The 46,010-nt window shown below is 74.7% G+C and carries 40 protein-coding genes, 1 tRNA gene, 1 pseudogene and 1 riboswitch (1 of these 43 only partly in view); of the genes and pseudogenes, 17 read left to right on the top strand and 25 right to left on the bottom strand.

What is annotated here, in order from left to right; all coding sequences use genetic code 11:
- Positions 1 to 1,734 (bottom strand): annotated as a pseudogene (locus CCE02nite_RS20660) (hypothetical protein); the annotation flags it as partial.
- Positions 1,735 to 2,546: 812 nt separating this feature from the next.
- Between CCE02nite_RS20660 and CCE02nite_RS13010 the strand changes: the two are divergent.
- Entirely contained in the window at positions 2,547 to 3,629 is a 1,083-nt protein-coding gene (locus tag CCE02nite_RS13010) for a hypothetical protein (RefSeq protein ID WP_141390045.1), read from the top strand.
- A gap of 21 nt (positions 3,630 to 3,650) precedes the next feature.
- Here CCE02nite_RS13010 and CCE02nite_RS13005 read toward each other — a convergent pair whose 3' ends face one another.
- Together CCE02nite_RS13005 and CCE02nite_RS13000 are read right to left on the bottom strand one after the other, a co-directional pair.
- A complete protein-coding gene (locus CCE02nite_RS13005) occupies positions 3,651 to 5,465 on the bottom strand; it encodes a glycerophosphoryl diester phosphodiesterase membrane domain-containing protein (RefSeq protein WP_141390044.1) in 1,815 nt (604 codons plus the stop codon).
- Positions 5,466 to 5,533: 68 nt separating this feature from the next.
- Positions 5,534 to 5,606, bottom strand: a tRNA-Arg gene (locus CCE02nite_RS13000).
- A 128-nt stretch (positions 5,607 to 5,734) separates the two neighbouring features.
- Here CCE02nite_RS13000 and uriH point away from each other — a divergent pair.
- Positions 5,735 to 6,700 carry a uridine-preferring nucleoside hydrolase UriH gene (gene uriH / locus CCE02nite_RS12995; RefSeq protein ID WP_141390043.1) on the top strand — a complete coding sequence of 322 codons (966 nt, stop codon included), beginning with the start codon at positions 5,735 to 5,737 and terminating at the stop codon, positions 6,698 to 6,700.
- Positions 6,701 to 6,731: 31 nt separating this feature from the next.
- Here uriH and ehuA read toward each other — a convergent pair whose 3' ends face one another.
- Genes ehuA through ehuB form a run of 4 tightly spaced genes read right to left on the bottom strand, consistent with a single transcriptional unit; the run spans position 6,732 to position 9,975 of the window.
- Positions 6,732 to 7,526: an ectoine/hydroxyectoine ABC transporter ATP-binding protein EhuA gene (ehuA, locus tag CCE02nite_RS12990; RefSeq protein ID WP_141390042.1), complete on the bottom strand. Its 795-nt coding sequence runs from the start codon at positions 7,524 to 7,526 to the stop codon at positions 6,732 to 6,734.
- A 28-nt stretch (positions 7,527 to 7,554) separates the two neighbouring features.
- Positions 7,555 to 8,196 carry an ectoine/hydroxyectoine ABC transporter permease subunit EhuD gene (gene ehuD / locus CCE02nite_RS12985; RefSeq protein ID WP_141390041.1) on the bottom strand — a complete coding sequence of 214 codons (642 nt, stop codon included), beginning with the start codon at positions 8,194 to 8,196 and terminating at the stop codon, positions 7,555 to 7,557.
- Positions 8,193 to 9,023, bottom strand: a complete 831-nt coding sequence (ehuC, locus tag CCE02nite_RS12980) for an ectoine/hydroxyectoine ABC transporter permease subunit EhuC (protein WP_141390040.1) — start codon at positions 9,021 to 9,023, stop codon at positions 8,193 to 8,195. The genes ehuD and ehuC overlap by 4 nt, the downstream gene beginning before the upstream one ends.
- Before the next feature lie 4 nt (positions 9,024 to 9,027).
- Positions 9,028 to 9,975, bottom strand: a complete 948-nt coding sequence (gene ehuB / locus CCE02nite_RS12975; RefSeq protein ID WP_141390039.1) for an ectoine/hydroxyectoine ABC transporter substrate-binding protein EhuB — start codon at positions 9,973 to 9,975, stop codon at positions 9,028 to 9,030.
- 399 nt (positions 9,976 to 10,374) lie between these two features.
- On the opposite strand from ehuB, the gene CCE02nite_RS12970 reads away from it, so the two are divergent.
- Positions 10,375 to 11,142: a GntR family transcriptional regulator gene (locus tag CCE02nite_RS12970; protein ID WP_141390038.1), complete on the top strand. Its 768-nt coding sequence runs from the start codon at positions 10,375 to 10,377 to the stop codon at positions 11,140 to 11,142.
- Between the two features lie 54 nt (positions 11,143 to 11,196).
- Here CCE02nite_RS12970 and CCE02nite_RS12965 read toward each other — a convergent pair whose 3' ends face one another.
- The 4 genes from CCE02nite_RS12965 to CCE02nite_RS12950 form a co-directional block, all read right to left on the bottom strand.
- Entirely contained in the window at positions 11,197 to 11,811 is a 615-nt protein-coding gene (locus tag CCE02nite_RS12965; RefSeq protein ID WP_304363334.1) for a dihydrofolate reductase, read from the bottom strand.
- Between the two features lie 5 nt (positions 11,812 to 11,816).
- Entirely contained in the window at positions 11,817 to 12,656 is an 840-nt protein-coding gene (locus tag CCE02nite_RS12960) for a thymidylate synthase (RefSeq protein ID WP_141390059.1), read from the bottom strand.
- 103 nt (positions 12,657 to 12,759) lie between these two features.
- A complete protein-coding gene (locus CCE02nite_RS12955) occupies positions 12,760 to 13,788 on the bottom strand; it encodes an aldo/keto reductase (RefSeq protein WP_141390037.1) in 1,029 nt (342 codons plus the stop codon).
- Positions 13,788 to 14,261 (bottom strand): MerR family transcriptional regulator, encoded by a 474-nt coding sequence (locus CCE02nite_RS12950; protein WP_141390036.1) that lies wholly within the window; start codon positions 14,259 to 14,261, stop codon positions 13,788 to 13,790. Before CCE02nite_RS12950 ends, CCE02nite_RS12955 begins: the two co-directional genes overlap by 1 nt.
- Positions 14,262 to 14,413: 152 nt before the next feature.
- Between CCE02nite_RS12950 and CCE02nite_RS12945 the strand changes: the two genes are divergently transcribed.
- From CCE02nite_RS12945 to CCE02nite_RS12930, 4 genes are all read left to right on the top strand, one after another.
- Positions 14,414 to 15,829, top strand: coding sequence for an NAD(P)/FAD-dependent oxidoreductase (locus CCE02nite_RS12945; RefSeq protein ID WP_141390035.1), 1,416 nt, complete (start codon positions 14,414 to 14,416; stop codon positions 15,827 to 15,829).
- A 160-nt stretch (positions 15,830 to 15,989) separates the two neighbouring features.
- Positions 15,990 to 16,508 carry an OsmC family protein gene (locus tag CCE02nite_RS12940; protein ID WP_141390034.1) on the top strand — a complete coding sequence of 173 codons (519 nt, stop codon included), beginning with the start codon at positions 15,990 to 15,992 and terminating at the stop codon, positions 16,506 to 16,508.
- Between the two features lie 32 nt (positions 16,509 to 16,540).
- Positions 16,541 to 17,461 (top strand): hypothetical protein, encoded by a 921-nt coding sequence (locus CCE02nite_RS12935; protein ID WP_255318850.1) that lies wholly within the window; start codon positions 16,541 to 16,543, stop codon positions 17,459 to 17,461.
- Positions 17,458 to 17,955 (top strand): SRPBCC family protein, encoded by a 498-nt coding sequence (locus CCE02nite_RS12930; RefSeq protein WP_141390033.1) that lies wholly within the window; start codon positions 17,458 to 17,460, stop codon positions 17,953 to 17,955. Before CCE02nite_RS12935 ends, CCE02nite_RS12930 begins: the two co-directional genes overlap by 4 nt.
- A gap of 91 nt (positions 17,956 to 18,046) precedes the next feature.
- Here the strand turns inward: CCE02nite_RS12930 and CCE02nite_RS12925 are convergent, their stop codons facing one another.
- Entirely contained in the window at positions 18,047 to 18,889 is an 843-nt protein-coding gene (locus tag CCE02nite_RS12925) for a PadR family transcriptional regulator (RefSeq protein WP_255318849.1), read from the bottom strand.
- A 306-nt stretch (positions 18,890 to 19,195) separates the two neighbouring features.
- On the opposite strand from CCE02nite_RS12925, the gene ddaH reads away from it, so the two are divergent.
- The 5 genes from ddaH (at position 19,196) to CCE02nite_RS12900 (ending at position 25,399) form a co-directional block, all read left to right on the top strand.
- Positions 19,196 to 20,110 carry a dimethylargininase gene (ddaH, locus tag CCE02nite_RS12920; RefSeq protein WP_141390032.1) on the top strand — a complete coding sequence of 305 codons (915 nt, stop codon included), beginning with the start codon at positions 19,196 to 19,198 and terminating at the stop codon, positions 20,108 to 20,110.
- Positions 20,107 to 21,366 (top strand): ornithine--oxo-acid transaminase, encoded by a 1,260-nt coding sequence (rocD, locus tag CCE02nite_RS12915; RefSeq protein WP_141390031.1) that lies wholly within the window; start codon positions 20,107 to 20,109, stop codon positions 21,364 to 21,366. Before ddaH ends, rocD begins: the two co-directional genes overlap by 4 nt.
- A 10-nt stretch (positions 21,367 to 21,376) precedes the next feature.
- Complete coding sequence (locus CCE02nite_RS12910; RefSeq protein ID WP_141390030.1) at positions 21,377 to 22,660, top strand: aspartate aminotransferase type Ic; 1,284 nt, start codon at positions 21,377 to 21,379, stop codon at positions 22,658 to 22,660.
- 886 nt (positions 22,661 to 23,546) lie between these two features.
- On the top strand, positions 23,547 to 24,548 hold the full coding sequence (locus CCE02nite_RS12905) for an ATP-binding cassette domain-containing protein (protein WP_141390029.1): 1,002 nt from the start codon (positions 23,547 to 23,549) through the stop codon (positions 24,546 to 24,548).
- The gene (locus CCE02nite_RS12900) at positions 24,548 to 25,399 is read left to right on the top strand and encodes an ABC transporter permease (RefSeq protein ID WP_141390028.1); all 852 of its coding nucleotides are present in this window, start codon (positions 24,548 to 24,550) and stop codon (positions 25,397 to 25,399) included. Before CCE02nite_RS12905 ends, CCE02nite_RS12900 begins: the two co-directional genes overlap by 1 nt.
- An 11-nt stretch (positions 25,400 to 25,410) precedes the next feature.
- Here CCE02nite_RS12900 and CCE02nite_RS12895 read toward each other — a convergent pair whose 3' ends face one another.
- From CCE02nite_RS12895 to CCE02nite_RS12885, 3 genes are all read right to left on the bottom strand, one after another.
- Positions 25,411 to 26,358: a universal stress protein gene (locus CCE02nite_RS12895; protein ID WP_141390027.1), complete on the bottom strand. Its 948-nt coding sequence runs from the start codon at positions 26,356 to 26,358 to the stop codon at positions 25,411 to 25,413.
- 187 nt (positions 26,359 to 26,545) lie between these two features.
- The gene (locus CCE02nite_RS12890) at positions 26,546 to 27,355 is read right to left on the bottom strand and encodes a C40 family peptidase (RefSeq protein WP_255318848.1); all 810 of its coding nucleotides are present in this window, start codon (positions 27,353 to 27,355) and stop codon (positions 26,546 to 26,548) included.
- A gap of 2 nt (positions 27,356 to 27,357) precedes the next feature.
- Positions 27,358 to 27,518, bottom strand: a riboswitch (cyclic di-AMP (ydaO/yuaA leader).
- Positions 27,519 to 27,686: 168 nt separating this feature from the next.
- Complete coding sequence (locus tag CCE02nite_RS12885; RefSeq protein WP_141390026.1) at positions 27,687 to 28,397, bottom strand: iron-dependent transcriptional repressor DtxR; 711 nt, start codon at positions 28,395 to 28,397, stop codon at positions 27,687 to 27,689.
- Positions 28,398 to 28,648: 251 nt separating this feature from the next.
- Between CCE02nite_RS12885 and serC the strand changes: the two genes are divergently transcribed.
- A complete protein-coding gene (gene serC / locus CCE02nite_RS12880; RefSeq protein ID WP_255318847.1) occupies positions 28,649 to 29,791 on the top strand; it encodes a phosphoserine transaminase in 1,143 nt (380 codons plus the stop codon).
- Positions 29,792 to 29,930: 139 nt separating this feature from the next.
- Here serC and CCE02nite_RS12875 read toward each other — a convergent pair whose 3' ends face one another.
- The 6 genes from CCE02nite_RS12875 to CCE02nite_RS12850 all read right to left on the bottom strand — a co-directional run bounded on the left by CCE02nite_RS12875 (position 29,931) and on the right by CCE02nite_RS12850 (position 37,044).
- The gene (locus CCE02nite_RS12875) at positions 29,931 to 31,277 is read right to left on the bottom strand and encodes an MFS transporter (RefSeq protein WP_141390025.1); all 1,347 of its coding nucleotides are present in this window, start codon (positions 31,275 to 31,277) and stop codon (positions 29,931 to 29,933) included.
- Positions 31,274 to 31,732: a MarR family winged helix-turn-helix transcriptional regulator gene (locus tag CCE02nite_RS12870; RefSeq protein ID WP_141390024.1), complete on the bottom strand. Its 459-nt coding sequence runs from the start codon at positions 31,730 to 31,732 to the stop codon at positions 31,274 to 31,276. Before CCE02nite_RS12870 ends, CCE02nite_RS12875 begins: the two co-directional genes overlap by 4 nt.
- 85 nt (positions 31,733 to 31,817) lie before the next feature.
- Positions 31,818 to 33,173 (bottom strand): mannose-6-phosphate isomerase, class I, encoded by a 1,356-nt coding sequence (gene manA, locus CCE02nite_RS12865; RefSeq protein WP_141390023.1) that lies wholly within the window; start codon positions 33,171 to 33,173, stop codon positions 31,818 to 31,820.
- Positions 33,174 to 33,182: 9 nt separating this feature from the next.
- Positions 33,183 to 34,658 (bottom strand): NCS2 family permease, encoded by a 1,476-nt coding sequence (locus CCE02nite_RS12860; protein WP_141390022.1) that lies wholly within the window; start codon positions 34,656 to 34,658, stop codon positions 33,183 to 33,185.
- Between the two features lie 85 nt (positions 34,659 to 34,743).
- Positions 34,744 to 35,490 (bottom strand): UDP-glucose/GDP-mannose dehydrogenase family protein, encoded by a 747-nt coding sequence (locus CCE02nite_RS12855; protein ID WP_141390021.1) that lies wholly within the window; start codon positions 35,488 to 35,490, stop codon positions 34,744 to 34,746.
- Between the two features lie 39 nt (positions 35,491 to 35,529).
- Positions 35,530 to 37,044, bottom strand: coding sequence for a sugar transferase (locus tag CCE02nite_RS12850; RefSeq protein WP_141390020.1), 1,515 nt, complete (start codon positions 37,042 to 37,044; stop codon positions 35,530 to 35,532).
- Positions 37,045 to 37,491: 447 nt separating this feature from the next.
- Here CCE02nite_RS12850 and CCE02nite_RS12845 point away from each other — a divergent pair, with 447 nt between their 5' ends.
- A complete protein-coding gene (locus CCE02nite_RS12845; RefSeq protein ID WP_141390019.1) occupies positions 37,492 to 37,755 on the top strand; it encodes a DUF2530 domain-containing protein in 264 nt (87 codons plus the stop codon).
- Here the strand turns inward: CCE02nite_RS12845 and CCE02nite_RS12840 are convergent.
- Genes CCE02nite_RS12840 through CCE02nite_RS12825 form a run of 4 tightly spaced genes read right to left on the bottom strand, consistent with a single transcriptional unit; the run spans position 37,731 to position 42,984 of the window.
- Positions 37,731 to 40,871 (bottom strand): sacsin N-terminal ATP-binding-like domain-containing protein, encoded by a 3,141-nt coding sequence (locus CCE02nite_RS12840; protein ID WP_174774915.1) that lies wholly within the window; start codon positions 40,869 to 40,871, stop codon positions 37,731 to 37,733. The two genes, CCE02nite_RS12845 and CCE02nite_RS12840, sit on opposite strands and share 25 nt — an antisense overlap.
- Positions 40,868 to 41,809: a DUF3027 domain-containing protein gene (locus CCE02nite_RS12835; RefSeq protein ID WP_141390018.1), complete on the bottom strand. Its 942-nt coding sequence runs from the start codon at positions 41,807 to 41,809 to the stop codon at positions 40,868 to 40,870. Before CCE02nite_RS12835 ends, CCE02nite_RS12840 begins: the two co-directional genes overlap by 4 nt.
- 1 nt (position 41,810) lies before the next feature.
- The gene (locus tag CCE02nite_RS12830) at positions 41,811 to 42,194 is read right to left on the bottom strand and encodes a cold-shock protein (RefSeq protein WP_141390017.1); all 384 of its coding nucleotides are present in this window, start codon (positions 42,192 to 42,194) and stop codon (positions 41,811 to 41,813) included.
- A 40-nt stretch (positions 42,195 to 42,234) separates the two neighbouring features.
- A complete protein-coding gene (locus CCE02nite_RS12825) occupies positions 42,235 to 42,984 on the bottom strand; it encodes a TetR/AcrR family transcriptional regulator (RefSeq protein WP_141390016.1) in 750 nt (249 codons plus the stop codon).
- 120 nt (positions 42,985 to 43,104) lie between these two features.
- Between CCE02nite_RS12825 and CCE02nite_RS12820 the strand changes: the two genes are divergently transcribed.
- From CCE02nite_RS12820 to CCE02nite_RS12810, 3 genes are all read left to right on the top strand, one after another.
- Positions 43,105 to 44,043, top strand: coding sequence for an NAD-dependent epimerase/dehydratase family protein (locus tag CCE02nite_RS12820; protein WP_141390015.1), 939 nt, complete (start codon positions 43,105 to 43,107; stop codon positions 44,041 to 44,043).
- A 210-nt stretch (positions 44,044 to 44,253) separates the two neighbouring features.
- A complete protein-coding gene (locus CCE02nite_RS12815) occupies positions 44,254 to 45,210 on the top strand; it encodes a hypothetical protein (RefSeq protein WP_141390014.1) in 957 nt (318 codons plus the stop codon).
- 97 nt (positions 45,211 to 45,307) lie between these two features.
- Positions 45,308 to 46,010, top strand: the 5' end (the start) of a protein-coding gene (locus CCE02nite_RS12810; protein ID WP_141390013.1) for a helicase-associated domain-containing protein. It continues 1,814 nt past the right edge of the window; only the first 703 of its 2,517 coding nucleotides appear in the window; its start codon is at positions 45,308 to 45,310; its stop codon lies beyond the right edge, outside the window.

The following is a 46,010-nucleotide window of genomic DNA, read 5'->3' as shown; positions in this document are numbered from 1 at the left end:
CGAGGTCGCCCGTGCGGTGAACGCGCCGAGCAGGGCGGCCTCGCGCAGCTCCGCGGCGGCGCGTTCCCGCTGCGGCCCGACGCCGAGCACGACCTCGGTCGTCAGCCGCACCCGGGTGTCGGGGGCCGGGCGCTCGGCGGTGAGCCGGGCGAGCGCCTGGAGCGCGTCGTAGGCGGACACGCCCCAGGGGTCCCGCACGAGGTGCAGCGCCTCGATGTACCCGGCGAGCCGGGCGCGCGCCCCGAGCAGGGCGTCGCGCGTGCGCGCGAGGTCCTCGTCCTCGCCCGGCTCGGGCTCGGTCGCCATCGCGGACAGGAGGCGGTGGGACGCCGTCTCGCGCCACGTCGGCTCCGGGACGACGTCGAGCACGAGGCCGCCCAGGCCCAGCTCGTCGAGCCGTGCGAGGAGCGCGTCCGCGGCCCGGCGGTGGCCCGGGACGTACAGCACGTGGCGCCCCGACGCCGCCGCCTCGGCGACGACGGCCGCGAGCGTGCCCGCGACGTCGGACCCGGCCGGCGCGTCGACGAAGAGGTGCGACCCGCTCGCGAGCACGTCGACGACGTGGCGCTGGGACGGGTCGAGGTCGCCCGCGCCACGCTCGTGCACGGGGTCCGCGTCGCCGACGCGCGGTGCGGGCAGCTCGGCGCGCAGCGCCGTGGCGGACTTCTCGTCCCCGGCGAGCGCGGCGACGACCTCGTGCCGCTCGAGCGCGGGCGCCAGCTCGTCGAGGTCGTCGACGAGGACCTGCCCCGGGTGGACGAACGTCCCGACGAGCACACGGTGGGTCAGGTCGAAGTCGTCGAGGACGGCCCGGCCCAGCGCGGCGATACGACGGGTCGCGTCGCCGGGGTCGAAGCCCGCGCCGGTGAACGTGGAGCGCGCGAGCGTCACCGGGTCGAGGAGCGCGCCGTGCGCGCGCAGCGTGCGCGCGAGGAGCGGGTTGATCTCGGCCGTCGGCTCGAGGGTCAGCTCGTAGTCGGTCTCGCCGTCCCCGCGCGGGGTCACGGTCAGGGGGCGCAGGAGCACGGGTGCGCGCACGGTGCGGGACGTCGGCTCCTGCTCGCCCTCCTCGACCGCGCCCCGGGGGAGGTGATCGGCGTCAGGGACGCGTGCGTCGTCGTGCCCGGCGGGCTCGCCCTGCGCGCCAGGGGCCGCGGGTGGCTGGGCGTCCCCGTCGGTGGCGCCGCCGGGTCCGGCGGCGCCCGGGGCGGCCCCGTCGTCGCCCTCGCTCGGGACGATCGTCGCGGGGGTGCGACCCGCGACCCGCGCGAGCACCGCGACGTCGTCCTCCGCGAGCGGTGCCGCGAGGCTCTGGGTCCAGGTCGCGACCCCGATCGCCAGGTACGTGGGCGCGACGCCGTAGCGCTGGGCGTGCTCGGCGGCGCGGACCACGACGGCGCGCGCGCGGCGCCGCGCGGCGGGCAGCGACCCACCTTCGCGGAACAGGTTCGAGAGCCGGGTCGGTCGCCCGGCGAAGAGCTGGGCGACGCCCGAGGGGTGGGCCGCCGTCAGGTCGACGACGGCGTCGCCGAGGAGCGAGACGTCGGCGAGCGACGACCCCCCGGCGAGCTCGACGAGGCCGGCGCGCCACCGCGTCACGGCCTCGTCGACGAGGTCGGCCGTGGTGGGCTCGGGGACGAGCACGGGGCGGGGCGGCGTCACGTCGTCGTCCGGTGCGTCGGCCTGGTCGGTCCCGTCGGGAGCGGTCGCGGGCAGCCGAGCAGGATCGGCCACGCTCCGGGCGGCTGAGCTGGTGCGGGCTGCGGCATTCACCCTCCGACGCTAACCGTCCGCCTCGCGAGGCCCGGCGCGGCGCGCCGGAGGGTCGGCGACCCGGTCCGCCAGGCGGCGCCGGGCCGTCGCCGCCCTCCGGAGGGTCGAGCGTGGGACGCGTCGAAAGCGGGACGACGAACGGCCCCGGGTCACGAGAATTCGTGTACCGAGGCCGTCGTTCCGAGCTATTCCGGGTGTTCTCCCGGAGAAGTGTGAAACAGCGCGCACCGCGCAGGGGGCAGGCGATGCGCGCTGTCGAGGACTATCTTGCACGGCGAGATGCTGGGCGTCAACACGGTCCGCGGTCCTGGACGGGTAAATCACCCGCGTCACCCGGCGGCGTCTGAGAACAACCTGGACGAGCGTCCACAACATGCGCATGATTCCGCGAATTCGAGAGTGCGGCCGACCACCTCCACGGTGTGGTGCACACCACACCGCGCGGCGCACGGCTCGGCTTCCACGGCGCACGACGGCGGTCCGTGCGGCCCTCGGCAGGATACGTCGCCGTCATCGAGCCGCCTTCCCGGTCGCCGGGTCGTGCGCGCGACGACCGACACCGGCGCGCCCGCCGCAGCGCTCCGACCGGCGGCGTCACAGGATCTCTCCCGTTCCTCTGAGCCCCCGGCACGGCGCCCCTGAGCGAGGTCCACACGAGCGGCCTACCGTGGGAGGACGCCCGTGGCCCGACGCCGGTCCCTGGCGCGCGGTCGTCGTGCACGGCCGGTGGCGGCGGGTGGTCCTTCCCGCCGACGACCGGAAACCCGCACCACGTGACGACACCCCCCGCACCCCGCCCCGACAGCGACGACTCCCCCGCACCCCGCCCCGCACCCCACGAGGCCGGCCGCGAGGCAGGTCGTGCCACCGTGGAGACCGCGCCCGCGAAGGAGCGCGAGGCCCCCGCCCGGCTCTCCCTCACGCAGGTGATCGCGAGCTCTCTCGCCGCCGTGAGCACCACGGTGCTGCTGTCGTACTTCGGGACCGCCGGCACGATCATCGGCGCCGGCATCGCGAGCGCCCTCACCGTCGTCGCGAACTACGTCTACACGCGCTCGATCCAGAAGACGCGCGAGCAGCTCGTCCCCGTCGTCGGCAAGGTCGTACAGGTGACCACCGGCGCCAGCACCGCGCGCGACCGCGCGACGACCACCACCGTCACGACCGCCGTCGCCAGCGTGCCGCGCGGGACGGTCGTCGTGGCGGACGCGGCGTCCGACGCAGGTGCGGCGACGTCTGCCGAGCAGGACGACGACGCGACGCAGAAGACCGTGGACGGGGGCGACGTCGGTGCTCCGCCCGAGCCGGGCACGGGCCCGGAGCCGGCGCAGAACGCCTGGCTGCGGCTCGTCGACCGCTACGGCCGCGGGCGGGTGCTGACCGTCTCGGCGCTGGCCCTGTTCGTCGTGGTGATGGGTGTCGTCCTCGTGGTCGAGCTCGTGATCGGCAAGCCGATCTCGGACGCCGTGCGGGGTGTGGAGGGGTCGGGGACGACGATCAGCCGCGAGCGCTCGACCGGCACGGACGACCCCGCGACGCCCGCGCCGTCGAACCCGGCCGTCGACCCGTCGACCGTGCCGACCCAGGAGCCGGACCCGGCGCCGTCGACGACGCCGACCGAGGAGCCCTCCACGACCCCGACGCCGGGCCCGACCGAGAGCCCCACGCCGGAGCCGTCCCCCGAGCCGACGACCCCGGACCCCGATCCCTCGACCACGCCCGACCCCGGCACGGGCGGGGGGACCGGCGAGGACGCCGAGGCCGGGGACGGCGCCGGGACGGGGACCGACGGGGGCGCCGTCACGGCGCCCACGCCGGCCCCGTCGACCGGAGCGTCGACCGACGGCTCGGCGTAGCGCCGTTGTCGGGCGGTCACGTCACCAGCGGAACGTCTCCCGGACCCGGTGCTCCAGCCGCGGCGCGACACCCGTCTCCGCCTCGACCTCGCCGCGCACCCGGACGGCGGTCTCCGGCTCGCCGGTGATGACCGCGTCCACGTCGCCCGCACGCAGGACGGCCCGCAGGCCCGCGGCGTCGTTCACGGTCCACACGAGCAGGTCGACCCCCGCCGCGCGCGCCACGGCGCGCGTCCGTGGGCCGAGCGAGGACTGCTCCACGGCGAGGAAGTCGACGTCCGGGACCTCGCGCACGCCCCGCACGAGCGGGACGACGTACCCCACCTCGACCTCCGGGGCGGCGGCGCTCACCGCGTCGGCGAGCTCCGGGTAGATCGCCTGGACGAGGTACTCGTCGGCGACGCCCTCCTCGCGCAGCAGCGCGACGACGTCGGGCACGTACGACGCCGTCTCCCGACCATGGAGCTTCAGCTCGACGAGGAGCGGCTGGTCCAGCTCCTTCGCGCGTCGCACGAAGTCCCGCAGGGACGGGATCGTCGCCTCGCGCCCGCCCTGCCGGATCGTCGTCGCGGTGAGCTCGTCGAGCGTGAGGTCCGCGACCGCGCGTCCCGACCCGGCGAGGCGGCGCAGCGTCGTGTCGTGGAAGACCACGAGGCCCCCGTCGGCGGCCTGGAGCACGTCCAGCTCGACGTAGTCCACGCCCAGCGCGGCCGCTGCCTCGAGCGACGGGATCGAGTTCTCGACCGCGGCGGCAGGGTGCCCGCGGTGGGCGACGACGCCGGGGAGGTGCTCCGTGACCGAAGAGACCGCGAGCGTGTTCGTGGCGACGAGCGCCAGGGCACCGAGGACCGCCCCCGCGATGAGGACGGCGCGTACCGGGCCGGGCGTGACCTCCCCCGCGCCGACGGACGACGGTACGAGGGTCGGCGTCGCCGCACCGTCGAGCCTCGTACGCCCAGGCCGTCGCTCCCGCGCCACGGCGACGAGCACGTGGGCCACGGTCGCCGCGACCGCGCCCGCGAGGACGACCGCCAGCACCTGCACGGCGGCGAGCCCGACGCCCGCCACGACCGCCGCCGCGCCGGGCGCGTGCGCGTCGACGACCCGGGTCGGGACCAGCACCAGCGCGGCCGCCGCGCCCGCGACGACGAGGGCGGCGAGCCCGACGGGCACCAGCAGGACGAGCATGCGCAGCGTGGCCCCGCGTGTGGCGCGCCAGCTCGCCCGCATCGCGGCCGCGACGGTGCCGCGGTCTTCCACCAGGAACGTCGTCGTGAGGACCAGTCGCAGGTTGGTCCACAGCACGGCGGCCAGGAAGACGACGTAGACCAGGAGCCCGCCCCGGAACTTCAGGAGCTCGGCGATGACGAAGTCCGGGATCGCGACACCCCGGACCAGGAGCGCCGCCGTCCCGAGACCGCCGATCGGGACCAGGACGACCGCGTAGACCAGGAACAGGGCGAGCTGCGGGCTGCGCAGACCGCGGGCGGCGCGGCCCAGGTCGTGCAGGACGCCACGCAGCGTCACCGGGCCGCCCTGGTCGGCCCTCCACGCGACGGCGACGAACGCCCCGTGCTGCACGAGGACGACGACGCCCACGACCACGGCGAGCACCACGAGCAGGACCACCGACCCCGGGGTCGTCAGGACGTGGACCACGTTCTGGTGGGTCAGGGCCTGGACGCCCGCCGCCGCCGCGCTCACCCGGGCGAGCCACGACACGACCGGCACGGTCACCACGGAGAGCGCGACGGCAAGGACGAGCACGCGGACGGTCACGCCGCGCAGCGCGTACGACCGCCGCGCCGCGTCGCGCAGCAGTGCCCACGGGCTCATCGGACCTTGCTCCCGGTCTGGTCGTGCGAGGTGGCGGTCGGCCGGGGCGGCCCGTGCCGGACTCTCGGTGCGCCTGGCCAGATTCGAACTGGCGACACCCGCTTTAGGAGAGCGGTGCTCTATCCCCTGAGCTACAGGCGCGCGGCCCCGGGGAACGGGCCGGGGGACAGCCTAGCCGTCGGCGGCCGCCGGAGGCGAAGCGCGCCGCACGGACGGTGACCGTCGGCCGGAGCGTGGCCGGCCCGTGGTCGGCGCGCGAGGATGGGCGCATGCCCACCGGACGTTCCGACGCGCCACGCCGCATGCTCCTCGACTGCGACCCCGGTCACGACGATGCGATCGCGATGCTGCTCGCGCACGGCAGTCCGACGGTCGACCTCGTCGCCGTGACGACCGTCGCAGGGAACCAGACGCTGGAGAAGGTCACCCGCAACGCGCTCGCCGTCGCCGAGCTCGCGGGGATCGACGTCCCGGTCGCCGCCGGGTGCGACCGCCCGCTCGTCCGACCGCGGATCGTCGCGCCGGACATCCACGGCGACTCAGGGATGGACGGGCCCGCCCTGCCCGCCCCGCGCCGCGCCGTCGACCGCCGCCACGCGGTGGACCTCGTCGTGGACACGGTCATGGGCGCGGAGCCCGGCGAGATCACGCTCGTGCCGACGGGTCCGCTGACGAACGTCGCGATGGCGGCGCGCAAGGAGCCGCGCATCGTGCCGCGCGTGCGGGAGGTCGTGATGATGGGCGGCGGCTACCACGTGGGCAATCGCACGCCGGTCGCGGAGTTCAACGTGCTCGCCGACCCGGAGGCCGCGCACGTCGTGCTGAACGAGGCGTGGCCGGTGACGATGGTCGGCCTGGATCTCACGCACCAGGCCGTCGCGACGCCCGACGCGCGCGAGCGGCTTGCCGCGCTCGGCACCGCGGCCTCCCGGTTCGTCGGCGAGCTGCTCGACTTCTACGGGGCGACGTACCGCTCGGCGCAGGGCTTCCTCTACCCGCCCGTCCACGATCCGTGCGCCGTCGCGTACGTGATCGACCCGGCGGTCATGACGACGCGCCGCGCCCCGCTGGACGTCGAGCTTCACGGCACGCTGACCACCGGCATGACGGTCGCTGACCTGCGCGGCGACGAGCCGGGCCCCGACGAGTGCCGCACCCAGGTCGCGGTCACGCTCGACCATGCCCGCTTCTGGGACCTCGTCGTGGACGCGCTCACGCTTGTCGGGGACGGCTGACTCGCCCGACCGGGCGCGTCGGACGGGCACGTCACCCGAGCACGGCCCGGAGGAACTCCTGGGTGCGCTCGTGGCGGGGTGCCGTGAACATCGTCTCGGGGTCGGCCTCCTCGACGATGTGCCCGTGGTCGAACATCAGCACGCGGTCGGAGACCTCGCGCGCGAACTGCATCTCGTGCGTGACGAGGAGCATCGTGATGTCCGTGGTCGCGGCGACGTCGCGCAGCACCCCGAGCACGTCGGCGACGATCTCGGGGTCGAGCGCCGAGGTGACCTCGTCGAGCAGCAGGATCTCCGGGTCCATCGCGAGGGCGCGCGCGATGGCCACGCGCTGCTGCTGGCCGCCCGAGAGCTGGTTCGTGCGGAAGTCGCGCTTGTCGGACAGGCCGACCTGCTCGAGCAGCTGCTCGGCGCGCGCCACCGCCTCGTCCCGGGACCGGCCGAGGACGTGCACCGGTGCCTCGACGATGTTCTCGAGCACCGTCATGTTGGGGAACAGGTTGAACTGCTGGAACACCATGCCCACCCGGTTGCGCACCACACGGCGCCGCTTCTCGGGGACCGCGACCCGCCGCTGACCCCGGTACTCGTGCGTGTAGGGGTCGCCGTCGACGAGGATGAGCCCGCCGTCGGCCTCCTCGAGCGTCATGAGCAGGCGCAGGATCGTGGTCTTGCCCGAGCCGGACGGTCCGATGAGCGTCACGCGCTCGCCCTGCGGGACGCTGAAGTCGAGCCCGTCGAGGACGACGTTGTCGCCGAACCTCTTGACGACGTCGCGGAACTCGATCGCGGGCGCCACGCCCCGATCGGTCGTCTCTGTGGTCATGGTCGTGTCCCCGGGGTAGGTGGTCGGGTCAGGCAAGGCGGGTCTCCATGCGTCGGACGAGCAGCGAGGTCGGGTAGCTCACGATCAGGAAGAGGATCCCGACCAACGTGAGCGGCTCGACGTACGAGAAGGTGTTGGCGCCGAACGTCTGTGCGGCGGTGAACATCTCGACCACGGAGATCGCGAAGAGGAACGGCGTCTCCTTGAACATCGAGATCGCGTAGTTCCCGAGCCCCGGCAGGGTGTTCTTGATCGCCTGCGGCAGGATCACCGCGCGCCACGTGCGCCCACGCGGCAGGTTGAGGGCCGTGGCGGCCTCCCACTGGCCGCGCGGCACGGCGTCGATCCCTGCGCGGTAGACCTCGGACATGTACGTGGCGTAGTGCACGCCGAGCACGACGCACCCCACCACGAGGCCCGGCACCGCGGGGAGCATGAGGTAGACGAACACGAGCTGCACGAGCAGGGGCGTCATGCGGACGAAGTCCACGACCAGGCGCAGGGGTGCGGTGATCCAGCGGCTCGCGGCGCGCCCCGCGAGCGCGATGAGCAGGCCGAGCACGGAGGCGATGACCATGCCGACGATCGTCGCGACCACCGTGACCCGGAGGCCGGCGAGCAGGTCGGGGAGCACCTCGGCGGCACGCTCCCAGCTCCAGATCTCGCTCATGCGTCCTCCCCTCGCGGCGTCCCGACGGTCACGGGCTGCCCGGAGGTCGTTCCCGGCGTCACGGCGGACGCCCCGGCGGCCGTCCGGAGCGGCTGCGCTCCTCCCGACGGCGTCGGGTCGGCGGGCCGCACGCGGAACACCTCCCGGAACGTCGGGCGGGTCGGGCCGGCGCCGAGCCGCCGCTTGGCCCGCGCCTCGAGCGCGTTCATGCACCAGGTGAGGAGGTAGGCGATGACGAAGTACACGAGCAGCCCCACCGTGAAGCTGAAGAACGTGTCCCGCGTCGCGGTGCGGAGCTGGTCCGTCCAGAAGAAGACGTCGTGGAGGTAGACGTACGTCGCGAGCGCCGAGCCCTTGAGCAGCTGGATGAGCAGGTTCGCGAGGAGCGGGATCATGAGCGCCCACGCCTGCGGGAAGATCACCCGACGGATCCGGTGCACCGGACCGAGGTTGAGCGCGGTGCACGCCTCCCACTGCCCGCGGGGCACGGCGTTGATCGACCCGCGCACGACCTCGGCGCCGTAGGCGCCGTAGTTGAGGCCGAGGGCGAGGATGCCGACCGCCATCGACTCGAGCTTGACGCCGAACGCGGGCAGCACGAAGAAGAGCCAGAAGAACTGGACCACGAGCGACGTCCCGCGGAAGAACTCCACGACGACCCGGGACGGCCCGCGCACCCACAGGGAGCGGGTGCGCGAGCCGAACCCGAGGAGCAGCGCGACGACCATCGCGAGCAGAGCGCCGCCGACCGTGAGCTGCAGGGTGACCAGGACGGCGTCGCCGAGCTGCGGGAGTCGCGCGACGAGCGTCTGGATGTCGTCCGACATCGGGTCAGGAGTCCAGGCCGAGCTCCGGGCCGAGCTCGTCCGCGATCTTCTCGAGGTCGCCCTCGCAGAGCATCTCGGCGGTCAGGCTCTCGACGGGACGCTCGGCCTCGGTGAACCCGAACGGCCCGAGGACGTCCTCGTACCTCTGGGGGTCCGAGACGATCTCGGCGAGCTGCTCGTTGTACGCGTCGAGCAGGTCGGTGTCGCCCTGGCGGAAGACGGTCGCGCCCGCGCCGATCTGCGGGACGCCGTCGATCACCGCGACGAAGGAGTCGGTGGCCTCGACCGGGGCGTCGGCGCTCTCGGCGAGCGCGCGCAGCGAGATGCCGGTGAGCGCGAACGCGTCGGCACGCCCTGACACGACGGCGTCGAGCCCGTCCTGCGGGCTCCCGACCTGGGTGGTGCGCACGTCGGTCTTCTCGGCGTACCCGGCCTCGATCGCGCCCGACATGACCGCGAGGTTCACGCCGGCGTCGACGGCCGACTGCCAGTCGGAGAGGTTCTTCGGGTTGCCCTCGGGGACGAGGAACGCCGTGGTGTACATGATCTCGGGCTCGCCGAAGGCGGCCTGCTCGCACCGCTCGGGCAGGATCGACATGCCCGCGCTGATGGAGTCGAAGCGGTCGGCGTTGAGCCCGGGGATGAGGGCGTTCCACTCGGTGAGCGTGCCCTCGACCGTGTCGATGCCGAGCTCGGCGTACACCGCCTCGTTGAGCGCGACGGCGGCGCCGGTGAGCTCGCCGGACTCGTCCTGGTAGCTGTAGGGATCCTCGCCGGCGAAGCCGACGGTGATGCTCCCGGCGTCCTGGAGGCCGGACAGGAGGCCTTCGTCCGTCGACCCGCCGGACCCGCCGTCGACGCTCGAGCAGGCCGCCGTGGCAGCGAGCAGGACGGCGGTGCCCGACGCGAGCAGCACGCGGCGTCGGTACGGGGTGGTTCGCGTGGAAGTCATGGTTCCCTTCGTGCCCGTCGACGCGAGCGGTCGCGGACGGTCGTGGGGCTGAGCGGACGGTCGGCCACGCTAACGCTTTGTCCACCGTTCGACAATCTGACTGTCCTATGGTCCGATTGTCGACAATCGACGAGGCGCGACGAGGGCCAACGGTTGTGCAGGGCCCGGAGCCGGGCGGCCTGCGACGGCCGGGGACGCTGGGTGACCTGCGACGACGGGAGGTGCCGCGGCTCGTCGCTCCGCCGGGCCTGTCCGGTCGTGGGTCGCTCCCCCGCGGCGCGACGTGCGGTGCGGTCGTCCGCGACAGGGGATGATGTGATACCGGATCGTGACCTCGACGGCCTGGCACGAAGGCCGGCACCAGCCCGCCACGACCACCACGACGCGGAAGGGGACTCGATGAGCCCGACCTCACGCGCGCCGCACAGCGCCGCACCGTTCCTCTCGCCGGTGACGCGACCGTCCACGGTCGACCTCATCACGCGCGAGCTGCGCGACGCGATCTACTCCGGCGCGCTGCGTGTGGGGACGCCCATCCGCGAGGTCGAGATCGCCGGGCAGCTCGGCGTCAGCCGCGGCCCGTTCCGCGAGGCCGCACAGCGGCTCGTGCAAGAGGGGCTCCTCGTCGCGACCCCGGGACGAGGCCTGCGCGTCGTGACGATCGGGCGCGACCGCATCCCGGCGTTGTACGCCGCGCGCACGAGCGTCGAGACCACGGCCGCCCGCCTCGCCGTCGCCCGGGCGACCGACCCGGAGGTCGCCTCGGTCCGCGCCGCGTACGACGCCCTCGTGGCGGCCGGCGCGTCGCAGGACCCCCGCCGGATCGGGGACGCCGACCTCACCCTGCACTGGACGTTGGTGGCCGCAGGCGGCAACCCGTGGTTGCTGCGCTGGATGACGACGCTCATCGTCGAGGTCCGGGTCGCGAGCTTCACCGTCAGCGACGAGTACGCCGTGCGCGCCGACTCCCCCGAGTCCCACGAGATCCTCGTCGACCGCCTCGAGGCGCGCGACGCCGACGGTCTGGTCGCCGCGATCACGACCAACCTCGAGGAGGCCGTCGCGCGGCTCACCGCCCCGCAGGAGGCAGCCGTCGAGACGATCGAGGAGCCGCACCCCGTGCCGCCGCCCCGGCTCGACCCGATCGAGCCGACCGGCCTGCTCTGACGCACCCGTGCCCCGTCCGTGCGGCACGGAGGGCTGACGACCACGGGACCGCGGTCAGACGCGCGTGCAGGTCGTGAAGCGGTAGCGCAGGCCCGTGGACGACGTCGCCCACTCGCCCGCGTGCACCGTCCACCCGCCGGGGACGTCGGGAGCGTAGGTGTCGCCCTCGACGACGGCGTCGATCTCGGTGACGACGCACCGGTCCGCGAGCGCGACCGTCGCGGCGTAGAGCTGCGCGCCGCCCATGACCCAGACCTCGCCCGACCCGGTGTCGCGCGCCGCCTCGCGTGCGACCGCGAGCGCCTCCGCGACCGACCCGGCCACGCGCACGGGCGCGCCGACCCGCTCGACCGGGCGACCGCCGTCGGGCACCGCACCGCCGGACGTACCGACGCGCAGCGAGGGCTCCCCGGGCGACCACCCCGGCTGCCGCGTCACGACGACGTTCACGCGCCCGGGCAGGGGCCGGAACCGGGGCGGGAGCGAGTCCCACGTGCGGCGGCCCATGACGACGGGGTGGCCCGACGTGACGCGCTTGAAGTGCGCGAGGTCCTCGGGCAGGTGCCAGGGCATGGTGCCGCCCGCGCCGATGACGGGCCTCCCGGCGGCGTCGCGCGCCTGCGCCCAGACCAGCCCGAGCGTCGGTCCGCCGGGCGTCTCCTCCCCCACCGCCGTCAGACCGCGATCGGGGCCTTGATCGTCGGGTGGTGCTGGTACCCGACGACCTCGATGTCCTCGTACTCGTACGCGTCGATCGAGTCGCGCGGCGCGAGGCGCAGGGTCGGGTACGGGTACGGCTCGCGCGTGAGCTGCTCACGCACCTGCTCGAGGTGGTTGTCGTAGATGTGCACGTCGCCGCCGGTCCACACGAAGTCGCCGACCTCGAGCCCGGTCTGCGCGGCCACCATGTGGACGAGCAGCGCGTACGACGCGATGTTGAACGGCACGCCGAGGAACAGGTCGGCCGAGCGCTGGTAGAGCTGGCACGACAGCCTCCCGTCGGCCACGTAGAACTGGAAGAACGCGTGGCAGGGCGGCAGGGCCATGTTCTCGATCTCCGCGACGTTCCACGCCGAGACGATGTGGCGGCGAGAGTCGGGGTTCGCCGTGATCTGCTCGATCACCTGCGCGACCTGGTCCACGTGCCGCCCGTCCGGCGTCGGCCAGGAGCGCCACTGGACGCCGTAGACCGGGCCGAGCTCGCCGTCGGCGTCCGCCCACTCGTCCCAGATGCTCACGCCGCGCTCCTGGAGCCAGCGCACGTTCGAGTCGCCGCGCAGGAACCACAGCAGCTCGTACGCGATCGACCTGAGGTGCACGCGCTTGGTCGTGATGAGGGGGAAGCCCTGCGACAGGTCGAAGCGGATCTGCCGCCCGAACACGCTGCGCGTGCCCGTCCCGGTGCGGTCGCCCTTGGGCGTCCCGTTCGCCAGGACGTCGCGCAGGAGGTCCTCGTACGGGGTCGGGACGGGCCCGGGAGCGGTGCCCGACGGCGCAGGCTCGCCGGTGCTCACGGGTGCGGTCGGGGCGTCGGTCGCGTCGAGTGCCACATCCGTCAGTGTGTAGCTTTGCCGGGGCCGTGTCGAACCTACACACCGCGGCGTTCGTCACCCTCGCTCAGCGGTCCTGGCCGTCCGGCGTCGGGGCGTAGTCGCGGTGGCCCGCGACCTGCGCCTGCGGCACGGCGTCGGCGAGACGACGCAGGTCGTCGGCGGTGAGCTCGAGGCGCGCCGCCGCGGCGTTCTCGTCGAGGCGCTCCGGACGCCGCGTGCCGGGGATGGGTACCGCGCCCTGGGCGACGACCCACGCGAGCGCGACCTGCGCCTCGGTCGCGCCCCTCTCGGCCGCGATCTCGCGCACCCTGTCCACGAGCCGCAGGTTTGCGGCGAAGGCCTCGGGCTGGAACCGGGGCAGGCCGCGACGGGCGTCGTCGGGCGCGAGGTCGTCGAGGCTGCGCACGCTGCTCGTGAGCACACCGCGGCCGAGCGGGGAGAACGCGACGAACCCGATGCCGAGCTCGTCCATGACGGCCTTCTCGCCGTTGCGCAGCACGTCCGGGGAGAACAGCGAGAGCTCCGACTGCACGGCCGCGAGCGGATGGACGGCGTGCGCGCGCCGGATCGTCGAGACCGACACCTCCGAGAGCCCGAGGTGACGGACCTTGCCGGCGGCGACGAGCTCGGACATCGCGCCGACGGACTCCTCGATCGGCACGGCCGGGTCGGCCCGGTGGAGGTAGTAGAGGTCGATCACGTCGGTGCCGAGGTGGCGCAGCGAGCGGTCGGCCGCACGGCGGACGTACTCGGGCGTGCCGTTGCGGCCGTGGACCGTGCCGTCGTCGTCCGTCTCGGCGGACGCCTTGGTCGCGAGCACGACCTCGTCGCGCCGGTCGCCCAGCGCACGCCCGACGAGCTTCTCGTTCTCGAACGGCCCGTACGCCTCGGCGGTGTCGACGAAGGTCACGCCGGCGTCGACGGCGTGCCGGAGCGTCGCGACCGCCTCCGCCTCGTCCGTGGGGCCGTAGAACGCGCTCATGCCCATCGCCCCGAGGCCGATCGCGGAGACGCGCAGTCCGTCGCCGAGGTCGACGACGGGCGGTCGGGACGCGGGGAGGGTGCCGGTCGCGCGGGTCTCAGGGGTGGTCATCAGGGGTTCTCCTGGTCGTGGTCGGTGGTGCCGTGCGCCGCGTCGCGACCGCCGCCGTCGCGGGCCGCCACGTCCGTGACCGCGCGGTAGGACGCGATCTTGGCGTCGAGGGCCGCGAGGTGGCGGCGCGTGCGCTCGAGATCGCCGAGCACGCGCTCGCGGTGGCCTTCGAGGACGACGAGGCGCTCGGCCTCGGTGCCTGTCCGGCGGCTGAGGTCCGCGATGACGCGCACGTCCGCGATCGACATGCCCGTCTCGCGGAGCATGGCGAGCCCGGCGAGCCACGCGACGTCGTGCGGACCGTAGCGGCGCCGACCGCCGCCGTCGCGCGGCGCAGGGTCGAGCAGGAGCCCCTCCTTCTCGTAGTAGCGCAGCGTGTCGATGCTCAGACCGACGGCGCGCGCGGCGTCGCCGATGGACAGCCCCTCGGGCGGGACCTCGACGGGGGCGGCGGGGATCAGCAGCTCGGACATGTCTCGAGCATGCGACCTGGAGCGCGCTCCAGGTCAAGGGCACCAACGTGACGCACGTCATGTCACGGACCGCGGTGCCGTCCGGTCGACAGGGTGAGCGCGCCGGAAGGGCGCACCAGGCGCCCGGCACGCTCACGTCACAGGAGGCAGTGATGGAACGCATCGTCGTCGTCGGTGGGGGCTACGCCGGGTTCACGGCGGCCCGGGAGCTCGAGAAGCGCCTGCGGCGCGAGCTGCGCCGCGGCGAGGTCGAGCTGGTCCTGGTCGACCCGCGCCCGTACATGACCTACCAGCCGTTCCTGCCCGAGGTCGTCGCGGGGTCCGTCGAGGCGCGGCACGCCGCGGTCGCGCACCGCAGCCACCTGCACCGCACGCGCCTGGTCGACGGGACGGTCGAGCGCGTCGACCACGCACGCCGCGCGGTCGTCGTGCGGCCGCGCTCGGGCGAGCCGTACGACCTGACGTACGACACCGTCGTCGTCACGGCCGGTGCCGTGACGCGCGTGTTCCCCGTGCCGGGCGTCGCCGAGCACGCGATCGGCATGAAGCACGTCGAGGAGGCCGTGGCGATCCGCGACCGGCTGCTCACGTCGTTAGACCGCGCGGCGAGCCTGCCGGCGGGGCCCGAGCGCGAGCGCCTGCTGACCGTGACGTTCGTCGGCGGCGGGTTCTCCGGCGTCGAGGGGTTCGCCGAGCTCCTGTCGCTCGCGCACGACCTCACGCGCGTCTACCCCGAGATCGACCCGGCGGAGCTGCGGTTCCACCTGGTGGAGCGCAACGCGCGCATCCTGCCCGAGGTCACCGAGCGGCCGGGGCGGTGGGTCGTGAGGGAGCTCGAGCGTCGCGGCGCGCACGTGCACCTGGAGGCCGGCCTCGTGTCCGCCGAGGGCGGGGTCGTGACGCTCTCGACCGGCGAGTCCTTCGCCACGGGGCTGCTCGTGTGGACCGCGGGCAACGCGGCGAACCCCGTCGTCGCGACGCACACGGACCTGCCCGTGGACGCGCGCGGCTACCTCGTCACGCGGCCGGACCTGCGCGTCGGGACGGTGGACGACACCGTCCCCGACGCGTGGGCCGCGGGCGACGGCGCGGCCGTCCCCGACCTCGCGGTCCCGCGGCCGGGCGCGCTGACCGTCCCCAACGCCCAGCACGCGGTGCGGCAGGGCCGACGCCTCGCCCGCAACCTCGTCGCAGCCCGCCGCGGCCGCCCGACGCGGCCGTACGTGCACGGGAGCCTCGGCGTCGTCGCGACGCTCGGCCTCGGCTCGGGCGTGTTCGAGTACCGCCGCCTCGTCGTGCGCGGGCGCCTCGCGTGGCTCATGCACCGCGGGTACCACGTGCTCGCGATCCCGACGTGGGAGCGCACGGCCCGGGTGGTCGCCGTGTGGGCGACGGGCGCGCTGTTCGGGCGCGACGTCGTCTCGCTCGCGGCGGTGCAGCACCCCCGCGAGGCGTTCGTGGCGGCCGCCCCGGCCGCGCGCCCGGCGGCCGCGCGTGCGGCCGAGCACGACAGCGCCACCCCGCCGACGGAGCCGCGCCCCGCGCCGGAGAGCGTCCGCGCGGCCTGAGACCGCCGTCCGGGTCGCGTCGGCCCGCCCCGACCGACGCGACCCGGGCGGCTCGACCGACCTCGCCCGGGCCGGCGAGGGAATCGCCCGCGCCCGCCGCGCGTTCCCCGGAGGGCGGACCTCCCGGACGCCGCGACCCGACGAGTGCGAGGATTCACGCATGACGACTCAGCCTTCCGAGACCAGCCTGAGCCCCGCCGACGAGGCCGAGCACGACGTGCCGGCGCCGTCCCCCGCGCCGGCCGACGCGCTGTGGGTCGAGCGCACGGGAACCCGCACGTACACGGGGCGCTCGGCGCGCGGCGCCCAGGTGTCGATCGGCCCGGCGAGCGAGGGCGCGGTGTTCACCCCCGGGGAGCTCCTGAAGATCGCCCTCGCCGCGTGCGCGGGCATGAGCACGGACCGGACGTTCGCACGTCGGCTCGGCGACGACTACGCGGTGACGATCCACGTCGAGGGCGCCAAGCTGCTCGAGGAGGAGCGGTACCCGAAGATCACCGGCACGTACGACATCGACCTCACCTCGCTCGACGACGACGCGCGCGACCGGCTCGTCACCGTCGCCGCGCGAGCGATCGACAAGGCGTGCACGGTAGGGAGGACGGTCAAGGCCGGGGCCGAGGTCGAGTACCTCTTCCAGCCGGAGAGCGCCGGCCGGGAGGTCGAGACACCCGCCTGACGCGGGACCGGGACGCGATGACGGGAGGCGCCATGGCGCACCAGCAGGAACCCTCGAGAACTCCGGTGCCGCGTGGCGGCACGCCCGCGTACGGGACGCCGCCCCCCGAGGGCACGCGCGCGGACGTGTCGACGCAGGACGCCGTCGACTGGGCCGCCTACCGGCCCACGCCGCTGCTCGACGCGGCGCTCGACAAGGCCGTGACGATCCCGTCGCACGTCATCCGGGCGCACGTCGACGGGGTCCGCCGTCGGAACCCGGAGGCGAGCCCCGCGCAGATCGTGCGGATCCTCGAGCGCGAGTACCTGCTCGTCATCCAGGCCGCGGGCGGCGCCGTCGGTGCGGCGGCGGCGTTCCCGGCGGTCGGGACGGGCGTCGGGATCGCGCTGACGTCGAGCGACATCGCGACGTTCTTCGCGTCCTCGGCGGCGTTCGCGCTCGCCGTGGCGGACGTGCACGGGATCGCCGTGGACGACGTCGCGCGCCGCCGTGCCCTGCTCCTCGCCACGGTGCTCGGCGAGAAGGGCGCGCGCGACGTCGAGCGCGCGACCCAGGGCTCGGGTCTCGCGTGGGGCAAGGTCCTGCTGACGAGCATGCCCGCCGGGACGCTGGTCAAGGTGAACAAGGCGCTCGGCAACCGCTTCTTGCGCACCCAGCTCGCCAAGCAGTCCGGTCTCGCGATCGGGCGGCTCGTCCCGTTCGGCGTCGGCGCCGTCGTGGGCGTCGCAGGGGCGCGCGCGCTCGGGCACGGCGTGATCGGCCAGTCGCGGCGCGCGTTCGGACCGCCGCCGTCGGTGTTCGGGCGGCTGCTGGAGGTCGTGGAGTCACCGGTCGAGGACGCGCCGCCGCGGCTCGTCCCCGTGCCCGACGACGCCACGAGCCCCCGGCGCCGGCGTCGCCTCCTGCCCGGGCGCGGGCGCAAGGGCCACTCCTCCGCGCGCGACGCGGAATGACGGGCCCGGGCCGCCCCGTGCGGCGGGTCGCCGTGGCGCGCGAGCTCGACGTCGACGCGTCCGTCGCGTTCGCGTGGGTGGCCGACCCGCGCACGCACCCGCGCTGGATCCCCTTGACCGTCATGGCGACCCCCGCCGCCCGCGGGCCGGAGGTCGGCGACCGCTTCACGATGGTGAGCGGGCTGCGCGCCGGGCGCACGGGCCGTGGGTTCACCGACCGCATGGTGGTCGAGTCGCTCGACCGTCCGTCCGTCGCGGCAGATCGCACGGGGACCACCCGCGTGCGCAAGCTCGGGCCGGTGCTGCTCGGGGACGCCGGGTTCGACGTCGTGCCGCACGGCCGCGGCCACTGCCGCGTCGTGTGGTGGGAGGAGGCGTACCTCGCCGGCCCGGTCCCCCGCGCGGTGACCGCACCGCTCGTCGGGCTCGCGCTGCGCGTGATGATGCACGTCTCGCTGCGACGCCTCGAGGACCGTCTGTCCGCCCGCCGCTAGGGACGGACGCAGAGACGCCGAACCCGGGGTTGCCGGCCACCCATGTCTGCGGGTGGCTGGCAACCCCGGGTTCGACGGGGTGCGGCGAGGGTCAGGCCGTGGGCTCGTCCTCGGCCGGGGCGCCCGCCGGGCCGGCGAGGATCAGGTAGAGCTCGCGGCGCGTGCGCTCGAGGAGCTCCGCCGCGGCCTGCGCCTGCTCGTCCGTGCCCGTGCGGGCGACCTGGTGGACCGCCGCGGCGACGGCCTCGACGCCCGCGCGCAGCTCGCGCCGCGAGCGCCCGCCGCGACCGGCGGCGTCGGCGAACGGGTCGCCCAACTCGGCGGCGTGCTCCGCGACGTACGCGGTGCCCGCCTCGGTGAGCGTCGCGAGGCGACGCCCGCCGTCGGCCGACAGCTCGACGAGCCCCTCGTCCTGGAGCAGGTTCAGCGCCGGGTAGACCGCGCCGGGGCTCGGGCGCCACTGGCCCTCGCTCCGCTCGGCGATCTCCTGGATGACCTGGTAGCCGTGCATGGGCTGCTCGGCGAGCAGCAGCAGGACGGCGGCGCGGACGTCACCGCGACCGGCGCGCCCGGGGCCACGGCCCCGGCCCCCGTGACGACGGCCGCCGTGGCCCGGGCCGGACCCGGGACCGCCGGGGCCGCCCGGCCCGAAGCCGGGGCCGAACCCTCGCCGGTCGTCCGCCGGCCCGCCGGGGCCGAAGCCCCGACCGCCGTCGTCCGGGCCGCCGAACCCGCGGCCACCGCCGCGGCGCGCGCCGCCCCGACCACGGCCGGAGGGACCGTCGCCGCGGAACCAGGCCGCGTCGTCGGGCACGGGCGGGAAGCCGTCACGACGACGGCGGCCGGGCCGTGGCCCGGGGCGCTCGCCGAACGGCTGGGACATGTTCTGGACGTTCTCCGGGGTCCTGCCCCGGTGCTGGTGTGCGTAGCTCATGGGATGTGTCTCCTGTGTTCGTGGGGCTCCGGGTGATCCGCGGAGCGGTGGCGGGCCGGTGCGGCCTCGCGGTGGTCGCGAGCCGCGTCTCGGGCTCAGCGATACGGTAACGATATATCGATAGAATATCGCTGTCAACACCCTGAGTACGAGCGCGTCGCCCCAGGACGCGCCCGGGCAGCGGAAGTACGCTGGCATCCAGCAGCCAACCGGCAGCCCATCAGCACCACCGGACGTCATCCCCCGTCCGGCCACCACCCCGGGCCGCACCACCCCGGCAGGCCCGGCTCCCGCGAGGAGGCGGCGATGCGCCCAGGCCAGCCCCGGCACTACCTCATGTGCCGGCCCACGTACTTCACCGTGAGCTACGAGATCAACCCGTGGATGGACCGGCGCACCCCGGTCGACACCCCGCTCGCGGTCGCCCAGTGGGAGCGCCTGCGCGACACCTACCGCGACCTCGGCCACACCGTGGAGACGATCGACCCCGTCCCGGGTCTGCCGGACATGGTCTACGCCGCGAACGGCGCGACCGTCGTCGACGGCCTCGTCTACTCCGCGCGCTTCACGCACCCCGAGCGCGGGCCCGAGGGCCCCGCCTACCTCAAGTGGTTCGCCGACCACGGCTACGTCACCCACCTCGCCGAGCACGTCAACGAGGGCGAGGGCGACCTGCTCGTGGCGGGCGACGTCGTGCTCGCCGGGACGGGCTTCCGCACCGACCGCGCCGCGCACGCCGAGGCCGCCGCGCTGTGGGGCCGCGAGGTCGTCACGCTCGAGCTCGTCGACCCGCGCTTCTACCACCTCGACACCGCGCTCACCGTGCTGCGCGGCGACGCCGGAGCCGCGTCGGGCGGTCGGGTGCCCGACGGCGGCGCCCACCCCGCCCTCACCGGCACGCCGCCCGTCGACGTCGTCTACTACCCGCCCGCGTTCTCGCCCGCGGCGCAGGAGGTGCTGCGCGAGCGGTACCCCGACGCGCTCCTCGCGACCGAGGAGGACGCCGTCGTCCTGGGCCTCAACGCGGTGAGCGACGGGACGCACGTCGTGCACGCGCCGCGCGCCGCGCGGCTCGCCGCCGCGCTCCGCGAGCGCGGCTACGAGACGCTCGCGGTCGACACGTCCGAGCTGCTGCGCGGGGGCGGCGGCGCCAAGTGCTGCACGCTCGAGATCCGCGAGATGGTCGCGGGGTCGGCCGCGGCCTCCGGGAGCGCGTCGTGACCGCGCAGGACGTCCGCCCGGTCACGGGGCCCGCGGACGAGACGCCGCGCGACGCGCTCGCGCACAACTACCACCCGCTGCCCGTGACGGTCGCGACCGCCGAGGGGTCGTGGGTCACCGACGTCCACGGGCGCCGCTACCTCGACTTCCTCGCCGGCTACTCCGCCCTCAACTTCGGGCACCGGCACCCCGCGCTCGTCGCGGCCGCGACCGCGCAGCTCGGGCGCGCCACCCTCACGTCGCGCGCGTTCGACCACGACCTCCTGCACCCGTTCGCCGCGGCGCTCGCCGCGCTCGTCGGGCCGCTCACCACCGGCGGGCCGGACTCCCTGGTGCTCCCGATGAACACCGGCGCCGAGGCGGTCGAGACCGCGATCAAGACCGCGCGCAAGTGGGGGTACGACGTCAAGGGCGTGCGCCCGGGCGAGGCGACGATCGTGGTGGGCTCCGGGAACTTCCACGGCCGCACGACGACGATCGTGTCGTTCTCCGACGACGACGACGCGCGCCGTGGGTTCGACCCGTACACGCCCGGCTTCCGCCTCGTGCCGTACGGCGATGCCGACGCCGTCGCCGCCGCGATCGACGAGACGACCGTCGCGGTGCTGCTCGAACCGGTGCAGGGTGAGTCGGGCGTGGTCGTGCCGCCCGCCGACTACTGGCCGCGCCTGCGCGCGCTCACCGCCGAGCGCGACGTGCTGCTGGTCGCGGACGAGATCCAGTCCGGCCTCGGCCGCGCGGGCACGACGCTCGCGACAGAGACGTGGGGCGTGCGCCCCGACCTCGTGACGCTCGGCAAGGCGCTCGGCGGCGGGATCCTGCCCGTGTCCGCCGTCGTGGGCCGTCGTGACGTGCTGGAGGTGCTCACCCCGGGCACGCACGGCAGCACGTTCGGCGGCAACCCGCTCGCGTGCGCGGTCGGTCTCGCCGTCGTCGACCTCCTGGCCACCGGCGAGCCGCAGCGCCGCGCGCGCGAGCTCGGCGCGCGGTTCCAGGACCGCCTCGGCGGGTTCGTCGGCACGGGACTGCTCGACGACGTCCGCGGCCTCGGGCTGTGGGCGGGGCTCGACCTCGACCCCGCTCGCGGGACGGGGCGCGACCTGTGCGAGGCGCTGCTCGCACGCGGCGTCCTCGCCAAGGACACGCACGGTTCCACCATCCGCCTCGCTCCCCCGCTGACCATCTCCGCCGACGACCTCGAGACCGGGCTGTCCGCCCTGGAGGACGTACTCACGGACCTTGCGCGGGATCGGTAGAGTCCGGAGGGTGACCACGCCCGAGCACACCGCACCCGGTACCACCACCCTCGCGTCGTCCCTGGACGACCTGCGTCGCGCGTACGCCGACCTGCAGGCCCTGGGGCTGAAGCTGGACCTCACGCGCGGCAAGCCCTCGGCCGAGCAGCTCGACCTCTCCGAGGCCCTGCTCGCGCTCCCGGGCGAGGGCGTGCACACCGATGCCGACGGCACCGACGTCCGCAACTACGGCGGCCTCGACGGGCTCCGGCAGCTCCGGGAGATCTTCGCCGAGCTGCTCGGCGTGCCCGTCGAGCAGCTCCTCGCGGGCGGCAACGCGAGCCTCACGCTCATGTACGACACGCTCGCGTACGCGACCCTCTTCGGCGTGCCCGGCTCCGAGCGCCCGTGGGGCCGCGAGGAGAAGGTCCGCTGGATCTGCCCCGTGCCCGGCTACGACCGCCACTTCTCCGTGTGCGAGGCCCTCGGCATCGAGATGGTCACCGTGCCCATGACCGCGGACGGCCCCGACGCCGCCGCCGTCGCGGAGCTCGTCGCGCACGACCCCACGATCAAGGGCATGTGGGTCGTGCCCACCTACGCGAACCCCGACGGGTCGGTCGTCAGCGAGGACGTCGCGCGCGCGCTCGTGTCCGTGCCCGCCGCGGCACCCGACTTCCGCATCCTCTGGGACAACGCGTACGCGCTGCACCACCTCACCGACGACGAGGTCCGGAGCGCCGACGCGATCTCGCTCGCCGCCGAGGCCGGACACCCCGACCGCGTGATCCTCTACGCGTCGACCTCGAAGATCACGTTCGCCGGCGCCGGCGTCGCGTTCCTCGCCTCGTCGCCCGCGAACGTCGCCTGGTACAAGAAGCACCTGTCCGCCCAGTCCATCGGCCCGGACAAGGTCAACCAGCTCCGCCACGCGCTGTTCTTCGGCGACGCCGACGGCGTCCGCGCCCACATGCGCAAGCACCGCGACATCATCGCCCCCAAGTTCGACGCCGTGACGAGCATCCTCGCCGAGCGCCTCGGCGACGCAGGCGTCGCGTCGTGGACCGAGCCGAAGGGCGGCTACTTCGTCAGCCTCGACGTGGTCCCGGGCACCGCGTCGCGCGTCGTCGAGCTCGCCAAGGCCGCCGGCATCGCCCTCACGCCCGCCGGCGCCCCCTTCCCCTACGGCAAGGACCCCGAGGACAAGGTCCTCCGCCTCGCTCCGACCCTCCCCCCGATCGAGGAGGTCCGCGTCGCGATGGACGGTGTCGCGACGTGCGTCCTCCTCGCCGCCGCGGAGGCCGCCGCGCAGTAGTCGTCGGTCCACGCCGGTAGAACCTTGGTCGCGAGGTCGAACCAAGGTCGCGAGGTAGAACCGCGGTCGCGCGAGGTAGAGCCGTGGTCGCGCGAAGTAGAGCCGTGGTCACGCGAAGTAGAGCCGTGGTCACGCGAGGTAGAGGCGTGGTTCTTGTGCTCGACGGCTTGTGGTTGGCCTGGGTGGTCGGGGTGGGTGGTGGTGCCGCGTCTACCATCCGCCGCTCGTTCCTCGCGGCTCCCGCCAAGCCCGCCACGACGCGGCACCACCACCCACCCCGCCCGACGTCGTCTCGCCCTGGTCGGTGCTCGCCTCGGGCGACTGCCCGCGGTGTCGGGTCCGCCCGCACCGCGTCGTGCCGCGCCGTGGACAGCGGCGTCGCTGCGTCGTCCGTCGAGCCGCGATCCAGGCGACCCGGGGTCGGCTGAGACCCGGGCGCCCAGGGTCGGCTGGCGGGTCCCGGTCGCGCGCTCGACCGGCCGGGCCCTGCCTGGTCGGCCAGGCGAACGGCTTCCGTCGGCGACTCGACCCCTCGTGAGGCGAGCCCACCGCACCGGGCGGCCCCATCGCCGTCGGGCATGACCACGCCTCCCCGTGCGCCCACCGTCCTCTCTCGCGCGACCTGCGTTCTACCGCGGCCGACCACGGTTCTCTCTCGCGCTACCCGCGTTCTACCTCGGCCGACCACGGCTCTACCTCGCGCGACCAGGGTTCTACCTCGTCGCGGACCCTGACGAATCGCACTGGTCCCCGGGCACCGGCGCGGCGCAGGATGGAAGACGTGCGCGACCGATGAGTTCTGCCGGCCCCGACGGTCGGTGGGTGGGTGGCCCGGAGAGCCGGGCGGCTCGTCGGCAGCGACGAACGACCATCCCGCGGAGGGGACATGACCGACACTGCACGCGGCGACCTCGCCGTCGAGGCACGCGGCCTCGTCAAGCACTTCACGACCGGGAAGTCCGTGACCAAGGCGGTCGACGGCGTCGACCTGCTCATCCCCGAGGGCACGGTGTTCGGCGTGCTCGGGCCGAACGGCGCGGGCAAGACGACGGCCGTGCGCATGCTCGCGACGCTCCTCCGTCCTGACGCGGGGACGGCGCGCGTGCTGGGCCACGACGTGGTGCACGACGCCGACAAGGTGCGCTCCGTCGTCGGGCTCACCGGGCAGTACGCGTCGGTGGACGAGGACCTCACGGGGACGGAGAACCTCGTGATGCTCGCGCGGCTCTACGGGTTCCTCGGGGGCACGGCGCGAGGTCGCTCGGCCGAGCTCTTGGAGGCGTTCGGCCTCGGGGACGCGGGCGACCGCCAGGTCAAGACGTACTCGGGCGGCATGCGGCGACGCATCGACCTCGCGGCGAGCCTCGTGATGAGCCCACGGGTCATCTTCCTCGACGAGCCGACGACCGGGCTCGACCCGCGCAGCCGCAACCAGGTGTGGGACATCGTGCGCGTGCTCGTCGCGGACGGCGCGACGGTCCTGCTGACGACGCAGTACCTGGAGGAGGCGGACCAGCTCGCCGACCGGATCGCCGTGATCGACCACGGCAAGGTCATCGCGGAGGGCACCGCGACGGAGCTCAAGCGCTCCGTGGGCGAGGGTGCGGTCCACGTGCGGCTCGCGGACGCGACCCAGCGTGGCCGCGCGGCGGAGGTCGTGGGGGCGCTGCTCGGCACGGAGATCACGCTCGCGAACGACCCGTACGCGTTCACGGCGCGCGTGCCCGACGACGGCGCGGTCGACGTCGCGCGCATCCTGCCCGCTCTCGGGGACGAAGGCATCGTCGTCCCCGAGTTCGCGCTCGGCCAGCCGAGCCTCGACGAGGTGTTCCTCGCGCTGACGGGCCAGCCCATGGAGGACGACGAGACGATCGAGGAGGTGGCCTGATGGCCGTCGACCCCACCATCACCGCTGCGGAGCTGCGCGCGCCGGAGGCGAACGCGCTGCGGGCCGCGGTCGCGCTCGAGCGGCGGCCCTCGCGTCCCTCGCCCGTGTCCGCGACCTTCACCTACACGTGGCGCGCGCTGCTCAAGATCAAGCACGTGCCCGAGCAGCTCTTCGACGTCACGGTCTCGCCGATCATCTTCACGCTCATGTTCACGTACCTGTTCGGCGGCGCGCTCGCCGGGGACGTGCAGAGCTACCTCCAGTTCCTCCTGCCGGGCATCCTCGTGCAGGCGGTGCTCTTCACGACGATCTACACCGGCTACACGATGAACACGGACATCAGCAAGGGCGTGTTCGACCGGTTCCGGTCGCTGCCGGTGTGGCGGCCCGCGCCGATCGTCGGGGCGCTCCTCGGCGACACCGTCCGCTACACGATCGCGTCGGTCGTGACCCTCGCGCTCGGCCTCGTCCTCGGCTTCCGCCCGCCGGGCGGGGTCGTGGGGGTGGTCCTGGGGATCGTGCTGCTGCTCGTGTTCGCGTTCGCCCTGAGCTGGGTGTTCACCGCGCTCGGGCTCGTGCTGCGCTCGCCGAACGCCGTCATGGGGACGTCGATGCTCGTGCTCATGCCGCTGACGTTCGCGTCGAACATCTTCGTCGACCCGTCGACGATGCCCGTGGTGCTGCAGCGCTTCGTCGACGTCAACCCGGTCACGCACCTCGTGACCGCGGTCCGCGGCCTCATGGCGGGAGAGCCGGCGACGGAGGGGATCATGTGGGTCCTCGTCGCGTCGGTCGTCCTCACCGCGATCCTCGCCCCGATCACGATGCGGCTCTACCGCAACCGCAGCTGACCGGTCGCCGGTCAGCCGTCCTCGGCCGCCGGCGCGTCGTCCTCGCACTTCTTGGTCACGACCATGACCGGGCAGGCCGAGTGGTGCAGGACCGCCTGGCTCGTGGAGCCGAGGAGGAGCCCCCGGAAGCCGCCACGGCCGCGGGACCCGACGACGATGAGGTCGGAGGCGGTCGAGAACTCCGTGAGCAGCTCAGCGCCCGTGCCGTCGAGCACGATGCGCTTGATCGTGAGCCCCGGGTGCTCCGCCTCGTGGCGGTCGATGATGACGTTCAGGCCCTCGGTGATGTCCGCGAGGACCTGCTCGTGGTCGATCGACGCGGGCAGCCACGCGAGGAGACCGGCGCCGGCACCGACCGGGACACCGGCGACCGCGACGAGCTCCGCGCTCCAGGCCTGCGCCTGACGGATCGCATGGCGCAGGGCGATCTCCGCGGAGGGCGACCCGTCCACCCCGACGACGATGCGCCGCAGCGGCTTCACCGCGGGCAGCTCCTGCGGCGCGCCCTCGGCGTCCTTCGCGTCGGACCGGTACGGCACGATGACGGTCGGGCAGTGCGCGTGCGCGGGCAGTGCCGAGGACACGGTGCCGAGCAGGCGCTCGGTGAATCCGCCCCGGCCGCGCGTGCCGACGACGACGAGCGAGTGCTCGCGCGACATCTCGACGAGCACTCCGGCGGCGTCCCCCGTCGTCACCGTGGCCGTGGTCCGGACCCCAGCAGCCTCGGAGCGGGCGCGCGCCTCCTCGAGGACGGCGCGGGCACCCTCCTGGATGGCCGAGTCGTCGAGCGCCGCATAGCCGCCGTCGAGGGAGGCTGCCGTGAACGACGGCAAGGAGTAGGTGCAGACGATGTGGAGCGGCCAGCCCACCTGGAGCGCGTACGCCGCGGCCCAGTCCAGGGCGTGCAGGCTCGGCGCCGAGCCGTCCACGCCGACGAGGACGGATTCCGTGCGGGTCATGAGCGACTCTCCTCTCGACGGCCCGGTGCCATCGGACGACCAACCTAGCCGAGACCAGCCCGCTCGTCCGTCTGCCACGAGTCACGAACACGTCAAGAATGCCACGAACCCCGCCTCCTCGCGACGATGCGCGAGGTGACGGGGTTCGTCAGGCCAGTGACCGCTGGGGCCCTGAGAGCGTGGGCGATCAGGCCACGCGGATGAACGTGGGGTTCGACTGCCAGATCTGACGGAACTGGACGGTCTTCCCGGGGCGCGGGGCGTCGATCATCATGTTGTCGCCCGCGTAGATCGCGATGTGGCCCGGCGTCCAGATGAGGTCGCCCGGCTGCGCCTGGTCGCGCGACACCTTGGTGCCGACGGAGCCCTGCGCGCTCGAGGTGCGCGGCAGGCTGATGCCGACCTGCGCGTAGACGTAGCTGGTAAAGCCCGAGCAGTCGAAGCCGTCGGGGGTGGTGCCGCCGTAGACGTAGGGGACACCCACGTAGCGCGCGGCGATCGAGACGATGGTCGAGCCGTAGGCCGAGGCCGGGACGTCGACGGACGCCTCCTGCTGAGCAGGGGCCTCGGACTGCGCCTGACGCTCCTGCGAGCGGCTCGTCTGCGTGGTGCGCTCCGGCTCCGGCTCGGGCTCGGGCTCCGGCTCCGGCTCGGGAGCGGGCGTCACGGTGACAGGCGCGGCGGCCTGCTCGATCGTGAACGCCGCGTCGGCCGCGACGGTCACCGCGGGGGCGGCCTCGAGAGCCTGACGGGCCTGCGCCGTGAGGGCGCTGAGGTCGACGGCGTTGAGCTTGCCGGACTCGTTGTCGACGGGGGCGGCCGTCGCCGGGGCGGCGGCACCGATCATCGAGACGATGAGGCCCGAGGACGCGGCGACGACGGCGGTGCGGCGACCGACGGTCGACATCTGGTCCGACGCGGCCTGGGCGATAGAGCTGAGTGGCGTCACGGGACGCCGCGCCGCGCGGTGGCGGGCGCGAGTCGTGCTCACGGTCACTTTGTGCCTCTCCAAGACGCCTGCGAGGTCAGCTGTCGGATTCGGGTGGAAGAGTCACCCGGCCCGGCGGACCGAGGTCCGTCGGGCTTCACCCCAAGGGCGCTGTCTCCAGCACCCGGAAGTGGGTCCCCCGTCCCTGTCATCGGGTCGTCGTGGGCCTCTTGCGGTGACAGGGTTAGGCGTTCCGCGCGAGGACTCCCCCGGACGTGTCTTCCGATGGAGCAGCACCGACCGTACAGGACGCCTCGGCAAAAGTCACGTTCCCATTACGAATCGATGCGGACGATCACGTCGTCGCAGGTCACAGCAGATTTGCCGGGTGAACGGACGGCTAGCCGCGGGCGACGAACAGGTGGCGCGCGACGTCGTCGGGCAGGTCCAGCACGACCTCCGCGCCCTCGCCCTGCACCGTCACCCCGCCGTCCCCGGCCCACCGCACGACGAGCGTCCGGCGGGGCAGCACCTCGGCCTCCGCGAGCCGCGCGAGCAGCTCGACGTCGACCTGGATCGGCTCGGCGATCCGCTGGAGCACGACGCGCGCCTCCGCACCGTCCCGCCCGTGCTCCGCGAGGAACACCGGGAGCGAGACGACACCGTCGAGGAAGTCGACCTCCTCGAACTGCTCCCCCAGCTCCGGCAGGCCCGGGATCGGGTTCCCGTACGGGTCGAAGTGCGGGTGGTCGAGCAGCCCGATGAGCCGCTCCTCGACGAGCTCGCTCATGACGTGCTCCCAGCGGCACGCCTCGGTGTGCACGTACTCCCAGTCGAGCTTGATCACGTCGGTGAGCAGCCGCTCCGCGAGCCGGTGCTTGCGCATGACGCGCGTGGCCTTGTCGTGACCGACGGCCGTGAGCTCCAGGTGGCGGTCGCCCGTGACGACCACGAGACCGTCGCGCTCCATGCGCGCGACCGTCTGCGACACCGTGGGGCCCGAGTGCCCGAGGCGCTCCGCGATGCGCGCGCGCAGCGGGACGATGCCCTCTTCCACGAGCTCGTAGATCGTCTTCAGATACATCTCGGTGGTATCGATCAGATCGGTCACGTCACGCTCCCAGTCGCTCGTCGGCTCGGGGCGCCCGGTCGTCGTCGCCACGGGGCGCCTGCCCGCACCGGCGGGCCGCTGGGGGACAGTCTATGGCGAGCCCGTGACCCGACCCGGGGGCCGCGCGAGAGAGCCCGTGGCGCCCGCCGCGACCGGACGCTCCGGGCACCCGACCGCGAACCGGTGACCACCGTCGCGCGCGTCGGCGGACGCCGCCCCCGGCCGACGTGTCACGCGCGTAGGGTGACGACGTGCCTGATCCCGCCACCGCCCCGATCACGATCCCCTCGGACCTGCTGCCGGCAGACGGCCGCTTCGGCTCCGGGCCGAGCAAGGTCCGCGCCGCGCAGGTCCGCGCGCTCGCCGACGCCGGCGCGTCCCTGCTCGGGACGTCCCACCGCCAGGCGCCGGTCCGCTCGGTCGTGCGCCGGACGCGCGAGGGGCTCGCCGAGCTCTTCGCGCTGCCGGACGGCTACGAGGTCGTGCTCGGGAACGGCGGCTCCACGACGTTCTGGGACGTCGCCACGGCCTGCCTCGTGCGCTCCAAGGCGCAGCATGCGGCGTTCGGCGAGTTCGGCGCCAAGTTCGCCGCCGCGACGACGGCCGCGCCCTTCCTCGAGCCGTCGCAGGTGATCTCGGCCCCCGCCGGGTCCGTCGCGCTGCCCGAGCCCGCCGACGACGTCGACGTGCACGCGTGGCCCCAGAACGAGACCTCGACCGGCGCCATGGCGCCGGTCCGCCGCGTGCCGGGCTCGCGTGAGCGCGGGGCGCTCACCCTCGTGGACGCGACCTCGGGTGCGGGCGCGCTCCCGGTCGACGTCGCCGAGACCGACGTCTACTACTTCGCGCCGCAGAAGGTCTTCGGGTCCGACGGCGGCCTGTGGCTCGCGCTGTGCTCGCCCGACGCGCTCGCGCGCGCGGAGGAGGTCGAGTCGAGCGGCACGCGCTGGGTGCCGGAATCCCTCTCCCTGCGCACGGCGGCGGCCAACTCGCGCCTGGACCAGACGCTCAACACGCCCGCGATCGCGACGCTCGTCATGCTGGCCGAGCAGGTCGAGTGGATCCTCGGCAACGGCGGGCTCTCGTGGGCCGCGACCCGGTCGGCCGAGTCTGCCGCCCACCTGTACGGCTGGGCCGAGGCCCGCGCGTGGGCAACGCCGTTCGTCGCCGACCCGGCGCAGCGGTCCACCGTCGTCGGCACGATCGACCTCGACGACGCGATCGACGCGACCGCCGTCGTGGGCGCGCTCCGCGCGAACGGGATCCTCGACGTCTTCCCCTACCGCAAGCTGGGCCGCAACCAGCTCCGCGTGGCGATGTTCCCGGCGATCGAGCCCGACGACGTCCGCGCCCTCACGGCCTGCGTCGACCACGTAGTAACCCACCTCGCCTGACCCCGGGACGACCACGCCACCACCCCGCGTCGAGCACGACATGAGGGTCGCTATGAGCTCCATAGCGACCCTCATGTCGTGCTCGGCGTCCGGGGCGAGCCGGCGTCCGGGGCGAGCCGGCGTCCGGGGCGAGCCGGCGTCAGGCGGCGCGGGCCGCCTCCTCCGCGTCCTCGACGCCCAGGCGACGGCGGGTCTCGGCTCGGGCGGACCGGTCCGCCGGGGTGCCCGCGTCGAGGTAGCGCACGACGAGGTGCGGGCGCTGCAGGACGCGGTAGCGGACCTCGAGGTGCCAGTTGCGCACCGCCCAGACGGCGGCGCCCACGGCGACGAGGCCGGCGGTGATCGACCCGACGCCGATGGCCCAGCGCGGGCCCCACGCCTCGGCGATCCAGCCGACGAGCGGCGACCCGATCGGCGTCGCGCCGAGGAACACGATCATGTAGAGCGACATGACGCGCCCGCGCATGACCGGGTCGACGGACATCTGGATCGTGGAGTTCGCGGCGGTCATCATCGTGAGCGACGCGAGGCCCACCGGGATGCAGGCGATCGCGTAGCTCGGGTAGGTCGGCATGAGGGCCATGACGCCCGTCGCGACGGCGAACCCGAACGCGGACCCGATGACGAGCCGGACGCGCGGGCGCTCGCGCCGCGCGGCGAGCAGGGCACCGGTGAGCGACCCGATCGCGAGGATCGAGCCGAGGATCCCGTACTCCCCCGGGCCCTTGCCGAACTCGACCTTCGCCATCATCGCGGACGTGAGCTGGAAGTTGAGCCCGAACGTCGACACGACGCCGACGACGACCATGATGACGATGATGTCGGTTCGCCCCCGCACGTACCGGATGCCCTCGCGGATCTGCCCCTTCTCCCGTGGCGCGCTGGGCAGCACGTGGAGCTCGCGCGTGCGCATGTACATCAGCGCGAGGATCGTCGCCCCGAACGTGACGCCGTTGATGACGAACAGCCAGCCGGAGCCGACGGCCGCGATGAGCAGCCCGGCGACGCCGGGCCCCACGAGGCGTGCGGCGTTGAACGACGCGCTGTTGAGCCCGACGGCGTTGGACAGCTTGTCTGCGGGCACCATCTCGGCGACGAAGGTCTGGCGCACGGGGTTGTCGAACGCCGACACGACGCCGAGCAGGCCGGCGAACACGTAGACGTGCCACAGCTCGACGCTCCCGGACAGCACGAGCGCACCCAGGCCGAGGGCGAGCAGACCCATCGCGCCCTGGGTGGCCATGAGGAGCCGGCGGCGCGGGAGCCGGTCGGCGAGCAGGCCCGCCCACGCGGACAGCGCGAGCACGGGGGCGAACTGCAACGCCGTCACGACGCCGACGGCGATACCCGAGTTGTCGGTGAGGTCGGTGAGGACGAGCCAGTCCTGCGCGACGCGCTGCATCCAAGTGCCGACGTTCGCGACGAGCGCGGCGCCGAACCAGACGCGGTAGTTGTAGTACTTCAGGGAGGAGAAGGTCGCGCTCATCGGGCGGCGATCCGGGTCAACAGCTCACTGGCGCGGGCCAAGGTCTCTCTTTCGTCGGGCGTGAGGGAGGACAGCTGCTGCGTGAGCCACGCGTCCCGGCGGCGGCGGGTCTCCTTGACCTCGCGCGCACCGGCGTCGGTGAGCCGCACGACGACCTGGCGACGGTCGCTCGCGTGCTCGCCCTTCTCGACCAGTCCCATCTCGACGAGGGCGTTGACGGCCCGGGTCATCGACGGCGGCTTGACGCGCTCGTGCTCGGCGAGCTCGCTCGGCGACATCGCGCCGTGCTTGTACAGCACCGTGAGCACGCCGAACCGGCCCTCGGGCAGGTCGGCCTCGCCGCGCTGCGCGCGCAGGCGGCGAGAGATGCGCGTGAGCGCCACGCGGAGCTCACCGCCGAGGGTGGCGGGCCGGTACTGGCTCCGGGAGGGGGCAGTGGGGTCCGCAGCAGGCATGATAGTTACCTTAACTCATTACCTAGGGTAAAGAAAGAGGCGCGCGTCACCCCCGGGGCGGGAGGTGCGGGGGTACGTGACCTGGTCAGGGCACGTAGGCGACGACGACGCGCCCGTCGCCTCGCACGACGACCGGCCCGGTCGCGTGAGGCACGAAGACCGACTCGCCGCGCGACAAGTGAGTGTCGACGGCCCCCGGCCCGAGGCCCTCGGCGAGCGTCACGGCGCCGTCGAGGCACAGCACGACGCGCGGTCCGGCGTCGGGCAGCGGTACGGCCCCCGCGACCAGGCCCGCACGGAGCGCGAACTCCGCGACCGGCGGACGGTAGGTGACGAGGCCGGACCCGTCGTCGACCAGGCGCGGGCGCGCGGCGGGCCCGGGCGTGCACGTGGCGCACTCGAGCAGCGCGTCGACGTCGACGAGCTTGCTCGTGAGGCCCGCGCGCAGGACGTTGTCGGAGCTCGCCATGACCTCGACCGCGCAGCCGGACAGGTACGCGTGCACGTGCCCGGACGGCACGAACATCGACTCCCCCGGTGCGAGCGTGACCCGGTTGAGCATGAGGGAGACGACGGCGCCGGGGTCGCCCGGGTGCTGCTCGGCGAGCGTGAGCACCGTGGCGTCGGCACGCCGCGACGTGCGCCGAGGTACGCCCGGCGTCGCCCCGGCACCGGCGCCGGTCGGGTCCTCGGCCCGAGCCCGGACCGACGCGACGGTCCGGGCGAGGTCCGCCGCGACGTCGGGCTCGGACCGGGCGTGGAGCGCGAGCGTGAACGCCTCGCGGACGCCGGCCTCGGTCGGTCGCGCGAGGAGCGCGGCCCGCATGCGGGCCACGAGGCCGCCGTCCAGCCCGTCGAGGAGCTCGAGGATGCGCGCCGGGCGCCGGAAGCCGGACAGGCCCTCGAAGCGCGACACCGCGACGACCATCTCGGGCTTGTGCTGGTCGTCGTGGAAGCTGCGCAGCGGCGAGTCGCGCGCCACGCCCTCCCGGTTCTCGCGGTTGAACCCCTCGCGGGCGCGGTGCGGGTGCGGGTGGACCTGGAGCGAGAGCGCGCGCTCGGCCGCGAGCACCTTGAGGAGAAACGGCAGCCGGGGACCGTACTGGTCGAGCACGCGCTGGCCCAGCGCCCCCACCGGGTCCGCGCGCACCAGGTCCGCGAGCGTCGTGCCCGCCGCCGCCACGCCCGGGCGCGGTCCCTCGTTCGGGCGCCCCGCACCGTCGGGCACGACGCGCGACGGCGCGAGCGGGTGCGCGCCCATCCACAGCTCGGCCGCCGGCCGACCGTCCGGTTCTGCCCCCAGGAGGTCCTGGATGGCCGACGTCGAGCCCCAGTCGTACGGCTGGACGGTGTTCTCCAGCCGGTAGAACGCAGGCGGACGAGCAGCAGGGGAGCCGTCGACCGACGCCTTCCCCGACCGCTCGTCCGCCGCGCTCGTCATGGACCGAGCCTAGAGGCCGAGGGCCTCTCGGATCGGGCCGAGGAGGAAGTACACGAGGAACATCGCCGACGCGACCCACATGAGCGGGTGGATCGCGCGGACCTTCCCGAGCGCGAGCTTGATGACGACGAACGCGAGGAAGCCCGCGCCGATGCCGTCCGCGATCGAGTAGGTGAACGGCATGACGATGATGGTGAGGAAGGCCGGGATCGCGATCTCGACGTTCTTCCAGGAGATGCCGGCGATCTGCGTCATCATGAGGAACCCGACGAAGACCAGCGCGGGCGCGGCCGCCTCGTAGGGCACGAGCGCGACGAGCGGCGACAGGAACGTCGCGAGCAGGAACGCGACGCCCGTGACGACGGACGCGAGGCCCGTGCGCGCGCCCTCGCCCGCGCCGGTCGTGGACTCGACGAAGCTCGTGTTCGACGACACGGAGCCCGCGCCGCCCGCGGCGGCGGCGAGCGAGTCGACGACGAGGATCGCGCGCGAGCGCGGCGGGGTGCCGTCCTCGTCGAGCAGGCGCGCCTCGGCGCCCACGGCGACCATCGTGCCCATCGTGTCGAAGAAGTCGGCGAGCAGGAGCGAGAACACCAGCAGGATCACCGTGACGGTCGCGATGTTCTGGAACGAGCCCAGGAGCGAGAACTGTCCGAGGAGGCCGAAGTCGGGGACCTGCGCGACGCCGTCGAACGTGGGCGCGTTGAGGTTGAAGCCGTTCGGGTTCGAGCCGTCAGGCCCCTTCGCGCCGATGTGCAGCGTGTTCTCCAGCACGACGGCGAGCGCGGTCGCCGTGAGGATCGCGACGAGCAGCGCGCCCTTGACCTTGCGGACCCACAGCACGATCGTCAGCACGAGCCCGACGACGAACACGAGGATCGGCCACGTGCCGAGGTTGCCGAGCGCGAGGAGCGTGCCGCTGCCTGCGGTGACGAAGCCTGCGTTGACGAGGCCGATGAGCGCGATGAAGAGGCCGATGCCCACGCTGATGGCCGTCTTCAGCTCGACCGGGACCGCGCGGAAGACCGCCTCGCGGAACCCGGTGAGCACGAGGACGAGGATGATGAGGCCCTCGATGACGACGAGGCCCATCGCGTCCGCCCACGTCACCCCCGGCAGCGACGCGATCGAGTACGCCACGACCGCGTTGAGGCCCAGCCCGGCCGCGAGGCCGAGGGGGAAGTTCGCGAAGACGCCCATGGCGATCGTCATGACACCCGCGACGAGCGCGGTCGCCGCAGCGATCTTGCCGAAGTCGGGCGCGTCGCCGCCGCCGAGGAACTGGCCCGTGCCGTCCTGGACCGTCCCGATGATCAGCGGGTTCAGCACGATGATGTAGGCCATCGCGAAGAACGTGACGAGACCACCACGGATCTCGGTGCCGACAGTCGAGCCGCGCTCGGTGATCTTGAAGAAGCGGTCGATCGCGCCGGAGGCAGGGGCCGGCGCCTGCTCGTCCTCGCGGACGGAGGTGGGTGTGGACATGGTGAGAATGCTGCCAGAACCCTGTGACCGCGCGGTAACACGCGGGACACGGTCCGGCATCGCCCCCGGGGGGTGTCCGCGCACGTCAGGCGGCGCCGACCGCGGCGAGCGCCGGGACAGGTGTGCTCGACGCCACGTCGGCGGCGTCGTGCCCGCCCTCGCGGAGGCCGTCAAGGACTGCGAGGCGCGGCGTGCCGGCACCGTGCCCGAGCCCTTCCGCCGTCGCGAGGTCGGTGACGGTCCGGGGAGCGCCGGTCGCGAGCTGCACCGCGTGGAGCGCGTCGAGGATCGCGGCCGCCCGCTCGCCGTCCGGGCCCGCGGGCACCCCGTGGACGAGCCGGGACGGGTGCAGGACGTCGACGACGGCGTGCCCGGTCCGGTGCTCGTCGGGCACCCACGCGACCGTCGCCCGCACGCCGTCGGCGAGGAGGGTGGCCGCGAGCCACTCGGCCGTGCCGGCCGGGACCCGCGCGCGCCCGACGACCAGGTCCCCCGGGCCGAGGTGCGGGGCGAGGTCGTCGAGCGCGTCGCGGAGCGTCACCACGCGCGAGACGCCGTCGGGGTCGGGGGCGGGGCCCGCGCCGACGCACAGGACGTGCACGCGCGCCCCGGCGACCGCGGTGCGGTCCGTCGTGGGGCGCAGCCGACCGCTCACGAGGCCGAGCGCGAGGAGCCGGTGGAGACGCGGCTCAGCGGCGCGGCTCAGTCCCGTGCGGAGCGCGTCGAGGGCCCGGGGGTCCGTGTCGTGGAGCACGACCTCGTGGCCCGCCGCCGCGAGGCAGGCCGCGTGCAGGACGCCGCGGCGACCGCATCCCGAGACCGAGACCCGCACGACGCACCTCCCCGCGCCCGACCCTGCACCCCGCCGGCCTCAGTAGGCCCCGGAGCCGGAGAACACCGCGCGCGCCGTGCGCGCGAGGATGAGGAAGTCGCCGAACATCGTCCAGTTCTCGACGTAGTACACGTCGAGGCGGACGCTCTCCTCCCACGACAGGTCCGACCTGCCGCCGACCTGCCACAGGCCCGTGAGGCCGGGCTTGACCAGGAGGCGGCGCCGCACCTTCTTCTCGTACTTCTGGACCTCGCGCGGCAGCGGCGGACGCGGCCCGACGAGGCTCATGTCGCCACGCAGCACGTTGAACAGCTGCGGGAGCTCGTCGAGCGAGTAGCGGCGCAGCACACGACCGACGCGGGTGACGCGCGGGTCGTCGCGCATCTTGAACAGCGGGCCCGCGCCGTCGTTCTGCTCCTCGAGGTGGTCGACCTCCCGGTCGGCGCCGGCTCGCATCGACCGGAACTTGAACATGGGGAACGTCCGCCCGTTGCGGCCGACGCGCTCCTGACGGAAGAGCACCGGGCCGCGGCTCGTGAGCCGGACGGCGAGCGCGACGAGCACGAGCACCGGCAGCGCGGCGAGCGTGATGAGCGCGGCGCCGGTCCAGTCGACGACGGACTTCACGGCGAACTTGGGCCCCGTGAACCGGGGCGCGTCCACGTGCAGGAGCGAGACGCTCTCCGCGGGCGTGATGGTGATGCGCGGTCCGGCGACGTCGGCGAGCTCGGCCGTGAGCATGAGGTCGACGCCGTACGGCTCGAGCTCCCAGCCCAGCCGTCGCACGACCTCGGCCGTGATGGCGTCCGACCCCGACACGGCGACGACGTCCGCGCCGACCCGCGTGGCGACCTCGCCCGCGTGCCGCAGCTCCCCGAGGACCGGGACGCCGCGGATCTCCTCGCCGGCACCGAACCCGCCCGACGGGACGCACACGCCGACGACGCGGTACCCCGACTCGTCGCGGCCGTTGAGGTCGCGGATGAGCCGCTCGGCCTGGTCGCGGTGGCCGATCGCGAGCACCGCTGAGCGCATGCGCCCGTGGGCCCGCTGGCCGTGCAGCCACTGCCGCCACGCGTAGCGGCCGAGGAGCAGCCCCCCGAGGCCGATCGGGAACGCGAACGCGAGGTACCCGCGCGCCTCGGGGAAGCGCAGGAGGAACGCGAGCACCGCGAGGACGGCGAAGAGCCGCCACGACGCGTCGAAGATCCGGTGGTACTCGGTGGGGCCGCTGCCCATGACCCGCGGGTCGCGGGTCCGGCTCGCGCTGAGGGAGAGGGACCAGGCGACACCGACGAGGAGGCTGAGCACGACGTACGGCACGCGAGCCTCACGGACGGGCTCGTTGATGAACTGGTCCCAGCGCAGGAAGTAGGCGACGAGCACGGCGACGATGATCACCGCCGTGTCGGTGAGCAGGAGCCGGCGCCGGTAGGCGACCTCCCAGCCCTGCGCGGCGAACGCGGCGCGCGCGGCGCGGATCCGGGCCGCGGGAGTGGTGGCGAGAAGGGTGCGCAGGCTCCGCCTGGCGTCCTCGGTGACGCTGTGGGACATGCGTCCACCTCCGGTCGGTTCCACACCCTGCATGGCGACTCATCCTAGGGTTCAAAAACTGCGGGAACGAGAGTTGTCAGGGGGTTTCACCCGGGTGAGAAGACGTTCCGTACCGCCGTGGTCGGAGGCGTCCTGAGGGGCATGATCCTGCGGATCTTGCGCTGCGCTAGCCGCTCGGAGAAATAGATTGGACGGGCGTCCAGATTCCATGTTCCACCGAAGGTCCGGATACATCGGACGAGGGTCCCGAAGCGATGCGCGGCCCGACGCCGGCCGGATCCACCTGGACGGGTGACCACATGTGGAGGTCGTAGCGCGGCGCATGCATCGTAGCGTGCCGTTGCGAGTGCTCCCGACGTGTGCTCACACCAGAAGGGGATGCGGCCCAGGTCACGGCTGTGACATCCGGCTACGGGTGAAAAACCGGGCCGTGGATACGATGCCCCTGTGCCCTCGTTCGTCACGCTGCTGCTGCACCCCGACCGCCGACGCCCCGACCCGGCGCCCTGGCGGGTCGACCTGCGCGTCGTGATCCTCGTCGGGATGGGCCTCTGGGCGGTCGCGCTCGTCGTGTGCGCCGTCCTCCTCGCCCTGGGGACCATCTCCCCGCGCGCGGTCACCACGTGCGGCGCCGGCCTCGTCCTCGGCCTCCTCGGGCTCGCGTGGGAGCGCCGGAACCGGACCCGCTACCGCACGTCGTCGGACGACTGAGGGTCGTCCCAGGCCGTCCGCGCCAGCGCCCCCTGCGCCGTTCCCGGGTCGCGGAGCACCTCCTCGAGCACGAACCTCGCGCCGTAGCGTCCCGCCGCGACCGCGAGCCCCACGGCGAGCCCGGCCGGACCGGTCGCGTGCACGACGGCGTCCGCTCCCCCGCCACGCTCCACCCACCACGAGACCGCGACCCCGCTCACACGGAGGTCGTCGTGGCGCTCCCAGGTGCGCGGCACCGGCCCGTCGAGGACCGCGTGCACCACCTCGGGGACGTCGGCACGACGACCGGCGGCGTCGGGGGCGGGGGCGTCCCGCCGGACGGTCGCGACGTCCAGGAGGTCCGCGACCGCGGCGACGAGGCCCGGCGGCGCCGGGAGGACCGCGCGGACGGGCGACCACATCGGGTCGGGCGCGACGGCGACGTCGTCGGCGCCGACCACGAGCACCGCGCCGGCGCGCAGCGCGGGCACCCGGTCCGGCGGCGGGTCCAGCCGCTCACCCCGGCCCGCGAGGACGCCGAGCGCACGCCAGAGCGTCAGCGCAGCCTGCGCGTCGACGGCCTGCCCGACGTCGGGCAGGTCGTCCAGCAGCTCGACCCACTCGTCCGGCTCGAGCTCCGCGAGGTCCCGCACGCCGCCCAGCGCGACCACCACCTCGTCGTCGAGCCCCGCCGCCTCCGGCGGTGCCGGGCGCAGGAACGGGACACGCCGGTGGCCGGTCCCGAGCGCGAACGCCCCACCGAGCTCCTCGCGCAACCACCACGCGGTGTACGAGCGCGCCACGGCCGCGCGTCCGCCCTCGGCCCGCACGGGGGCGAGCAGCGCCTCGCGCGCGGCCGGGTCCGCGGCGAGGCGCGCGAGGGCGTCGGGCCACGCGTCGTCGGCGACGGCGTCCAGGTCGGCGACCGCGAGGACGTCGCCCACGTACGCCTCGGGGCCGAGGGTCGTCGTGAGGTACGCGAGGTAGCCGCCCCAGTCGGACAGCCACCCCTCCGGCGCGTGCGGGTCCAGGTCCGGCTCGTCGTCGGCCGACGCGGGCGTGAGCACGTCGCGCACGCGCAGCACCCCGAGCCCGGCGGCCGCCCCCACCGCGCGCAGCACCGGCTCGCCCCAGCGGTCGACGACCGCGGGATCGACGAGGTCGAGCGCGCCGAGCGCGTCCGCGGCCCACGTCCCGGGCAGCGCGCAGCCCCGCACGGGCGCACGGTCGCCGTCGGCCGTCGGGACGGGCAGCTCGCCCCACCAGAACGCCAGCCCCGCCCGCGCCGGGTCCGGCACCTCCCGCACCGCCGCCGCGACCAGCGCGAGCAGCCGCTCCACGTCCGGCGCCGGGTCGTCGCCGGCCTCGGCCGCGTCCGACGCCGCGAGGACGCGCTCGCGGACGGCCCCGTCGGAGAGCACGGCCCGCAGGTCCGTCGTGCGAGCCCCGAGGCGTTCCAGCAGCGGGTGCGCCGCACGGGGGTCGGCGACGCGCAGCCCGAGGTCGGCCGCGTCGCGGGCGTCCAGCACCCCGCCGCCCGCGTCCGCGCGCTCGCCCGACCCGGTGTCGAGGAGGAGCAGACCGCGGGCGCCGCGCACGACCTGCCCGCCGAGCAACGGCACGGGGAGCGCGCCCAGCGCCTCGAGCACCGACCGGTCGGCAGCGTGCGGCGCGAAGGCGTCGTACAGCGCCCACCATCGCGCCGGGTCGGCGACGAGCGGGAGGTCGTCCACCACGTCCGCGAGGCTCACGACCTGCGCCCCGAGCGACCGTGCGACCGCGCGGAGCGGACCCGGGACGTCCACCAGGTGCGCGACCCCGAGCTCCGCCCGCACGCGGGCGTCGCCCACGTCGCCCGCGAGGACGCGCGCCTCGGCGGGCGCGACCAGGGAGTGCCGGACGGCGTCGGCCGCGTCGTCGTCGTCCGTCCCGGGTGGCTGCTCGGCACGCCGCGCGGGCGGCGCGTCGAGCGGGAGGAGCGGGGTCCGGGCGAGCTCCTCCTCGGCCGACGCCCGCACCTCCGCGTCGACCGCGCTCGCCGGCAGCCCGGTCGGGACCAGGGCCAGCACGTCGGCGCCGTGCGACCGCGCGAGCCCCCCGAGCAGCTCCGCGTACGCCCGCCCCGCCGCGCGCGCGACGTGCGCGGTGACCGGCCCGGGCGGGACGTGCCGGCGCGCCGGGTCCAGCGGGAAGGTCGCCAGGAGGAGCGCGGGGAACGTGAGACGCTCGTCGGTGGGGGTCGGGGCGTGCAGGACGTCGGTCCGAGCGCCGCCGTCGGGCAGCGCCCAGGTGACCGCCCACCGCGTCGACGAGCGCTCCTCGACCGGGCGGTCCGCGAGCAGGGTCGCGTCGATCGTCCCCTCCCGGCGCAGGACGGTCCACCGGTCGGCGACGTCGGCGACCCGACGCGCCGGGACACCGTCCCCGGCCACGACGACCTCGGCGAGCGCGGGGAGCGCGAGCAGCAGCGGGTCGTCCACGGCGGCGAGCTCCGCGCGGACGGCGGCGAGGGCGTCGGCGTCGCGCAGCTCGACCTCGACGACCGTGTCGTAGCCCGACGGCACCTCGACGCGGGTCGGGAACGGGAGACGCAGCACCGGGAGCCGGTCGGCCCGGCGCGCCACCTCGGCGGCGAGGTCGGGACGGTCGGCGACCACGTCGTCGAGCGCGGCGCGCGTGCGGGCGAGCGACAGCTCGACGGCACGCTCCCCCGCCCCGACCCGCACCCGGTCGGAGACCGACCGGACGGCCGCGAAGCCGACCCCGAACCGGCCGACCGTGGACGTCCGTCCGACGGCGTCGCGCGCACCCTGTCCCGTCGCGGACGCGCGCAGCGCCACGAGCGACGCGACGCCCGGCGTGTCCAGCGGCTCGCCGGTGTTCGCCGCGCGCAGCACCCAGGTCCCGTCAGGTCCCGACGGCGCGTGCAGGCTCAGGCGCAGCCGCCCCGGGACCCCGGCGCGGGCCGCCGCGTCCGCGGCGTTCTGCGCGAGCTCGACGACGACCCGCCCCCGGTACGACCCGTGGGCGTGGTCCTCCTCGGTGTTCGCGTCCTCGCGCAGACGCGTGGGCGACGACCGCCACGCCTCCAGGACCGCACGGCGCAGGGCGGCCGTCCCGAAGACGTCGTCCGTCACTCCTGCGGCTCGTCCGCCGCGGGCTCAGAGGCCGGCTGACCGTCCGGCTGCGCGTCGACCGGGACCTCGTCGGGCACGGGCGCGGGGTCCGCGGCCGCCGACGCGACCGCCTCGGTCGCGGGCTCCGCCGTCGGGGCGACCGACTCGAGCAGCGAGACGATCTCGACGTGCAGCTCGTCGACGAGGGGGTCGGCGTCCGGCCAGTCGCTCCGCTGCGGCTCGACGTCGGTCTCCGAGTGCGCGCCGCAGCCGTGATCGAGGCTCACGACCTTGCCGTCGTCGGGCGACCACTCGTTCGCGCACACGCCGAACACCTGACCGAGGCTGCCCTGCAGGGTGACGAGGAAGCCGCACGACCCGCACTCGGCGGCCGACGCGACGGCGCCGCGCGCCGTCGGGCCGCGCGAGCCGCGGTACCAGCGCTCCGCTGCCTCGTCCCGGCCCTGCGGGGACAGGACGCGGGCGCGCGCGAGGGCGAGCTCGTCGATCGCGACGGAGTCCTGCTCCTCGTCGCCCGTCGGCACGTAGCCGGGCTCGAGGCGCGGGTCGTCGGCGCGGAACGGGAGCACGTCGCCCGGCCCCACGTCGCCCGGACGCAGGCGCTCGGACCACGGCAGCCACGAGGGTGCGAGCAGCGCGCCGTCACCCGGCAGCAGCTCGACCTCGCACACCGTCGCCGTCCGGCCGCGGGGCACGCGCGCGAGGGTGACGGTCCAGTGCCAGCCGCGGTAGCCGCGCATCGTGCACGCGAACCGGTGGGAGATGAGGCGGTCCGCCTCCGCGTACGTGCCGAGGTGCTCCCCGACGTCCTCGGGGCTCTCGGCGACCTCCTGGGCCGCGGCGCGCGCGAGCTCGACCGCGCCCGTGAGCACGGCGTCGCGCGCGGCACGCGCGGACACTCCCCGGGAACGCTCCTCGGCGGCAGCCACGGCGACCATGTCAGCCCTCGATCTCGTCGGCGACCACGCGCAGGACCTTGGCGACCATCGTGGACTTGCCCTTCTCCGGGTAGCGGCCGCGGCGCAGCCCGTTGCCGATCCCGTCGAGCTCCTTGATGAGGTCCTCCACGATGACCGCCATCTCGTCGGCCGAGCGACGCTTCGCCTTGACCACGGACGGGGCCGGGTCGAGGAGCTTGACCGCGAGCGCCTGCGGGCCGCGGCGCCCGTCGGCGACGCCGAAGTCGACGCGCGCACCCGGCTTGGGCGCGGGGGCGTCCGCGGGCAGCGCGGAGGCGTGCAGGAAGACCTCGCCGCCGTCGTCGTTGGCGATGAAGCCGAACCCGCGTTCGGTGTCGAACCACTTGACCTTGCCGGTGGGCACGTGAACCTCGTTCGTGCTCGTAGGAACCAGAACCCCCAGGCTACCGGCCATGCGGCGGCAAAGCCGCATCCGTCCCGCGCGGGACGACGCCGGCGTCCGCCCCCACCCGCAGCGCGACGGCGTCGAACCAGTCCGCGTAGTCGGCCACCGTGCGGTGGAGGTGGCCGAACAGCTCGAAGGAGACCGTGCCGAACAGGGTGGTCCAGGCGATGAGCGTGCGCACGACGGCCTCCGCCGGGGCGTCGGGCGCGGCGAGGCCGCGTGCGCTCACGTACGCGACGGCGGGGGCGACCAGCGTGGCCGCTTCGCCGCCGTCCCGCGGGGCAGGGACCGGGCCCTCGCCGCCCTCCCAGGAGTCGGCGACGATCCCGACGAGCGCGCGCACGACCCGGGTCGCGGGCTCGACGGTGTCCTGCGGTGCCGCGTACCCCGGGACGGGCGTGCCGTAGAGCAGCGCGAAGTCGCCAGGGCGCTGGACGCACCACGACCGCAGCGCCCGGCACGCGGCGAGCCACCGGCCGGTCAGGTCGTCGCGCGCGACGGCGGCCTCCGCGGCCTCGACGGCCGCGCCGAGCTCGTCGTAGCACTCGACGAGGAGCGCGGTGAGCAGCGCGTCGCGGCTCGGGAAGTAGCGGTAGACGGCCGACGACACCATGCCGACGTCGCGCGCGACGGCCCGCAGCGAGAGCGCGGCAGGGCCGTCGGCCACGAGGCGCGCTCGGGCGGCGTCGAGGATGTCGCGCGTCAGGGTCTCGCGCGCCAGGGCGCGCGCCGTCCGGGGTGCCGTCATCCCGCCAGGGTGGCAGACGAGAGCGCCGCCCACAAACGAGAGCACCGCTCTTGCATGAGACCCCCGCCCGTGCCATGCTCCTCGATGAAGCGAGAGCACTGCTCTCGGAAAGGAGACCTCATGCCCAGCGCACCGTCCCCCGCCGACCGGCACGTCGTCGTCGGCGCGGGCCCCGTCGGCCGCCACGTCGCCGCCGAGCTCGCGGCCCGCGGCTCGCACGTCACCGTCGTCACCCGCAGCGGCCGGGACACCGGCGTCGCGGGTGTCACGCACCTCGCCCTCGACGCCTCGGACGCGGACGCCCTCGCCCGCGTCGCCGAGGGCGCCGACGTGCTCTACAACTGCGCCAACCCCGGCGACTACACCCAGTGGGAGCGGGTCTGGCCGCCGCTCGCGACCGCGCTGCTCACCGCCGTCGAGCGCACCGGCGTCGTCTACGCGATCACGGGCAACCTCTACCCGTACGGTCCCGTCGACGGGCCGATGACCGAGGACCTGCCCGACGTCGCGGCCGACCACAAGGGCGTCCTGCGCGCCCGGCTCTGGGCCGACGCGCTCGCCGCGCACCGCGCCGGTCGCGCGCACGTCGTCGAGGTCCGCAGCTCCGACTTCGTCGGGCCCGGGGTCGGGAGCAACGGGCACGTCTCGCGCGTCGTGCCGCCCGCCCTGCGCGGGCGCTCCGTGACGATGATCGGGCGCACCGACCTGCCGCACTCGTTCACCGACGTCCGCGACGCCGCGCGCACGCTCGTCGCGGCGGCGGCGGACCCCGACGCGCACGGCCGCACGTGGCACACCCCGAGCAACCCGCCACGCACGCAGCGCGAGGCGCTCACGGACGTCCTCGCGAGCGTCGGGCGCCCGCCCGTCCGGGTCCGCTCCCTGCGCGGTGCGAGCCTCGCCGCCGCCGGCCTCTTCTCGCCCCTCCTGCGCGAGCTGCGCGACCTCGCCTACCAGTGGGAGCGCCCCTACGTCCTCGACGACACGGCGGCGCGCGCCCGCTTCGGGATCGAGCCGACCCCCTGGGACGAGGTCTGCCGGAGCACCGCCCACGCCTGAGCACCGGATCCGCCGAGGTCGGCGGTCGGAGTCGAGGTCGGCGGTCCCACCCGCCGATGTCGGCAGAACCTGCCGAACAGGTGCGCCGGGCTGGACGGCACGGGGACGCGTCAGGGGCGCCGTCCACAGCCGCCGCACCGCGCAGGCGTCGTCCACAGCTCCGGTCCCGCCCGGCCCGCGGCGGTCTCCGGGGCGGCACGATCTCCTCCCATGCCGACGAGTCGAGAGCCCCAGACCCCTGTGCACCTCGCGCACGAGCACCTCCCGGAAGAGGTCCGGCACCGCATCGCCGCCGGCGAGTGGGAACGCGTGCGGCGCGGCGCGTACCGCGACACGCCCCCGCCCGACGTACCGCCTCTCCTGGCAGCGCGCACGCTCGCGGTCGTCCGAGCCGGTGCCGTCGCCCGCGCCCTCCGCGCCGACCCCGTCGTGAGCCACGCGTCCGCAGCGCTCCTGCACGGCCTGCCCGTGTGGGAGCTCCCGACGACGACCCACGTGTTCCAGCCGTACCGCAGGTCGGGCTCCGCGGCGCGCGACGTGACACGGCACGTCGGCGAGGTCGGTGCCGAGGACCGGGTGTCGACCCTCGGGGTCACCGCGACCTCGCTCGCGCGCACCGCCGCCGACTGCCTGCGCACGATGCCCGCGCTCGACGGTCTCGTCGTGGCGGACGCGGCGCTCGCGCGGGGCGTCCGGCGGTCCGACGTCGCGGCCGTCCTCGACCGAACACCGCGAGGCCGCGGTTCCCGTCGGGCCCGGCACGTGCTCGCGCTCGCGGACCCGGGCGCGGAGTCGGCTCGCGAGACCTGGCTGCGGTACGTCCTCCTGCGGACCGGGTTGCCGCGCCCGGACACGCAGGTGCCGCTCCGGACCGAGGTCGGCCCGGTGCGGGTAGACCTGGGCTGGACGCGGTGGCGGTTGCTGCTGGAGTTCGACGGCCTCGTGAAGTACCGCACCGGCCCGTCCGGGCTGGCGCCGCGCGAGGACCCGGGCCGCGTGCTCGTCCAGGAGAAGCTCCGGCAGGAGGCGATCGAGCGCACGGGGAACCGCCTGCTGCGCGTCACCTCCCGGGACCGGCCGTCGTACGTCGTGGCGCGGGTCCTGCGGCACGTCCCGCCCGACGTCGTCCGCGGCCTCCGCCCCGACCCGTTCCTCCCGCCTCTCTGACCTCGGCACGTTCCGTCGAGATCGGCGGTCCCGACTGCCGATCTCGACCGCGATCACCGATCTCGTGGGACCGGGCCCGGCGCGTAACATCGAACGGATGGCCACCTCCCGGCCCGAGCGGGCTCCGACGTACAGCGAGTCGCTGCGCCAGCGCGACGACGCCGCCCTGGTCGCGCTGCTCGGACGGCGTCCCGACCTCGCGACGCCGTCGCCGTCGACCCTCCTCTCGCTCGCCGCGCGCGCGATGAACCGGACGAGCCTGGAACGCGCGCTCACGGGGCTGGACGAGCTCACGCTCCACGTCCTGGAGTCGGTGCTGGTCCTCGACTCGGTGGGGTCCTCCGCGACGGCGGCGGCGGTCGCCCGGGCGACGGGCGTCGACCGGTCGCGCGTGACCGCCGCGCTCGCCCTCCTCGACGAGCTCGCGCTCGTCTGGACCCCCGGCACCCGGTCGGCCGGGTTCCGCCCGGCGCCCGGTGTCGCGGAGGTCCTCGGCCCCCACCCCGCCGGCCTCGGCCCCGTCGCGGCTCTCGCTGCCGGGGACGCGAGCGCGACCGGGACGAGCGCGCCGCCCGGCGACCTGCCCGACGACGCCCCGCCGGGCGCCCGGGCGATCCTCGACGCGCTGACGTGGGGGCCACCCGTCGGGGTCGCGCCCCGCGCGGACGCGTCGGCCCGGCGCGCGACGGCCTGGCTCGTCGAGCACGGCTACCTGCGCGCGACGGACGAGCGGCACGTCGTGCTGCCGCGGGAGGTCGGGCTCGCCCTGCGCGGCGGCCGCACGCACCGTGACGTCCGGA

The sequence above is a fragment of the Cellulosimicrobium cellulans genome, assembly GCF_006539945.1.
GTDB classification, from domain to species: Bacteria; Actinomycetota; Actinomycetes; order Actinomycetales; family Cellulomonadaceae; genus Cellulosimicrobium; species Cellulosimicrobium cellulans.
This window is presented reverse-complemented; position numbering and strand designations above follow the sequence as displayed.

Coding starts and splice junctions, on each gene's coding strand:
- CCE02nite_RS13005 (WP_141390044.1), bottom strand. CDS start 5,465: ATGAGCCCGTGGGCACTGCTGCGCGACGCGGCGCGGCGGTCGTACGCG.
- uriH (WP_141390043.1), top strand. CDS start 5,735: ATGCCCACCGGACGTTCCGACGCGCCACGCCGCATGCTCCTCGACTGC.
- ehuA (WP_141390042.1), bottom strand. CDS start 7,526: ATGACCACAGAGACGACCGATCGGGGCGTGGCGCCCGCGATCGAGTTC.
- ehuD (WP_141390041.1), bottom strand. CDS start 8,196: ATGAGCGAGATCTGGAGCTGGGAGCGTGCCGCCGAGGTGCTCCCCGAC.
- ehuC (WP_141390040.1), bottom strand. CDS start 9,023: ATGTCGGACGACATCCAGACGCTCGTCGCGCGACTCCCGCAGCTCGGC.
- ehuB (WP_141390039.1), bottom strand. CDS start 9,975: ATGACTTCCACGCGAACCACCCCGTACCGACGCCGCGTGCTGCTCGCG.
- CCE02nite_RS12970 (WP_141390038.1), top strand. CDS start 10,375: ATGAGCCCGACCTCACGCGCGCCGCACAGCGCCGCACCGTTCCTCTCG.
- CCE02nite_RS12955 (WP_141390037.1), bottom strand. CDS start 13,788: ATGACCACCCCTGAGACCCGCGCGACCGGCACCCTCCCCGCGTCCCGA.
- CCE02nite_RS12950 (WP_141390036.1), bottom strand. CDS start 14,261: ATGTCCGAGCTGCTGATCCCCGCCGCCCCCGTCGAGGTCCCGCCCGAG.
- CCE02nite_RS12945 (WP_141390035.1), top strand. CDS start 14,414: ATGGAACGCATCGTCGTCGTCGGTGGGGGCTACGCCGGGTTCACGGCG.
- CCE02nite_RS12940 (WP_141390034.1), top strand. CDS start 15,990: ATGACGACTCAGCCTTCCGAGACCAGCCTGAGCCCCGCCGACGAGGCC.
- CCE02nite_RS12935 (WP_255318850.1), top strand. CDS start 16,541: ATGGCGCACCAGCAGGAACCCTCGAGAACTCCGGTGCCGCGTGGCGGC.
- CCE02nite_RS12930 (WP_141390033.1), top strand. CDS start 17,458: ATGACGGGCCCGGGCCGCCCCGTGCGGCGGGTCGCCGTGGCGCGCGAG.
- CCE02nite_RS12925 (WP_255318849.1), bottom strand. CDS start 18,889: ATGAGCTACGCACACCAGCACCGGGGCAGGACCCCGGAGAACGTCCAG.
- ddaH (WP_141390032.1), top strand. CDS start 19,196: ATGCGCCCAGGCCAGCCCCGGCACTACCTCATGTGCCGGCCCACGTAC.
- CCE02nite_RS12905 (WP_141390029.1), top strand. CDS start 23,547: ATGACCGACACTGCACGCGGCGACCTCGCCGTCGAGGCACGCGGCCTC.
- CCE02nite_RS12900 (WP_141390028.1), top strand. CDS start 24,548: ATGGCCGTCGACCCCACCATCACCGCTGCGGAGCTGCGCGCGCCGGAG.
- CCE02nite_RS12895 (WP_141390027.1), bottom strand. CDS start 26,358: ATGACCCGCACGGAATCCGTCCTCGTCGGCGTGGACGGCTCGGCGCCG.
- CCE02nite_RS12875 (WP_141390025.1), bottom strand. CDS start 31,277: ATGAGCGCGACCTTCTCCTCCCTGAAGTACTACAACTACCGCGTCTGG.
- CCE02nite_RS12870 (WP_141390024.1), bottom strand. CDS start 31,732: ATGCCTGCTGCGGACCCCACTGCCCCCTCCCGGAGCCAGTACCGGCCC.
- manA (WP_141390023.1), bottom strand. CDS start 33,173: ATGACGAGCGCGGCGGACGAGCGGTCGGGGAAGGCGTCGGTCGACGGC.
- CCE02nite_RS12860 (WP_141390022.1), bottom strand. CDS start 34,658: ATGTCCACACCCACCTCCGTCCGCGAGGACGAGCAGGCGCCGGCCCCT.
- CCE02nite_RS12850 (WP_141390020.1), bottom strand. CDS start 37,044: ATGTCCCACAGCGTCACCGAGGACGCCAGGCGGAGCCTGCGCACCCTT.
- CCE02nite_RS12835 (WP_141390018.1), bottom strand. CDS start 41,809: ATGGTCGCCGTGGCTGCCGCCGAGGAGCGTTCCCGGGGAGTGTCCGCG.
- CCE02nite_RS12825 (WP_141390016.1), bottom strand. CDS start 42,984: ATGACGGCACCCCGGACGGCGCGCGCCCTGGCGCGCGAGACCCTGACG.
- CCE02nite_RS12820 (WP_141390015.1), top strand. CDS start 43,105: ATGCCCAGCGCACCGTCCCCCGCCGACCGGCACGTCGTCGTCGGCGCG.
- CCE02nite_RS12815 (WP_141390014.1), top strand. CDS start 44,254: ATGCCGACGAGTCGAGAGCCCCAGACCCCTGTGCACCTCGCGCACGAG.